Raw genomic sequence first — 45330 nt, 5'->3', positions numbered from 1 at the left:
TTAAACTTACCCACCATGTTTTTCCCTTTCTACATTTAGCTGTGAATAGATTATTCGTCCAAATGCTTTTCACGCATTAAACTAAATGCCTTTTCAATTCAAGTAAATGCTTTTCTTATTCGATCAAATGCTTTTCGCATGCACCTGAATGCCGGATCATTGCTATTTCTTTTAAAAATCATCACGTTACAATGGTCGTGATCTTTATTGTTCTCTATTGATCTCTATTGATCTAAAGAATTGATCTATCTTGTGGAAAACGGGGATAAATTCCCTCTGAGAAAGAGCTCTGGCCCTACAAATTTAGGATTGGATACAAACCCTGTATAGAATGCAGCCGGGAAAAATATCAGTTAGCATGAAGTTATTAAGAAAGATAAATTCAAACTATTCAGATTTTCTTTTTAATTTAATTTTTAAAACAGCCTATTTTTGAATTAGTAAGATACCTAACCACTAAAAGAAATTTTGTTTTTTATGCCTTCAGAGTTGTTTGAATCTGAGAGCATTAATGTATCATGTAATAAAAAAAGGTGCTTATATGAATCATTGCGACTATCAGATTATTGAAATCAGCCCAAAAGATCTTATTATCGAGCCTGGATTTAATCCACGGGAAGCGGTAATCGGTGATCTTTGTTACGAACAGGAGCCAGTAAAATCGGCAATTATTTCTCTCAAGCAAGCCTATAAAGAGGGGCGACGTGTTGATTTAATTAAGGTAGTAAAGAAGGACTCCAAGTACGTTGTCCGGCAAGGGCATTGTCGTTACAGAGCATTATTGCTTGCTCTCGCGGAAGGAGCTGACATCCAGCTCTTTTCAGTCGTACTTATGCACTACAAGGATAAAATCGAAGAATACCTAGAGAACCTTGATGGGAACAGGAATAACAGTCTCAATCCCGTTGCACTAGCTTACGCACTCGCAGAGACCCTGAAGCTTGGCTCTACCGTTGAATCCCTTGCTATGCGCTATCAGCGGTCTGGCACAGCGATTCGCAATCAGCTTAAAATCCTTGATATGCCTTTAGAACTGCAACGTTTAATCAGCCTAAACCTTATTAAAAAAACACTCGCGATTGAAATCATGTTGAAGTATTCCAATGATCATGCAAAAGTCCTTGCACACTTGGAGTCCTGTTCTTTTTTAGTGCCATCTTCTGGCGTACTTGATTTATCGAAACCAACAACCGTTGAAACAGCAACAAACAGTGAGCCACTCGAAGAACAGGAAAAACCTCCTGTACATATTAACCCTAAAGACATTAAAACAAAGTCTATCACTCGCAGTTCGTTAGGTATTAAACGTCTTTCACATAAAAAAACTGAACGGTTAAAAAATGAATTTATTGGTTTGATTGATAATGTAGGGTCAACAATGTCAGACAATAATAAACTGACAGAATTAATTTTAGACGGACAGCATTCTAATTTATTTATGAACGTCAGTAACACTTTAATCACAAAAACAAATGAAAGTGTAAAGATCACTTTAGATGAAGCAAAACTTCAACTTGTATTAAGTCTTCTAAATGATGAAAATACTGCAATCATCATTCCAAAATCTAAGGTTACAGAACTGAACGAAATTCGTGACCTTTTGACAAATGAGTAGATAGCTGAGGATAATTTATGGACAAGATTGTACATTTTACCGTCATTAATACTTTTAACGATTTACTTATTGCGAAAGCCTCGCTCGACCGTAACATTGTTGAGATCAACGCTGGTAAGCGCTTTGATCATTTTGAAGAAGGACATGATCAGTATGTACAGAAAGTGACTGACGCTTTACTTATCGTGGAGGGACGTCTGGAGAACCTTAAAAAATGAAACATTCAATTTTTTTTACTCACGATGGTTATTTATTGCCAGCGGTCGTAAAGCCTTTCCACGGTAACGATGGGCACTATTATGCCATGATCACACGTGAATGCTTTGCCTGCGGAGGGACAGGAGAAATCGCAAACGCCGTCTGCGTGACATGTAATGGAAGCAAAACGTCACCGGCCACAGAGGAAAAACTGGTACTGAAAGAGGGCATCGAATTTCTTGAAACTATCCCGGAATTTCGCTGCAATCCCGATCTAGACGCTTGGAAACGTAGGCACAGCGGGCACCTGGCATTGTTACAAGCCGATAATTCTAAGTTTGCAGTAAGCATTTCACAGCAGTTAAACAACAATCTCTTTTTAACAGTTCGTCAGTTAGAATCTTTCTACTCAACTTACCAACCCGTTTCTAAAGATTTGCCAGAAAACGCTGATGTACCTGTTGAGCATTCTTTCAGCATTGGTGATGTAGTGAGTATTGATATCATTTTTACAGAAGTGCGAGCTGCTTTTTCAAAAGGCTCCCACAGCTACTTTTTTACTTTTACAGGCAAAAAGCAGAATGATGGATTCGCATTAACAGGTAATGTGCAGGATCATGTTTTATTGGGGCATAGCTATCATCTTTCCGGAAGGGTGAGAAAGATCCACTATTTTGACTCTGTGCCCTACGCATTACTGACGGTGTTTAAATTAACCACAAAGCCTAGTGCGTAGTGAACAGAACTCCCAAATACAGGGTGTTTATTCATTAGCCACAGGCTTTCTGCACTGTCGTGCCGACTCACTCACGTCAAATTTGTTGCTCACGCATCGGGTTTTTACCCGGTTTTAAACTCCGAAAAATATGCCTATTTCTTTAAATTCAACACCCGTTATTAACTAATCTTTTAAATTAAAAATGATAATCTTATTAATTATATATTTAATTTTATTCTCCTTAACATTCAGGTTAAGGCGATTTTGTTAAAACGGAGTGATGTATGCAAAATGATCTTGGACTTGGGTTCATCTGCAAGTCAGCAAGAGCGTCAGCAAAAATTATATCCCGGAAAGTTACTTTTCCGCTAAATGGCTCGAGTACTACAAAACTTACCCTAACGGGACTACAGTGTCATCCATCCTGCCGGTTTCCGTTTTACCAGCTGTCTATGCTAATCCACAACCAGCTCGCTGATCATGCCGCCAACGTTGTCGATGAAAATGCTCCGTTCACTGTATCCATTAACATACATGAATGGCTGAGTCGTGCCAGAGTGGCATTTATTGATTATCACGGTCTGCGTAATACCGATAAAACAGCAATGATCACATTGGATCATCTGGAAGAATTACTTACTCACTTGTCGACTACATTGGCCGTATATATCCCGTATTCAAAGAAGCGCCTGAACTTTAGCTTTCTGACGTCCTTTACACTGATCAAAACATCACAGTCTTATACTTTGATGTTCCCTGGTGTGCTGCGGCCGATCTTGGTGTTACTTGGGGGGTTAATTCAGGAATTTATGACCGAGAAGTTATTGAAGAGACGTAATACCCAACTTGTCATTTTTGAATATTTGCGAAAGTCTCGGCGCCATTCCCATAAAATTACCGATATTGCTAACGCTCTTCAGTTGCAGACGGTGAACGTACGAATCATGCATGTTCTTACCCAACTTGCAGATCTGGGGCTTATATCGTTTATTTGTGAAGGTAAGAGAGGGGAGCGGTCCATCGAAGAGCTTCAGTTTATTCCTTATGCCAGTCGGGACCATTCCGAAGTTTTGAGCTTTGAGGAATGGATAAGCTCGATCGACTAACCACTGACTGTCACTTAACGAAGGACAGCCAGGATCTCTTTTTCCTTTTTTCGCGATTTTGATTGACTGCCGACAGAACGGTAAGCATTGAGAGTATGAATTTCAAAACCGCGTTCTTCATAGAGCTCCAGCGTAAAGGGAGTCAAGCTGTTGGATATGGCCACTGAAGCCCCTTTACGATGAGCTGCCACCAGCATATCCGCCAGTTTAACATGTGCGCTCTTATTGAACGGTATGCCGTCATAACTGACAAAGCTGGTTTTGCTGATTTTATCATAAGGCGGATCGCAATAAATTTGGTCACAACCACCAGCACTCTCCAACGTCAGACCAAAATCTGCGGTTGTCAGCTCAACGCCAGAAAGTCTGAATGAGAGATAATCGACTTTCTGGGGGTCCAGAGTTAACTTGGATCGATTCCCCCACGGAACTGAGTACTTACGTTTCAGATTGTAACGACACAGGCCGTTATATCCGAGTCGGTTCATTGCGTAGAAAAGGACTGCTCGTTGCAGCGGGGCATCATCCAAACTGGTGCTGTTAAACGTGTTCCTCAGCTTTAAGTAATCCTCTTTATCAAATTCCCTTTCCGCCAGAAGATTCACTTCTCTGATGAATGCCGATTTATTCCGCTGGATGTTGCGGTACAGATTGATTAGATCCGGATTACTGTCTGCCAAGAGTGCATCGGTGGCAAACATGTTAAGGAACACAGCGCCCCCGCCGATAAATGGTTCGACCCACCGACGGCTCTGATCATGTGGGAAATGCTGACTGATGAATGGCATCAGTTTGGTTTTACCCCCCGCCCATTTGATGATTGGTGTATGTTTTCGCAACGCGTATTCTCCTTTAAGCATTATCGGTATGTCACCCTTATGGTACCGAAAGCCGGATTACAACCAACAAGGTTTAAGCAGGGAAAATCGCGGGTGTTGTGAAAGAAATTTTCATTCCGACACATTTTTTTATTTTTTTTCACTTTTTGGCAAAAAAGTTAACTACCTTCTTAGCTCGCATAAACATTTGTTTTTAATTGTTTATTTAATCTTTTAGGTCTGAGCATCAGAACGTTTTGCTTCGCGAAATTCGGAATAAACCCCAAAAGTACCTTTTTAACGAAAAAGTGAGATTTTTTTTTCCGGTAGTATTCACGCACAGATGAAAGGTATGGCAAAAAAGAATACAACGGAGTATCTATGAGTGATCTGATGACTGATTCCCAGCAAACTAACTCACGGGTCTTTAAATCACCCCTCGTGTCATTTTCAACAGTGACAGGTTCCGGCCGATTCGTCAGTGGCATGAAGCAGTTCCGCGACGCGAACCCTGACCTTTGTAATGAAGTCACTGAACAAAAAGCTTGGGCTATCAACCCTTCAGTGGTTCAAATCTCGCCAGGCTTCAACTCCCGTGAGATGGGGATGGGGGAGGCATATTACCAGCTGCCGGAAGTCGTAGATCATCTCAATAACATCAAGTGTGCATTCATCCGGGGTGATTACGTTGACCCTATACGCGTTCTGATCAAAGACGGTATTCCGTACGTTTGCCAGGGCCATTGCCGTTTAAAAGCGGCTTTAATGGCTCAGGCAGAAGGACATACTGACCTCACCATTCTTTGCATCGAGATGAAAGCCGATGAGATCAGCTGCGAACTGACGACAATTGACGGGAACCGTGGTCTGGCTCTTTCTCCAGTGGCACTGGGTGAATCCTACAGACGTCTTCAGGCGCTGGGCGGATGGTCGCTTGATCGTATTGCCGAACGTGAGGGCAAGAGTAGTACAACCATTGCTGCTCTCATTCGTCTGACCGGATGCTCTGTCTACATCAAAAAATTAATCCATGCCGATGCTATTTCCTATGTTGCAGTCCTATCCCTTATTGATGAGTTCGGTGAAACGGAAGCCATCTCTCGTATCGAAAAAATGATCGCCGAGCTTGAGAAAGCTGATTCAAGCGGTATCAAGATTAAGAAGACGCCACGTGGCAGTATTCGTGTTGTCCCTTCCGATTTTAAACCGGCACGTGTTCCACCTGTTCTCGCCACAAAAGCCGTAGAAGGGGTCAAACTCATCACTACGAGTTTGTTGCAGAAACTCGGTGATATCCAACTTCCCGAAGTGACCGACTCCAGCGAAGATGAAGAAATTTCCTTTACGTTGAACCGAAGCATGCTGGAGATGCTCAAGAACCTGCAAAGTGAGATCACTGAAGCAGAAAACAAGCAGCTTCGCCGGGTCGAAAATCGGCAAGCTCGATTGAAAGGGGAGAAAGTGACTTACAAATCCGCGAAAAACACAAATACTGGCGGAGAACCACAATCTGAAGCACCACCAGCACAGGCTTGAATTAAGCATTTCAACTTATGAGTAGCACATAATTAGAAGTACGATATTCAAGAACGAGCCACCCAGGCTCTCGCCCATTGCCCCTACTAAGTAGGGGCTTTTTTTTGTCCTGTCTCCGGCACGCTTTCTCTTCATTAAAACGACATCTGTCTGTCCTACCTCCCGCAGCGCAACTTTCGAGATTTTTATGTCGCCCAACCTATTAGCTTTTTGAACGAGGTTGATATCCTGGTAATAGATAATTCCTACATAAAGGACTGATACTATGTCTGCTGTTGAATCTAATTTCCCCCAAATTGGCGCCCCAGGGAACTCTCTGGTCGCTTGTATGCCCCTAACTGGCCTCAGTGTTAACGAGGATAACTTTCTGCCCGAAATGCGGGAAGAGCTTGGCATCATTGCCAGCCAGGTCGAATCCTATAACGAAGAGCTTAGTTTACTGAGGTCCATGTCCACTCAGTTTATGAAATACGGAAATCAGAAGCTCTATTCCTACCTCTCGGGCTATAACCATCTCATTTCAGAAACAGATGCCCTGTACGCAGAAAATGCACTTCGTTCTGAGTACTGGAAGCGGGTAATGGCCCTTACCGATGTGCTGTCCGTGATGTCTGACGAAAAAAAGAACGAATGGGACAAGCAATTTACTGCTGACCGGTATCACCGGCCTCCGCAAGAGATCCCTGAGTTTACACTCGACGCAGTAGTTGCCACGGTTGTCACATTGCTCAATGACCGGCATCAGTTCATTAAAGAGCGCGTCTATGCCGTTTTTCAATCATTAAGCCGTCACCACAAAACCAATAAAGCTTTTGGTTTCTCAACCCGCATGATCACCGTCGGTGTCTGTGAAGGGGTGAAAGACAAGTGGGTAAAACTTAAAGTTGAATTCAAAGAATCAGGACTCATGCCACTGTCGGAACTGCGGGTGATCTGTTCTTATTTCCGGGGAGAAACAGTTAAACCGGTCTATGACACGAAAAAAATGGTTGAGAATATGGTTGGTCATGCTGGGTTCAGAAATTGGATCAGCCTGGATGGCAACAGTATTCGTTTTCGGGTTTACAAGAATGGTTCGATGCACATTGATGTACATCCTGATATTGCAGAACGGCTTAACAACATTCTTGCTGCCATTGTCCCTCTGGCGCTGCCTACTGAACGCTTAGCCCATTACAAAGCCACGTTGCAGGAGTTCCCGGCACTGAAACGCTGCATCGATTTTCATTCACGGATGCAGCTCGCAGAGCTGGAATTCACTCGGAATGAAAAGGAATGGTCCAGCTGGACATCGCTCGGTTATGCCGGTGAGTTCGCTGATAAAACGCGGCAGGTGAACGCGGAGGTTCTGCGGTTCCTCGGTGCCCGGATTACTAGCTACCATGTGACATTTGATTATGACCCGACCGAAGTGATGCGCTTCATCGGTCATATGGGTGCCATGCCCGATATTGTATCCCACCAGTTTTACCCTTCATCGCTGCGACTCAGTGAATACGTCGCATCCATTATTGCGACCGGGGAGGGGGAGCGACTGCTAGAGCCAAGCATCGGGCACGGGGATTTGCTGCAATGTTTTCCTAAGAGCGTCAACGTTACCGGCATCGAACTGGATACACTAAATTGTCTGGTCTCCCGAGCTAAAGGTTACGATACAACGGAGGCCGATTTTCTGGCATGGTCAGCAGCGAACCCAAATCAGAAATTCGACTGCGTGGTGATGAACCCACCTTTTGCTGACAACCGGGCTAAACTCCATCTACTGGCCGCTGCGTCTCATCTCGTTTCCGGCGGGCGTTTAGCGGCCGTCCTGCCGCTATCCCTTCAGGGGATCGATAACCTGCTGGGCGAGGGATACCGTGCTGAATGGATGGACACCTTCGATAACGAGTTTGACAACACTGCCGTCTCCGTCCGTGTTCTGTATGTAGAATGCCTTTAACTGAAGGAAAGACCATGTCTGAAATCTCACCTGGCCTGCCAGAGGACCAAAATGATGTTGAATTTATGATGGATGATTTCCAGCAGAGCCTGGGGAAAAGTAAACCGGTACATGAAGTGCAATTTCTGGGAGAGTCACCGCAAAGTGAAGACTCCGCCAACGCTGCCGATTCGCCCTGGTTTGAAAACTAACCTGTTAAAGGAGTTGGTACAGATTGCTCCCTTTATGGGCTCCCTACAAGATAGCGGGGAGCCCGAGCAGTGGTTATTACTCAGGATGAGATAAACTGTGATTAATAGTGCATGTTAAGCACTTCGCATTCCTGCTTTTATTGGCGAACATTTCACTCTTTTTTTCTTGTTTTTTATATCCCCTTCCCAGAAAAGTTAGCCTTGCTCACTTGGTATTATTGATACCTGACTGGGGGAGGATAATCATGAAATGCAGGGCGATACTTTTAGCACCACTCATAGCTTTTTCGTTTACGGCACAAGCTGAGATTGCAGAGTTAAGATTCAATGACACTCAGAATCAACCAAAGATTGTTGTTCCATCTGTGCAGTGGATTAATCCAGCAACCTCATTCGAGGCTGATGTAATCTCCGGCTTAGACCGGTACGTCCAGTTGTCGTTACTTAATGTCAACGGTGCAAGCTTGTGGAGCACGAAAAGTAGCAAAGTTACGGTTGATGACCGTATGACCTCCAGTAGCGGGTATGACTATTATGGAAAAAGGTTAAGTGTCCCTGCGTTTGGTGAAGATAATTACACCCTGAGGGAAGTGATCACAGATCTCCAAAATAATGAAATTTCTCGCCGGGACTACGTTATATCTATCGACCGCACTCCCCCTAAAACTAGCACAATTGGATATACGCGAAATGGATGGCAATATGGTAGCGAAGCCATCTTTACCAGCGTTCCTTCAGGTATGCAGTATGCCTCTGTTCAGGCTCTCGTCTTTTCAGGCCTTTCAGACAGTCGCTCTGGTCTCGACCGGGCTGAGTACTTTCTTGTCGATTCGAACGGCGTTGAACGAAAGAGAGGGGCTGTAATTAACCTGGTCGATAATTCAGTAACCGTCCAAAATACTACTGCGAGCGATCCAGCCCTGGCGCCAGCTTCTCAGTCTGAATACCGTATGGGCCTTTATGTTTATGACAAGGCAGGAAATAAAGCATCAGTAAGCAGACAAAGTGTGATTGATCGGGTCAACCCTCCTTCTGTTCTACAGGTGCTTAATACCAGGACAAATACCTGGGAAAACTACTCAGCTGGGATAACTGTTTACAGTAATCCAATATCATTGCGGGTACTCAGGAATAAAAGTAACTTTACTGCTGCTAATAAAACAAGCTTTGGGTGGGCAGATGCCAATTATCAAAGTTCTGACAGCACATATAATATTTATTCGTTCAATTTTGTTTTCCCCAGTACCGGTGATATTTATCACGAATTCCAGACACTTGCGGGAGGCGTTCGTCGGTACCATCACTCTGAGTTATCTTTCACTCCTTCCCCAACCATGGAACTTGCACCAAAGGTCACAAGCAAAGAAATTTTTCGTAGTGATACCGGTAAATGGAGCAGTGCTACTGGGAATGTAAGAACTGCCAAATTTACCCAAATACGCGTGACTACCGAACCTCGTAACTATGTACAACGGGTTGCAGCTAATTCGAACCGTAACTGGTACTGCCTTATCCCGGTAGGAAGCACTGGTTGTACCATGAACGTGGATTATACCTTTACTTCCGATAAGGGGATGCAATACATCCATCTGGTCTCAGGTAAAGACGGTACTGCTATTTATGATAATCTGGCTGGGGCATTCGTAGTGATTTGGGATAACAACCCACCGGTTATTAACGCCGTAAAAATTAACCGTATGGATAAAAATGTAACCATGACGGTTACTGATGATGACCGGATAAATGGATGGCAAATAGGAGCATGGGATACCCGAGAATTTGGCGTGGTGCTTAAAACCGAAACGGGGAATGTGATTGACCTACCCGCCAGGACATGGACAGAGAGTGATTTTAAAACAAAAAACGCGGTCATTTCCTATGCTGATCTGCCGGACGGCAAATATACCGTTCTGTCCGCCTATGCAAGAGATCTTGTGGGCAACACGGCAAACTACGTGATAAATGATTTGCTTACCATTGACTCCACTGCCCCTCTAATTTCCTACCGGTATCTGAATGATGATCCTGAAGGCAAACTGGTTAAGGGACTAGAAAACCTCAGAATTAGTGTAGCTGACCCTTCAGGTGACGCCTCGCTTGAATCACTGGTGTTGAGCGGTGGACCAAACAGTGAACAGGTGACATTAGCTTATTCCAGTCAGGGCTCAGGAGTTTATACGCCAGAGTACCCGCGTATCTTTCCCGTAATAGCAAAAGAGGATGGCATTTATACAATTGAAGCTCACGCAGTCGATGCCTCTGGAAACCGGTCCTCGAAAAAGCTCAATTTCCTCTATCAACCAGCAAACATGATCACTCTGGACAGGCTACGTACCCTTGCTACTGCGGCTGCACTAAAGACCACGGATAACCAGCCACTGGCTTTTATCCGGACAAGCGTACTTCGCCGAAAGGATGGTTCTGTCATTACTGGGCAGTTAAACGGTACGCTGTCCGTGCGGAAAGATGCTGACTTCCCGGTAAGTGTAGCTGGCGTAACCGTTGCGCCAGGAGAGACAAAGGCAATCATTTTTGATATGGGGCAGGGTGAAGAACGTATTTATTCTGTCACACCAGGAAAGAGTGGCGTTTCTGGTACATCTGAGTTTGCCGTGGAATTCCCGCAGTTCTGAATAATTTTGGGGTGTCGTTAAGTCGGCACCTTGCTGAAATATAGCCAAACCTCCACCCATATCTTTCAGTTCCCGCACTGTGGCATTTACATCAAAACATGAATTCTTGCTTACTTGTTCGTGTACGAAAAGTCACTTTTTCTCGTCCTGGTGAAGATCCATCTCAATAGTCAATCCGTTGCCAATTTTTACCTCGCCAAAGTTGTTATAACGGACATTTTCAAAAGTTTAAAGCTATGAAATACCTCTGATAACCAGCAAGGTCAGAAGAAATGATTTTGTAAAATAGGGACAAATACATCCCGGGAGCATCACATGCGTAAAATACTGACAGGCTGTATCATTGCCACGGCCATCTCTTCAACTTATCCGGCGGCGGCTCAGATTTTCAGTTATTCCTATACCGACACCAATCAGCTGGCAATGACGCTTAAGCCTGCAACGCAGAGCTATCTCAATCCGGCTGGCGCCCTGACCCTAAACTTAATTTCCGGTCTAGACCGGTACGAACGTGTGACTGTAACCAGGGACAGTGATAAAAAGGTTATGTATTCGGGACTAACGGCCAAGATAAGTGTTGCAGACCGCATTGTTGCTGCCGACGGCACAGAGTATTACGGAAAGGACATGGGGTTACCTGCACTTGGTGAAGGGTCTTTCACGGTAATCAATGACACGCTAGATCTCCAGCAAGCCGTCGTAAGTTCCACAACGTATCGTTTCACCATCGATACTACAGCGCCGAAGTACACCAGCATATACCCAAGCCAGAACGCAGGCTATGACATGGTCCTGAGTGGACCACTTTGGGAGCTCGGTCGCGGAGGTTCTGGCCAGTTTTCCATCTTTGCTGACGGCGTTGATGATGCGTATGGCATAGACAAGATCCGGTTGGTCATCAAGCGCAGCAATGGAACAGTCGTTTCCGATAATACACTCAGCTACGACACGGCGGCAAAACGTGCCTTTTACCCCTGGATAAAGGAAGCGGTCACTCAACCTGGCATGCCCACCAGCGATCTCAATGAAGAATTCACCTTCAATTTTATCATCACTGATAAGGCCGGAAACACGCTGAATATTCCTCCGCAGCGCTTTTTATTTGATGACCAGATAGGTGAATATACGCCCTTTGCGGTCCATGACTCACGAGTCAGTACGAGTGTGGTTCCAGGGATCTCTTCAGGGTACGTACCGTTTGTGCGGGGGCTCTCTGTACTCGAAAACCCGTACCGGATGGTCATTCGTATTCCCCGAACTAACTGGCAGCCATACCGTAACGGCGGCATCACCATTCTTAACAATTATGGCGGCTCTAAGGTTATTTCAGAAGACACGACCTATGTGTACGTAGAAGTGAAGCTCCCACAGGGTACTCTGGATGGAAACTACTATCGCCCTGTGAACAGGTACCAATGGGCCGGTGGCGGTCTGACTCAGTACGCCTCCTGGCTGAACTGGGACCCGGCGGCGGTAAAAAGTCCTGCGTGGGGGAGTCCTGCGATTGAGCGACAGAAGTCTGACGGCACTTGGTTCAATAGCGTCGACTGGAAAAATTTTCTGGCTTCAGATATGCCGGTGAACCTAACCAAGATCCGTTTCACTGTGCAAGCACGCCCCTACGAACAAGCAATTACCGGCAGTGCCACCTGCAAGATCCCTGCCGGGTCAACGTCGTGTACTGTCGACCTGACACAGGCGATTACAAACGGTACCACCGGCTATATACATACTGCCTATGAAGTGCGTTCGACAACCGAGTCCACCTTCTTCATGCCGCTCTGGGAAAACATCGCCTGGCATACAAAGGGGCCCACAGTTACTGGCTACAACTACAATGATGCGACCAACATTCTTCAGGTATTCGTCAACGAGCCAGGAGACGGATGGTATTTCGATGCCGTTAAACTGAGCCGGGTGTGGTTGTCTGACAAATCCCGCAATAACGCGGATATCAACGTGACAGGAAAACAAACGGGGCGTAACACAGCAACCGGGAATTATACTTACGACTTCAACCTGAAACAGATCCCGGAGGGCAGCTATAACGTGCAGCTCAACGCCCAGGATTCTTTCAGCAACACGGGAAGCTTAGCCTACAAAACCGTGACGGTCGATAACTCGCCGCCGTCCATCAGTATCAACTACGAAAACAAACCTATCACCAGCAACGTGACAGTGTTCGGCTTGGAAAACGTCCGAATTCAGCTCGCAGATACTCTGACCAAACCCTCGTTAACTCGCATGACGCTTCGAGGTGGACCGGTATCTGATGCTGTTGAGTTGTCCTGGGTAAATCTCGGAAATGATCTCTATACACCGAATTACCCGAAGATCTTCCCGTCACTTAATGACGGTGAAACCTACACGTTGACCGTGTATGCCAAAGACGAGATGAACAACGTTAAAGAAAGCGCCGTCGAATTTAACTACCTGCCGAACAACCTGGTACGTCTGGAGAACCTTAAGACCATCTCCGTCAGTACCGCCCTGAAAACGTCCGACAACACGCCGCTGGCTGTACTGTATGCCAGCCAGCTGCGCAAGAAGGACGGTTCTATCGCAACAGGGAAACAGGACGCGATACTGACGGTACGTAAGGATGCGGCCTTCGGCGTTACGGTGAATGGGGTTTCCGCAGCACCAGGGGAGAGCAAAAACGTTCAGCTGGATCTGGGTCTGGGTGACAGCCGCAGCTTCCCGATTTTCCCATCGATTTCCGGCGTCAGCGGAACGTCAGAATTTATGCTGAATATCGAGGAACTGAAGTAAAAGCGAGGCAGGGTGACCCGGTACCGGGTCACCCTTTCAAGGTAATGGCACCGCGATGATGATTATCCCATCTTATCCAGATTCCGGTCACAGGTTTATGCACCGTTTTTGTGGATAACCTGATGTCCCATCACTAAAACCGCAAATGAAACTGGCCTGCCGCTCTCTGCGGATCTGCCCATACACCTACCCGTCAGCATGGATCAACACATCATTCACCCGGCATAGTGGATTTGGGCAACTCTCCTAACCGGGAAGCGTGTTGCTTTTCATCTTTAGCCACGAAAACCCATCCTTAAGAGGCGCCTAAACGGGAGGCTTTTTTATTTCACCATGACTCCAGCACCGAAATTCGCTGGACTACGCTACAGCCCGATACAGCAGGTTTATCAATGACTTAAGCGAGTTCAACATATGCCGGTGCTTTCCGAAACCTGACCTGACTTCCGACCGCCTGACTCCTATCCGGCCCTTGGAATCCAGGTCTTTCCAAGGAGTCATCATGGCTAAGATCAAACTCACTAAGTCCGCTGTCGATGCGGCGCAACCCCAGGCAGAGGCCGTCGAACTCCGGGACACGCTGGTCCCCGGCTTCCTGTGCAAGATTACCCCGGCGGGTCGCAAGGTGTTCATGCTCCAGTACCGGACGAACGCTGGCGAGCGCCGCAAGCCCTCGCTAGGACTGTACGGGGAGCTGACCGTCGAACAGGCGCGGTCGCTGGCGCAGGAATGGCTGGCCCAAGTCCGCCGAGGCGGAGATCCCGCCGCAGAGAAGGCGGAGGCGCGCCAGGCACCTACGATCAAGGAGCTATGCACGAAGTTCATGGAGGACTACTCCAAGAAGCGCAACAAGCTCAGCACCCAAGCCGGCTATCAGGCTGTCATCAATCGCAACATTATTCCGCTGCTGGGACGCAAGAAAGTTCAGGACGTGAAGCGTCCTGAAATCGCCGGACTGATGGAAAAGCTTTCGTACAAGCAGACCGAGGCGAACAAGGTATTCAGCGTCTTGCGCAAGATGTTCAACATGGCCGAGGTATGGGGCTATCGGCCCGACGGTACCAACCCTTGCCGTCACGTCCCGATGTTCCCTGCCGGCAAATCGACTCACCTCATCAGCGACGAAGAAATGGGCAACCTGTTCCGACAGCTCGACAAGATCGAGTCGGAGGGGCTGGAGAACTACGTCATCCCTTTGGGAATCCGCCTGCAGTTCGAGTTCGCCGGCCGCCGCTCGGAAATCATCGCGCTGGAATGGAACTGGGTTGACTTGCAGAACCGGCGCGTCGTCTGGCCTGACAGCAAGACAGGCGGCATGTCTAAGCCCATGAGCGAGGAAGCCTATCGGCTACTCTCGACGGCACCCCGGCAGGAGGGTAGCCGCTATGTGCTGCCTTCTCCTAGCCACGCTGGCAAGCATCTAACCACGGGCGAGTATTACGGTGGCTGGAGCCGTGCGCTCAAGGCGGCTGGCGCTACGCACGTGGGCACGCACGGCATCCGCCACCGTTCGGCGACCGACATTGCCAATTCGGGCATCCCGGTCAAGGTCGGCATGGCGCTAACGGCGCACAAGACCGTCGTCATGTTCATGCGCTACGTCCACACCGAGGATAAGCCGGTGCGAGAGGCGGCCGAACTGGTGGCGAATCGGCGTAAGACGATCACCGGGATGCAGGGAGCCAAGGAGGTGGCCGCATGACCCGGCGCAAGGCATCCGTCTCAGCGCCAGCAGCGCCGCCCGCGCTGCTGGGCGACATCCGGGCACTGATCGAAGCGTCGCGCCAGCGCGTCGCCTCGGCGGTCAATGCCGAGCTGACATTGCTGTTCTGGCGCATTGGCCAGCGCATCCATACGGAAGTGCTTGCCGGGCAGCGGGCCGGGTACGGCGACGAAATCCTGCCGACCCTGGCGGCGCAGCTTGTCCGCGACTACGGACGTAGCTTCGCGGACAAGAACCTGCGCCGGATGGTGCAGTTCGCCGCCACCTTCTCGGACGAGCCAATTGTCGTGACGCTGTCACGACAATTGAGCTGGTCGCATTTCGTGGCGCTGCTGCCGCTAAAAGACCCGCTCCAGCGGGACTACTACGTGCAAATGGCCAGCGCCGAACGCTGGAGCGTGCGGACGCTACGCGAGCGCATCGACTCGATGCTATACGAGCGCACGGCGCTGTCCAAGAAGCCGGACGAGACGATCACGCAAGAGCTGGCGGCGATGCGCGATGCGCAGCGCATGTCGCCGGCGCTGGTCATGCGCGACCCGTACATCCTCGACTTCCTGGGCCTGCGCGATACCTGGCAGGAAGGCGACCTGGAAGCCGCGATCATCCGCGAAATGGAGTCTTTTTTGCTGGAGTTGGGCGCGGGCTTCTCTTTCCTAGCCCGGCAGAAACGCATCCAGATCGACGACGAGGATTTCCACCTGGACCTGCTGTTCTATAACCGCAAGCTGCGGCGGCTGGTGGCGGTGGAGTTGAAGATCGGCGAGTTCAAGGCAGCATACAAGGGGCAGATGGAGCTTTATTTGCGTTGGCTCGACAAGCACGAACGCGAACCGGAGGAAGCCTCGCCGCTGGGCATCATTCTTTGTACCGGCAAGAAGTCAGAGCAGATCGAGTTGCTGGAGCTGGACAAGTCGGGCATCCACGTAGCCGAATACCTGACGACCCTGCCGCCGCGTGCGGTGCTGGGGGAGCGGTTGCAGCAGGCGACCGAACGGGCGCGGTTGCAGATCGAGCAGCGGCAGCCTGGCGAGAAGTCCTGACAGCAGCATCTGTCCAACCGTACACCCAAACCACAGCACGAGCATGTGGCAACGGATCTCTTGCTCTATCGAGGCTCCATGCTAGTGTGGAATCGCCATAGGCCGATAAGGAACTGGCCTGCGGCTCAAGGATGCGCTGGGGCTAGTGGGCGCGAGCGCCCAATCACATGATTATCGCGGGCAGCAGCGCCATGTTCTATGCCGATCGCTGTTTTAATTAAATATCTCAAACTATAAAGTCAGTTAATTTTTTCAAAATATTCACGAATCAAGTCATCATTTTTTAAATACGAATCGAGAACCTGAAACAGAAAAAGATCCCCGCTAATATTTATATCAAACGGGATCATTGAGTTATCTATTTTGAATGTCTTTATTTTTCTATGCCCCTTGATGTTGGCATTGCTCAATCTTTCTTGATAGCTATCCAACGTATATACGATAAATTCGTGATCCAAGTGAGTTATAAAAAAATCATCGCCTTTTGAACTGTATTCAAGATGGATGACTTGCGTTACGACGTCGTCGCCTGCCACCTCAAAGTCCTCCATCAATTCTTCAAAAGTCAAACTTAGCTTCTCTGCGTCATGGTGAATCCATAGATTGTTCTCATATTTATCGGTGGAGTAGAACTTTGACAATCTAGGAAGGGAAGATATTTTCAATCGCAACGGAGCGCCAAACTCCATCTCCTCCATTGCAGGGACATAATCGGAGACGTAATCAATCCTGAATGCTATTTCGGACAGCATTCCTTTTTCAATGAGTTCCTCGATAGAGGTAAGCAGCTTCCTCGGAACTTTTATCCAGAAGTGTCGCCCTATGCGTTCATCGCGTATTGTCTGACTATCCTTGTCGTTGAATATCTGAATATTCTCGTTCAGGCTGACAAGACTATATTTAGAGAACTGAGCATCTTCCTTTCTTATGTCAATTCCAATTTTCTCGTACTCACGTTCAACTACCTTGGAATATTTTAGCTCCAGCATCTCAGCCCTCCCCATGATTGATTGGTGCTTGGAATAAAAAATGCAGCCAATGCGATAATTTGCGTAATTTTCTTTTATGTACGAAACACCATCTTCGTCATGGATATGCTTGTAGGAATTGTTGAGAATTTCTAGCGATCCCGGATACTCGTTGAGATAATTATTTAAGTAGTCCATTAAATGCTGGATTGTCTTTATAGCCAATCGCTTGTCCACTAGATCAAGCTGTGGCCCATAAAACTTGGCTGCGTTTGGATGGTCGCGTTTGGCTTCAAATTCTTTCAGAATGGCCGCCTTTTCATTCATGCAGCCCTCCGTATAAGCACGCATTACGTCTGCCTGAAAGCTCTCATTTGCCAGAGAGGTTTGGATGAGGGGAAGCAATTTCTTGACAAAGATCGGGTCTTTATTAAGAAAGACGTAGCAAAATTTCCCAAAGCTGAATAACGCGATTTTTTCCGAAGAAAATTCATTGATTTCTTCAAAGATATTTTTCATATTTTTTACTCAACTCGCCGTAGTCCAAATAGTAAGCGACGGAACCTTGAGCGTCTCCACTTTGTGGATCGCGCTGCTCCACGTTCGCTATTCGCTCATCCCTGACGGGACTGGCATTCGCCAGCCCTCCACGGCCCGACACTGTGATCCGGGCCTGCGCGCTCCGCTTGCATGTTGAGCTGGCGACAGCAGGGCATGCAGAGCGAGCCGCGCGCAGATGATTCAGCCAAACGCTAAACAAAGCTGTAGGGCATCCCATAGAGAGCGCGGTTGCGCTACTCGTGATTTCTATGGAATTTGATCGTATCCAAAACTGCATGAGGCAAGCTTGCGAGTTACTTGATACTCTTCGCCAGAATACTGGCGAACTCGACCTCGTTCCGAAACAAGGTGCAGGTTCTTCCTTGCCCGCGAACCAATGACATACAGCAATTTCATCGCGCTTTCTTGACCGTTCGGATCATTGAAATGCGGCACCATATCTTCTAATAATGCATAAGCGATCACTGCATCGAACTCGGCTCCCTTGACGCCGTGTATCGTCGAGATGGTGATTCCAGTCCTATGCTGAAATACCTTCCTGAATGTCTCAATATCGCCTATAAATTCGCTACCTTCACTCTTCAATCGATTTACCCGGGCTTGCGAACTATCGAAGAAGGCAACGTGATGCTCTTGAAGCAGCGTGAAAAGGCGAAAGTCGATTGCTAAGTTTGCAAACAGACGCTCGAAAAATGCGCTCAAGTAGGTAAGACCATCTGTTTCATCGATCTTAATTGCATTGCACTCCCTCAACAAGGACCTCCGCGTGAGCTTCGACACGCTAGCCCCGGCCGCCTCTAGGTCATTCAGAATCTCCCCGGCCCACCGCAGTCTGCGCACATACATTCCCGGCGATGCCTGAGTAAGTGCAATCTTAGAAAGCCTGTACCAGAAATTCTCTGTGTCCCGTGCAAAGGGAACCATACCGGGGCCATCGAATGAGTACTCCGGCATGCTGGCGACCAAACGACGTGTCATGCTTGCAAGATGCGTCCACTGTGGCGCGAGAATGCACACCTCGTGAGGTGAGATGCCCATAGTCTCAATGTTGAAACGGATGAGCCGGATGAGCTCAGCGTCCAGATCATTTTTGCTCACTGTGTCGTCGAATGAAATAAGGCTTGGGTACGCCTTGTCCTCGGATGCGGCTTCGATGCGTGTGTTGTGAACGTTGTAGTTTCCGAAGTACTCAATGATGCGCTCAGAAGAACGGTAGTTCCGCGACAGTTCGAGTTCGTCCAAATCGATATTGGCCATCGCCTTGAAATCCTCGAAGGCAATCGGATATCCGCCAAGCGATTGATAAATCGCCTGGTTAGGATCTCCGACAATAAAGGCCTTGGTCGCACCTTGACCAGCTTTCAGAATGGCGGTGATGATCGAATACTGAATTCGTTTGGTGTCCTGATACTCGTCGATCAGCACGAAAGAGAACAACTGTGCCAGAAGAGTGCTGATCGCAGGATGACGTGCGATCAGTTGGTACGCATAGTAAAGAATGAGCTCAAAGTCTAGCTGCCGACTTTCGTGCAGAATCTCAAAATACTTGCCCAATATGACGTGAAGACCCGAATGCTTCCAATCTTGTGGGCAGGAGAGCACATATCCAGTTTCGGTGTAATAAAACTCACAATCCCAGAATGTTATTTTTGGCTTCTGGTAAGGCTTGCACAATGCCTCCAGGATTTTCTCGCGCTCATGCTGATCGATCACACGGAAGCCTCGATCCAACGCTTCGTGATAGATGCCGTACGGTTTCAATATCCATTCAAGACAGAACGAATGTATCGTTCCTATCCATAATCGGGATGTATCCACCCCAAGGCTCTCAATGCGCTCGTGGATTTCGTCGGCGGCACGGTGCGTATAAGTGATGGCAACGACAAACTGCTTGTTCGATTTCAGCCTGGACAACTCATAGGCGATTTTGTAGGTGAGCGTGCGCGTTTTCCCGCTGCCCGGGCAAGCGATGAGAAAGACGCTCCCTGGCTTCAGAATGGCTGCTTCCTGCTCGGGATTCAGATCATCTTTGTTCCACATGAACATGATCAGAACACCGCGAGTACATCGTTGATGCGATCATCTGGGAACGTGGCAAGCATCTCGTTTCGGATGCCGACGAAGTCGATGTCTCCATTTCGGAAGGCCAGCAGCTTGGCCCTAAAGTCGTCGAATACGGCAGACGCAGTGAAGATATCTTCTGCATCGATGTAGTTCACGCGGTAGCTCAGCACGTTAAACCAGACTTCCTTAGTGACCACCGGATGCGCAAAAGCGATGGCGTCCAAGATGTACTTCGGAATGGCGGTCTGCGGATCGATCTTCTTTCCCAGCAAGATGGCAAACCATCCCTTGCCGTAGTTGTCCGCCATGGTCAATGCGCGCTGACCGAACAACGCGATGTCCGCTGATTCGAGCTCCGCCTTGGCCGTCGCGATGGTTGGTGCATCCTTGTAGACATCAGGAAGGATGCCGACCACCTTACGCGCATTGCCGGCGGCAATGAAGTCGACCTCGAAGGTATGGGGGGCAAAGAATGGAGAAACCCACCCGTTATCTTTGAAGGTGTCTTCCAATAACGCTTTCCTGGCGACCCCTTTTTCCTGGGATGCCTGATACTTGCCCTTGCGCCGGAGCAGCCCTTCGGAGTCTCCCGCCGCCGGCGTTGTGTCAATGATGGACTTGTCAAGGTCGGTGACGATGCTGCACCGCTTCCGGATTCGGGCATCATCGAAAAGAACCGCGACGTTCTGAAATCCAGTGCTGCGGATATTAATTAAACTGATGCCGAGTTCATCAAGGCTGACGCCTAGCACGTTCTTGATCAGGATCGGAACGAGAATTTCTTCTGCATCGCCCTCCACTAAGAGGACGCTCTTGGCAAACAACAAGTTGCTACGGACAGCATCCAGGTAGCGTTGAATGTTGCCGATCTCTTCTGGGTTTAGGCCAATTGCAGGCTGGTATGCCTCGCAACGATCACCTTCTCTGCCGAGGATGTTCACGTTCTGAACATTGCTGACCTCAGAGATGTGCGTCGAATGGGTCGAATAAATGATCTGTGTGTCGTCGTATTTGAGCTTGTCGAACAGTGTTTTCTGGATATGTGTGTGAATGTGAGCTTCCGGCTCTTCGATAAGCAGAAAGTTGGCGATCGACTGTTTAGCCTTTTGATACTTGAATTCAAGCAGTTTCAACGTGAGGAATATCAGGTTTGCTCCACCAAGGCTCAGCTCGTGGATCGGTCCTTCGTGGCTCTCCCCCGATTCGCCAACGAACAGCTTGAGCGACTGGAACAACTTGTCAGCTTCGTCTGGCAGATCCGACTTGATAGAAAGAGAAGACGGCGAATACGCCTCACCCGCCGCATCCTTGATGGTGTCTCTGATATCCGTCCGGACGACCTGCACGTCTGGCAACGCTTCGATGGAGTCATTCAATGCCTTTACCCCGTCGGTGATAGCCTGGAACGCCACGGGGTCGATATCGCCGCTCTTGCCCTTCAGAAGCGAAAAGAGCGGATTTGTCCGGTTGTTGTGAAATTCGGAGACGACGTCCCGTAGCGCCTGGACGAAAGTGAACGAAATTTCTTTGGAGACGGACAGCACGTTCGGAATCTTCGCGCCGATAACACGAAATTCAACCTCTTCATTGAATCGAACATTCGCGAAGTCGCCGACCACATCCTTATAGAAGGCCTCGTCGTTGAAGTCGGCTTCACTCCGACCTGTGAAAATCGTTTCATAGTCGTCGATGGTGACCGGGTTCAGGATAGCGTCGAGGCCTGCCTGATCACCATCGTTCAATTGAGAAAGTCGCAGCCTGATTTCCTTCTTCGGACGAAAGATCAGGTTGTAAGTGGCCTTGCCGTTCGCCTCTTCCTCAATTACGCCCGTCCCATGTCGGAAGAGCGCCTGCACTGATTCATCCGCAGAGATTTCCTCAAACTCAAGACTGATGATGATCCAATGTCCCTGCCAGCGCCCTAGGCCGCGATGAAAGTCGGTATGCTCCAGCCGGTAGGCAGAGCGAATCATGTTGTCATCAAGCAGCAATCTGATTGCGCGAAAGAGATTGGTTTTGCCAGATCCATTTTCGCCGATGACAGTGTTGATACCCTTCTGGAACAGCAGCTTCGTGTTGGGAAAGTTCCGGTAGTTGACCAGGCTGAGCTTGGATATATGCATTTGATTCAATCTTGTTGTTGAAATCCACATGCCGATCGGCCGATGGATTGGTTGAACACTGCAGCCATTGATCCCAACTACGGAATGGCCAACTGTCAGTTGGTTTTAGAACGGCACCGTGTCTAAGGTAGGAATCGGTTGGAGCGCATTTTTAATCTCGGTTAGCCTTGCAAGTAGTTCATCGAAAGTCACGATCACGATCTCTGCGAACGCATTTCGAACGAGCTCGAATGACTTTCTTTGCTGATGCTCTTGTGGCGTCATGCCAGCGACAACTATGCAGCGAACCGCATAGCTGTGGAGGTCGTATCGGTTCATGTTATTTTTTATGACGGGTAGTTCACTCTGCAATTTGAAACGCTGATCTAGAATTTGAGCAATCGCTCCACCCAATTCTGTCGATGGGCCAAAAACATCATCTCCACGATAGGGAGATTTTCCTAGCAGTTCGGTTTGCGGCTTTTTTATCTCAATGAGGCCAAGATTGCCCGTGGAAGCGGATGCGTATAGAAAATCTGAAAATTTTCCGCCGGACCCGTTAAGTCGCTTGCCACCTGCATAAGCTTGCCCCTGAACCAGCATGGCTGGAACGGCAAATGCAAGACTAAGTATGAAAGGATTTTCCAGAAAGAAGCTTTGCCACTTGCTTTCCGTCAGTCCTTTTCCAAGCATTTCCTGGTATCGCTCAATCAGTTGATTCAGTGTGATGAGCTCAATATCATTCTTTAATGCCAGCAGCGAGCGCGGCTCAGATTCCGCCAGTGCTTCTATATTGTCTTGAACCATGCGAACAGCGGCGCGCCGATCACGCTTGGAAAGCGTCACATGCTGCCGCCCACCATCGGTCATTTCCGTTAGTGCATCAGGTCTTACGCTCTTCTTTAGAGCGGGAAATTGTGCTGAATCGGCAGCATGTAATAAGGTCTGGTAGACATGAAATTGCTTGTCCTTGCGCGCGTCTCTCTGGTGGCGAGAGGCTATGCGATTTAATTCTTTTCTTAATTCATGAAATCTTCTTATTCCGAGAATAAAGAATGGCGAATCAATTTTCGCGTCATTTCCTTTGTGGACAATGAGTATGCTTACGTTTTCTAAGCTGGCGGCTGTTTCGCAAATTTGCCGATATTCCCACAGAAGCCCCAAACCGAATCGAAAATCTTTGGCAAACCCATCCGGCAACTGCTCAAGAAGCCCAACGACATCGTCAGTAGTCTCTGGCAGTATGTAGGGCTCGATAACAGGCCGAGCGACGACGATGCGTTCAAGGGTGCCGTATTTAGGTTGCAGGTAATCGTCGCGATCTTCTCGAATATTAAGAGGCCAAATGGTCAATCTGTCTGGACACACATTGAGCAGTCTCGCTATTGGCGAATCCGGCTTGCGCTCCGCTGCGGGAATATCAGTGAAGAAAACGTTAATGCCTTCCTCTTCCGGTTCGGCTGCTTCAATGACAAGGAAGGGGCCGCCGTCCAAACGCTCACGTTGATTGAATGCTGAAGGTCTGATAGATGCCATGAACTATTCTTGATCCCTACTGTTCAGAGAAACGATTTGCGGGCCTTGCCTCAGCGCAACCTTATGGTGCCTTCCGATCAGAATCGGACGACACACGATTGATGTCAAAGGGGAGTGCCTTATCTGCCGCGATTCGGGTCAGCAGCATCCGAATCGCATCCGAAATTGATAACCCCATTTCAGCCAGAACAACAGTTGCGGCTTCTTTAATCTGCCCGTCAATCCGGGCACGAACGACGTCGTTACTTGCCATTGTTGCGCTCACAATAGATGTAGCTACATTGTGGCTCATAAGTACTATTGCGTCACTTACATTTTGTTGTGAACAGTAGAGCATCCCGGCGTGCCGCCGTCGGGCTCGCGGGCGTTGCCCCGCGCCTCGTGCCGAGTCGCGGCCATGCGGCTTTGATCCCTGATGCCTCCGGCCGTCTCTTCGCTCCTGGCCTGCGCGCGGCGCTTGCCCTCCAGGGGATCGGCTGGACAGCCCATCCCCGCCGCGCCTTGCTTGGCGCCCCTCGCATGCACCGAACAGGTTGCACCTGATCGACCAACAGCCATCCAGCTAGGCGTGCCGCTGGCACGCAGGGGCGCTCGCCGCGCGGCGTTGGTTTCAGCGCACCCCCTGGCCCATTGGCCGCTGTTCGTCTTTCCCCAAGTTCATCGCTTTTTCCCGCGACCGTAGCCCGCGGTGCCTGGCCGTCAAGGCGCGCAGGGCCGAGTCCTCGCTGCGCTGCGGGCCGCACCAACCCTGCGCTTCTCCCTTGACGGCCAGTCCCTCGCTGGCCCGGTTTTTCGCGGGCGATGAACTCAGGAAAGACGGCGGCAAACAGGACCGGCCCAGGTCTCTGCGCCGAACCAACCGAAGCCACAACGGGCTCCGAATCTTGGAATCCGGTCAGCTTTGAAACCACAGCAACTCATTGGAGAAAACCATGCAACTCGCATCTCGATTCGCTTCCCATTCCCCGACGCTGCGCAGTGACTACCCGCTGTCCGACGACCAAATCCGCCGCGTAGCCCCGTCCATCTTCGCGGAGGCCCCGCACGATAGCCGCTCCGAACGGTACGCCTACATTCCCACCGCCGCCGTGCTGGCGGAACTGCGCAAGGAAGGGTTTGAACCCTTCATGGCAGCGCAAACCCGCGTGCGGCACGACGACCGCCGCGACTACACCAAACACATGATTCGCCTGCGCCATGCCAGTCAGATCAACGGCGCGGAAGCCAATGAAATCGTGCTGCTGAACTCGCACGACGGCACCAGCAGCTATCAGATGCTGGCCGGAATGTTCCGGTTCGTTTGCAGCAATGGCCTTGTGTGCGGCGATACCGTGGCCGATGTGCGCGTGCCGCACAAGGGCGACGTGGCCGGTTCTGTCATCGAAGGCGCTTTCGAGGTGTTGAGCGGCTTCGAACGCGTGAAGGAATCCCGCGACCTGATGCGCGCTATCACGCTGGACGAAGGCGAAGCCGAAGTGTTCGCCCGTTCCGCGCTGGCCCTCAAGTACGACCCCACCGATAACAAGCCCGCGCCCATCACGGAAAGCCAAATCCTGATGCCGCGCCGGTTCGACGACCGCCGCCCGGACTTGTGGAGCGTGTTCAACCGCACCCAAGAAAACCTGACCAAAGGCGGATTGCATGGCCGCAGCGCCAACGGACGCCGCCAGCAGACCCGCCCCGTGCAGGGCATTGATTCCGATGTGCGCCTCAATCGCGCCCTCTGGATGTTGGCCGATGGCCTGCGCCAGTTGAAGGCCTGATTCCCCACGCGGCAGGGGCAGGCAGCAGCCCTTGCCGCTTTCTTCGCTGCTGCATCCCTGAACCGATAGGAGTTATCACCATGAACGCCATTACCCAAACCGAAGCCCGCGCCCTCAACACCGCCGCCGCTATCCCGCTGGAAGCCGCCGACCCGACCAAGAACCTGATTTTGGTTCCGCTGTCGCGGCTGGTGTCGCGTCCTGCTGGCCGCAACGTGCGCAAGACCCCGCGCATGTCCATTCCCGAACTCGCCGCGAGCATTCAGCGTGTCGGCCTGCTGCAAAACCTCATCGTCATTGCCGCCGCCGATGGCGAGCATTACGAAGTCGTGGCCGGTGGCCGCAGGCTGGCCGCGTTGAAGCTGCTGGCGAAGAAGCGCCGCATCAGCAAGGAATGGGAAGTGCCTTGCCTGTTGGTGGCCGATGGCACCGCCCGCACGGCCAGCCTCACCGAGAACGTGCAGCGCGAAGCCATGCACCCCGCCGACCAGTTCGAGGCATTCGCCGCGCTGGTGGCCGAAGGCCGACCCATCGAGGACATAGCCGCCGATTTCAGCGTCACGCCGCTGGTGGTGCAGCGCCGCTTGAAGCTGGCGAACGTCTCGCCCCGGCTGCTGGCCGACTACCGCGCCGAAGCCGTGACGCTCGATCAGTTGATGGCCCTTGCCATCACCGACGACCACGCCGCGCAGGAAACCGCGTTCTACGACGCGCCGACGTGGCAGCGCAACCCTTCCCAATTGCGCGACCGCCTCACCGAGCGCGAGATTGACGCATACCGGCATCCGCTGGTGCGTTTCGTGGGGCTGGATACCTACGGAGCCGCAGGCGGTGGTGTGCGCCGTGACCTGTTCGCGGAAGGTGACGCGGGCGTGTATCTGACCGATGCCGCGCTGCTGGAACGGCTGGCGCAAGACAAGCTGGCAGGTATCGCCGCCGAGGTGAAGGACGAAGGCTGGGCGTGGGTGGATGCCACCCCCGCCGTGACCCATGCCGACCTGCACGCCTTCCAGCGTGCGCCGAGGGAGCGCCGCGAACCGAACAAGCGCGAAGCGCAGCGCATCGAGAAGCTGCAAACCAAGATGCACGAACTGGCCGCCGCCGTGGATGACGCGCTTGATACCGAAGACGAGGAAAAGGCCGATGCCTTGCAGGAAGAAGGCGAAGCCGTGGGCGAGCAGTTGCAGGCGCTGGAAGATGGCTTGCAGGACTACGGCACGACCGTGAAGGCCGCAGCCGGTGCCATCGTCACCATCGACCGCAACGGGCAGGCAGTGATTCATCGCGGGTTGATGCGCGAGGCCGAGGCCAAGGCGCTGCGCACACTGGAACGCCTGCGCCAAGGTTTCGGCAGCGAAAGCGAAGCCGGGAACGACGACGAAGGCGAGGACGACGAGCAGCCCAAGACCGCCGCCATGTCCGACAAGCTGGCGCAGCGGTTGAGCGCCCACCGCACCGCCGCGCTGCAAATCGAAGTCGCCCGGCATCCGCAAGTGGCGCTGGCCGCGCTGGTGCATGGCATGGTGCAGACCGTCTTGCAGGGCAGCCACTACGGCCACGACTTGCCGCTGGGCGTGAGCCTGAAAGCGCAAGACCGGCTGGAAGGCATCGCCCCGGATATACCGGATTCGCCCGCCGCCGTGGCGCTGCGCGAGTTGCAGCAGGTAGCAGGCGAAGGCTTGCCGGAGGACAGCGCCGAACTGTTCGCCGTGCTGCTAGCGAAGTCGCAAGATGAACTGGTGCGGCTGCTGGCGATATCCGTGGCCGTCACGGTGGACGTGGTGACACCCCGCGCCACGCCGCAGCAACCGGGCGCGGAACTGGCGCAGGCTGTCGGCTTGGACATGGCCGCATGGTGGAAGCCCACCAATGAGGGTTATTTCCGGCATGTGCCGAAGGCCGCGATTCTGGAAGCCGTGGAGCAGTACGCCCCGGCGCACGTCACCCGGCTGGCGAAGTTGAAGAAGGCCGACATTGCCAGCGAAGCCGAGCGGCTGGCCGATGGCACCGGCTGGATGCCTGCCATCTTCAAGGCCGAAGGCACCGACGACACCACGGCGCAGGATGCGCCGCAGGCGGTGACGAACGACGAGCCGGAAGCCATCGACAACGACGACGAGCAGCAGGCCCACGCACTCGCCGCCTGACCTTCACCACCACCGAGCGCCCCGGTTTCGGCCGGGGCGCTTCGCTGTTCCATCAGCATCGGCCCCAGGCCGTTCCGCCCTGGTGCCGATGGTCAAAAATCCGGGCGCGGCGGTGGCCGCGCCCGGTTTCCAAGCCCAAAGCCAGAACGCCCCTTCGCCGCCTTCGGGCGGACGGCGAAGGGGCGGCGCACAAGTGACCTTGTGCGCGGGAAACCCTCGAAGCCCATAAGTGCGTCGGCGCACAGCGCCGACGACATTCCGAACGCGCCCCACCGCAATGGACGGGCGTGTGGGGCTACGCCCCGGCTTGCTGCCGCAGGTTGCACGAAAGCGTGCCGTCCTCGACGCTGGCGGTTCGTCGCCTGTACGTCACGAAGGACGGTTCACCGACACGCCGCCCGGCCTTGCAATGGAGCTTCCACGCCACGCCTCACGCAAAGGGCCGCAAGCAGCAGTAGGGACGCTTTCACCTTGTCGCTGGGCATTGTCCTTGCCCGTGTCAGGGCGCAGGCCGGTGAAGCCGTCGCGCGGGGATGCCGAGTCGGCCATGCCTCCATTCGGGAGCGGGCGGCCAGTACGTCCTTGTGTTGTTGTGAATCCTGGCGGTGGCTGGGCTTCATGGCCGCAACCTTCCAGCGAAAACAATTCCCCCTGCGCTGCGCGCATTCCTCGCGGGACAAATTCTTTTCGCTTCCAGGTTCTCCACGGTGTTGCGACCGCTGCGCGGTGCGGCCAGCCCATCCCCCGCCGGACGGATCACAACAAGGACGCACTGGCGCGACCTTGTTCAACCCGAAAGGAGAAATCATCATGGCTAACATCGGCACCTTCACCGCAGAGAAAGACGGCTTCACCGGCCAGCTCCGCACCCTGACCCTCAACTTCAAGGTCAAGCTGGTTCCCAACGACAAGGGCGAGAACGAAAGCGCCCCGGACTTCCGCCTGCAAGCGGCCGGCCACGACTTCGGCGCGGCGTGGAAGAAAACCAGCGAGGCCGGGCGGGATTACCTGTCGGTGGCCATCGACGATCCTTCATTCCCGGCGACGGTCTATGCCCGCCTGATCGAAGGCGAGAATGACACGCACGACCTCATCTGGTCGCGCAGCAAGCCCAAGGCGGCCTGACGGCCGCCCACCGCGCCCCGCCCATTGCGGCGGGGCGCGGTGCTGCTGATCGCAGCATCGCACGCACAGGGTTTCGGCAGTTGCCCCATGTCCCGCATGTCCAAGGCCAGCATTGCATTGGTGATGGTCGAATGGCTCGAAGCCCGTGGCAGTAGGAACAGCATGGCGTGTCGGCGCATTGCGCCGCCGGGCTTTCGGGCTGCGCCCCATGCCGCCAATGGCGTCATGTCCATTCGGCTTCAATCCCTCACGCCTTCGCGCCTGGCGGCGCTGCGCGCTCCGCTTGCGGGCATTCAGACGCGCTAGGGCGCGTCGCGCTCTTTCAGCACGGCCTCGAACTCCTGGCGCACCCGCGCCAGCAGTTCGTCGGCCTTGTGCGTGTCGTCGCCGGCGTAGGCCAGCGTCAACAGCGTCAGCGGATGCACTTCCATGACCTCGCACAGCTCGGTCAGCTTGTGCAGGGTCGGACTTTTCAAGTCGCGCTCCAGCGTACTCATATAGGTGCGGCTGGACACGTCGGAGAACGCTTCCTGGCTCAAGCCTCGCGCCTTCCTGACTGTCCGTATTGCCGTTGCCAATGAGTGTTTCGCTGTCACTAACTTGGTTTCCCCATAAAAACCAAGATGACAGCCCATTGCGCCCTATAGGGCTACAATCTATAGTGTTCATTCATGGCTGAAAGGCCCGCTTTCGTGCTTTTACGGAAATCCGCAGATGCGGATTCCGACAGAACCGGGGAATCGCATCCGTGTCTTTCCGGCTTCCGACAATTCCGCTTCGGCGCTTCTGTTCTTCTACGGATGCGATGGCTTGCACATCGGTGCTTCCACACGAATGCACGGATGCGTTTCGGCAGTTCTGCGCTTCGGCACCAAAGCGCATTCGCGCATCGTCGGTTTCGTGGAGAAGCTGCCCATGACCCTGCCGCTTGTCACCGCTGATGAACGCGCCCGGCTGCTGGCCCACGGCGCGGCGCTCGCCGCTGGTCAGCGGCTCGACCCGCTGCCCGTGGTGCGCTTGTTCACCCCGGACGCGCATGTGACCTGGCTGCTGGTGTCGCTCGACCCGGCGGATGGCGACACGGCCTACGGCCTGATCGACCTCGGTATCGGTATGCCTGAGCTCGGGATGGTCAAGCTGTCCGACCTGGCGGGCATCGTCGGGCCGCGCAAGCTGCCGGTGCGGCGGGATCGGTATTTCCAGGCGGTGCGCCCGTTATCGGAGTACGTCCGGCTGGCGCAGGAGAACGGCGCGATCACGGACTGATGAAAACCAGCGCGGCCTAGCCAGCCGGGGCGCATCGTGACTATTTCAATCTTGATCAAGACCGTGCAGGTCTGAATCCGCATTCTTGCACCGAAGTGGTGCGATCCTGTTGAAAACAGTCCTGATCTTGGGCGCGGGCTGCGGCACGGTGTTCGGTGCTGCGCGTCATTTTCCTGAAGGCGTAGCCGTCGCATTCAGACGATTTCCGCAACACGCAGAGCCAAATGGTCTTGACACCGACAGTTACAGCCTAACCAATTTTGATGACGACCTGATGGCATTTCGATAGTTCCCGCATCGCGGAAATCGTGGCGACGCATCCCAAACAGAGGGAGGTTTCGCCATGACTGATCGCAGCGCCGAACACTGGTATCCGACAGCGGCCTATCTCTACGTTCTGCACCTTGACGGCCCTGCGCTGGCGTGGGAATACCTGCGCCGAAATCCCGACTACCGCCGCGACTGGCTGCGCCGCCGCCGCCGGCCGGACACGGCGCAGGCGTGGGGCCTGCGCCTGCTGGAAGACCCAGCCCTGGATGCGCGCGACGCGCATCCGGCCTGGTTTCCCGATCACGATGCCGTCGTGCAGGTTTACCCGGACGATGACCCGCCACCCGAAGCCCATGCCTTCGAGTTCTGGCGCGTCCCTGGCCGCAAGCAACTGATCCACGACGGCAAGCGCCTGGTGCTGGTGTCGCATTGGCCCGGCTGCTGCCTGCGGCTCGCGCTCGCGCCGGGCCTGGAAGACGGCATGGCCTACCTCTACGCCACCCGCGCCTGCGCCACGCCCTGCGCGCGCTATCGCACGCTCGCGTCCGAGCTGGACGCATTGGCCGTGGCCACGGTTGCCACGCCTGCGGCGGCGGCCCGTTCCAGGCCCACGACGGCCGCGGTGCTGGAACTGCACACCTTGCAGACGCTCGACGCGACCCTGGCGGGCGCGTCATTGCGCGAAGTGGCCGAAGGGCTGTTCGGCGCCGATGCCGTCGCCGCCGACTGGCACAAGGACAGCGCCTTACGTGCCCGCGTGCGGCGGCTGGTACGTCGTGGCGATGCGCTGATGCGTGGCGGCTATCGCCGCCTGGCACAGCTTCCGCCGCCGTTGCAGTAGGGGGGGACGTTTCGCGTCCCCCGTAGATCGTCCCTTAGCAAGCAGCCTCGCTTTCTTGAAAGTGCCTCTAACCGGCCGCGTGGTGTGGCCGGGCTTGATGGAGGTACATCCCATGCGACCCGCTCCCTTGCGGCCTGCCGCCGCTGCTGTCGCTGCGCCTGCGCAGCCCCAACGCTACCTGACCAACGACGAAGCCGCCGAGTACCTGCGCCTGTCGCCACGCACGCTGGAGAAACAGCGCGTGATCGGCGGCGGCCCGAAGTTCCGCAAGTTCGGCCGCCGCGTCATGTACGCGGTGTCCGACCTCGATGCCTGGGCCGACCAGCGCAGCTACGAGGCGACTTCCGACCCGGAATATGCCGAACGCCACGCGGGCGATTACCGTGATGGCCGCTGATCGCTGGCGCGTGGGTGGCCGTCGCCATGTCCAGCCCGCCAGGGCAAGCCTTGCAGCGCGAACAGCTCGACCTGTTCCGCGCGCTGCCGGGCGACATGGCACCCCGCGACAGCCAGGACTTGATGGCCTTTCCGTTCTTCTCGCTGGCGAAGTCGCGGCGTACCGCGCCGATCGACTTCCGCGCCGGCGGCATCACCATCCGCGTGGAGGGTACGCAGGAGCACGGCATCGCAACGATATGGGATGCCGACCTGCTGATTTGGGCCGCCTCGCAGATCGTGGAGGCGCGCGACGCGGGCTTGCGCCCGTCGCGCTGGATACGCGCCACTCCCTACGAGATCCTGCGCTTCATCGGGCGCGGCACGTCTCTCAACGACTACCTGCGCCTGAAAGCCGCGCTCGACCGGCTGCAATCGACCACGGTGGCCACGTCCATCCGCGAAACCACGGGAAGGCGATTGCATCGCTTCTCGTGGATCAACGAGTGGAAGGAACTGGCCGATGCCAGCGGCGTGCCGCTGGGCATCGAACTGATCCTGCCGGACTGGTTCTATGCGGGCGTGCTCGATGCCGCCTTGGTGCTGACCATCGACCCAGCCTATTTCCGCTTGAAGGGCGGGATCGAGCGCTGGCTGTACCGCCTGGTGCGCAAGCACGGCGGCAAGCAGCCGGGCGGCTGGCAATTCGACTTCCGGCACCTGCACCGCAAGTCGGGCAGCGCTGCGCGCTTCTCCGACTTCGCTTACGACCTGCGCGTCCTGGTGGCGCGGCAGTCGCTGCCCGGCTACGTCCTGGGCATCGAGCGAATGCCGGACGACGGACAAGAACTGCTGACCTTCCGGCCCGTGCTGCACACGGCACGGGGATAACTCGTGGAAAAGGTGTGGACGGCCTCGTGCTATCAGGAGTACCGGGTATCGTGCTATCGGGAGTACGCCTATCGTGCTATCAGGAGTACGAAAACGCCGGAAAGCCAATAACGGCGCGGGTTTGCGGCCCCTCTAACTTCCCTAACAAGAAATACATAACTTTTAGTAGAAGCGCGCCGTTTCGGTGGACAACCGAGAAACGGCACGGCGAACAGCGTTTTGCACGGCAGGTAAAGCCCGGCTTTCCAGCAGGGAGGGCCGCGCCATGATCCTCGCTCTGCTCAACCAGAAAGGCGGTGTCGGCAAGACCACGCTCGCCACGCACATCGCGGGCGAACTGGCGATGCGCGGCCAGCATGTCGTCCTGCTCGATGCCGACCCGCAGGGTTCATCCCTGGACTGGACGCAGCGCAGAAGCCAGCAAGGCTTGCCACGGCTGTTCAGCGCCGTGGGCCTCGCACGCGAAACGCTGCATCAGGAAGCGCCAGAACTCGCCAGGCGGGCCGATCACGTCATCATCGACGGGCCGCCGCGCATCGCCGCCTTGGCGCGCTCCGCGCTGCTGGCGGCCGAGCGCGTGCTGATCCCGGTGCAGCCCAGCCCCTACGACCTCTGGGCCAGCTCGGAAATGGTTTCGCTGATCCGCGAGGCGCAGGTGTTCCGGCCGCTGCTCCGCGCGGCCTTCGTCATCAACCGGCGCGTCAGCACCACCATCATCGGGCGCGAGGCGCGGCAATCGCTCGCCGAACAGCCGCTGCCCGCGCTGCGCTCGGAGGTGCATCAGCGCATCGTCTTCGCCGACAGCGTGGCCGCTGGCCGGCTCGCACGCGAGACAGCGCCCGACAGTGCCGCCGCCCGCGAAATCACCGCCCTGGTGGACGAACTGCTGCGGTGGCCGACATGACAGCGCAGCAGCCACCCAACAGCAAACGCACGGGCAAGCGCGTCGGCATCGGCGCACGTCCGCCCGCGAATCCGCACGCCGAGGCGTGGATTCGTCAGGGCGATGCCGACGCGCTGGGCAAAGGCGACCTCTACACGGCCCGCCTCACGCTCGACATCACGCCCGCCATGCGGGCGCGCATCAAGGTGTCGGCCTTCACGCAAGGCGTGACCGTGGCCGACCTGCTGCGCGGCCTGCTGGAGCGGGAGTTTCCGCCGGAGAACACACCATGAACGCATTCGCTTGGCCTGCCGCGAACGCGGCACCGGCTGCGCCGCTGCCTGCGCTTTCGGCACTCGCCGGACAGGCCGGCAATGTGCCGCTGACGCGCGTTTCGCTGGCCTACCTCGAACATCGCTTCAAGCTCTACCTGCGCTTCGGCGAACCGGCGCGCACGCTTCAGCTCGACCGCTGGCGGCGCTGCGCGGTGTTCCTGCCGGGCGCGATGCTCTGCCGCATCCGCTGGCAGGCCAACGACTACGGCACGATCCGCTGGCAACTCATGGTGATGCAGGCTTGCACACCGCTGGACGCGGCGCAGCGCATCCCCGGTGTTCAGCCGGGCGCGCGCTTGCTCCTACACACCGAAGGCGATGCCAACGTGCGCGCCGTGCTGGAGCGCATCGACGGCATCGAGGCGCTGGGCATCGCTGCCATCGACGTGTCGCCGGCGTACTGGCGCACGCTGGGCAACCGTCTTGCGGCTCGCCTTGCGCTGCCCGAATACACCACCGAGCGGCATACCGCCTGGCTGGCCGGGAAGGTGCTGCCATGACCGCCCCGACCACCACACCCAACGCGCCCGACGTGGCGCCGCGTCCTCGCTCACGCCTGCGCGCTCGCATCGTGCTGGCGACACTGGCCGCCATCGGCTTCGCTGCGCTGGCCTGGGCGGCTTTCGTGTCGCCGCTGCCGCGTCTGACCTACAACCCGTCCGACAGCGTGGCGGTCGGCTGGTATCGCATTGACCCGTTCGACCCGCGCACCGCCTCGCTGCCACGTCCGTTGTCCGTGGACAGCATCGTGCTGGTGCCGCTTCCGGCCACGGCTGCCGCGCTCGCTGCGCAGCGCGGCTACCTGCCGACGCGCGTTCCGCTGCTCAAACGTGTGGGCGCGGTCGCGCCGCAACACGTCTGCATCGTCGCCGGTCAGGTACGCATCGACGGCGTGCCTTCGGCCGCCGTACTGCCCGCCGACCGGCTGGGCCGGGCGCTGCCGTCCTTGCAGCTTTGCCGCCGCCTTGAACCGGGCGAACTGCTCCTGTTGAGCGTGACGAATCCAGCATCGTTCGACAGCCGCTATTTCGGCCCGGTCAGCGCATCCGCCGTGATCGGCGTTGCGCATCCGGTGTGGCCGGAGATACGCCCATGATGGCCGCCGATTCGCTGCGCTCTGACGTGCCATCGGGCATGTCGTTCTGCTGGCTGCTTCAGTGTCGCTGCGCCTGTCGTGCCGGTGCATTCGCACCGCACGTCGCGCAGCATCCGGCGCAGCCGTCCAACGTTCAGGCGTCTTGCCTCGAACGCGCCCGGCCTGCGGCCATTGGCGCTTTCGCCGGCGCGCTGTCTGTTCACGCAGCAGCGCCGCCGGGCCGCCGTTGCCTGGAGCGACAGCGAAGGGCAAAGGCGGAAGGCAAGACAAAAGGACGCGGCACCTGGCCGCGTCGAAAGCCAGTCAGCACATGGGGGGAACGCGGCACGGAGCGGCTTCGCCACCGTGCCGCGTTTGGCGCGAGGGTCGCGCCAATGCTGGCATGTCCGCGTGCTTCGCACGACAGGACACGCCCAAGCTTGCGGGGAGCGCAGCCATGACCGACAGCCGCGACGACGACTTTCGCGTGCGCCCCAGCGCCCCGAAGAACCGGGGCAAGGGCCAGGGGCAGAGCTTCGTTTCCAAGGTGCTCAAGCAGGCCGGCAAAGCCAGCAGCGGCAAGTCGGCAGTACGCCGTCCTGGCGCGGCTGGCACCGGCCAGCGGCCCGGCTCTCGGCTCGGACGTGGCCACACGGCGGCGCGCTTCGCCGGGGCGAAGCTAATGCCCATGTCGCGGCGCGTGACCATCAAGACCTTGCTGGTCAATCACCAGCGGGCCAGCCCGCAATCGCTCGCCAAGCACCTGCGCTACATCGAGCGCGACGGCGCGGGTCGCGATGGCGAACCGGGCCGGGGCTACGGGCCACAGGCCGACGAAGCCGATCTGGACGCCTTCAAGGAACGCTGCGCCGACGACCGGCACCATTTCCGCTTCATCGTCTCGCCCGAGGACGGGGCCGAGCTGGACGACCTGCGCACCTACACCCGGCATCTGGTGAGCCGCATGGAAGCCGACCTGGGCACGCGGCTGGATTGGGTGGCGGTGGATCACTGGAACACCGACAACCCGCACACCCACCTGATCGTGCGCGGGCGCGACGACACCGGCAAAGACCTCATCATCGCGGGTGACTACATCGCCCACGGCTTCCGCCATCGCGCCGCCGAGCTGGCGACCGAGTGGCTGGGGCCGCGCACCGAACTGGAGATTCAGCAGACCTTGAGGCGCGAGGTGGAACAGGAGCGGTGGACGAGCCTGGATCGCACCTTGCAGCGCGAGACCGGCGAGGATGGCCGGGTGCATGTCGAACGGCTCAACGAGCCGAGGTTGCAACGCCAGCGCCTGCTGCTGATCGGCCGCCTGCAACGCTTGCAGCGCCTGGGCCTAGCCGACGAGGTGCAGCCCGGCACCTGGGCCATTCATGCCGATGCCGAGAAGACCTTGCGTGCCCTGGGTGAGCGTGGCGACATCATCCGAACGATGCAGCGGGCCATGAGCGGCCAGCCGCGTGAGCTGGCGGTGTTCGAGCCGGGCGACGATGGTCGCAGCCTCATCGGCCGCGTGGCCGCGAAGGGGCTTGCCGATGAGTTGCACGACCGAGGCTATCTGATCATCGACGGCACGGACGGTAAGGCCCACTACGTTGCACTGAACGCCCGCGACGAACTGGCGAACTATCCCACGGGCGCTGTGGTAGAGGTGAAGGGTTCGACTGAGGTGCGCACGGCCGACAAGAACATCGCCTCGCTGGCGAGCGATGGCCTGTACCGCACCGATCATCACCTGGTAATCGAGCAGGGCCGGGCTACGCCCGGACGCGACCCGCAGGAAGTCGTCGCCGCTCATGTCCGGCGGCTGGAAGCCCTGCGCCGGGCTTGCATCGTGGAGCGCGTGGCCGAAGGGCTATGGAAGGTACCGGACGACCTGGCCGAGCGTGGCCGCCAATACGACGCGCAACGGCTGGGCGATGTAGCCGTAGAGCTGAAATCACACCTTCCTATTGAACGGCAGGCCCGCGTCATCGGCGCGACTTGGCTTGACCAGCAACTGATCGGCGGTGGCCGTGGGCTGGGCAACTTGGGCTTTGGCGGTGATACCAAGCAGGCCATACAGCAGCGAGCCGATTTCCTCGAAGAACAGGGGCTGGCACAGCGCCGCGGGCAGCGCGTCATCCTCGCGCGCAACCTGCTGGGCACGCTACGCAATCGGGAACTAGTGCAGGCCGCGAAAGACATTGCGGCGGAAACCGGCCTAGAGCATCGCCCGGTGGCCGACGGGCAGCGCGTAGCCGGTATCTACCGGCGTTCCATTATGCTCGCCAGCGGGCGCTACGCGATGCTCGATGACGGCATGGGGTTCAGCCTTGTGCCGTGGCGGCCGGTAATTGAGCCGCGACTGGGACAACAGCTTGCCGCAAAGGTTATCGGCGGAAGTGCCTCTTGGGAACTTGGACGAAAGCCCAGTATCGGTATCAGTTAGATATCAAGGGAAGCTGAGTACCAGGCGCAGTCTGCTTGGCTGCTGTGATTCTTCTTAGAGATTCAATCAATGCCATAAACTCCTTGGATTGCCTCAGTGCTTCGCCTCCCGCAGTTTGCAGGTCCAAGACATCCGTAGCCTCGATCGTGAAGGCTGTGGGCACGCGCAGCAGCGAATGCCGGATCTTGTCGTCCGGCACGTCGTTCAGACTTACGCTTACTACGTAGATTTCTGCGTCGGCCGCAAAGGGGCTGTCCGCTTGGCCACGGGTGCGGACAATCTCGGAACGCCAGTGTTGCAGGTCGTCGTTAAGCATGGCCAGCGTCACCTGGGTCTCGCGAGCGCCGGCACCGAAGATCAGCGACTCAAGTACTTGCGTCGTGCTGGGAACTCGGTCGCTACTGTCCACTCTCTCGCTCAGTCCTCGTTCGGAGTTCACCGTCACCAACACGAGTCGGCGCAAGCTTCCGGGCTTGACCTCCGAGAAATTGGCGCTCATTGAGCCCGAAGCTACTAGCCGGTCTAGCATCAGACGTACGCCGAGGTTGTCGGAGACACCACCGTCCACGAGGTGGATATAGGGCCGATCGTGCGCATTGAGGTAGCTGTCTATGCCGCTTTGCAGGATGCGTGATCTGTAATTTTGCCCTCTGACAGGCAAAGATCGGAGAGGCGGCGGACAGGTATTGGCGTTGTTTCGCACCGTTACGGGCGACAGCACCAGCGGTACTGCCGACGAGGCCGCCACCGCGAAAGACAGCGGCGTTGCATCGAGGTCGGAACAGATTAGCCGGAATTGCTCGGTGGTGAAATCGAAAGGGGCACCGGTCGTGAGGTCGGTTGCCGTGATCATCAGTTCGGGCGCGCCCGGTCGTCGGCGCACGTCACCAAAGGTGCGGCCTTCAAAAAGTTCGTCCAAGCGTTGAGCCAGGATCTGGCTGCGCCCAAACCAAGGTGAAGTTAGTCTATAAAGACGCTCAGGCCACAGAGCTTCACGTATGAGTCGCCCCTCAAAAGGCACAAGCAGAAAATCCGGCTCGAAACGAGTCAGCGTGGCATCGCCGAAGGCCGCGAAGTGCGCGGCAAGGATGCTGCCCCCCGACACTCCGCTGACCAGGAACACCTGATCCAACAGAGTGGTCTCCTGGCCCTCTAGCGCGAAGCGTGTGGCCTTGAGTTCGCGCAGCACGCCCAGGCCGAAGGCCGCCGCCCGAGCGCCCCCGCCTGACAGTGTCACCGCTACAACCACCGGTTGGTTGACCTCCGACGGCCTGATGCGTTGGTCGTTCTCGGCGAGAGACATTAAGGCGGCGTCGGAAAGTGTCGGGTTGATCCAAGGACGGTAAGTGGAACACCCTGTCAGAACTACCGTTGCCAGCACACCGGCCAAACTCCATCGTGTGAATTTACACACCTCCAGGCGCTTTACCTCTGCAAGCAGCACCACGCAGCGTTTCGAATAGACAAGAACGAGAAACGCCGGCAATTTTGCGACGAAGCAGAGCCACTCCAGAATGCTGCAGACGTTACAAGAACGGCACCCTACGAATCCCCTTGATGAGGCTCCTCGCGATCCGCGCGAAGTTATGGAATAGCAGCTATTCACGAGCCAGCACTTCTCCAAGCGCTATTGATCCGTTCAAGGCAGGTGGTGATTGCAGACTTTGCATGCCCGAGCAGTGTGTAGGAGCCTTTGAAATCCGCGAGAGCGTTGCCGTGCTCGAAGCAGCTAGCAGCAGCCACCCGACGATCTGTTTGTTCATCTACTGCCTCAAACTCCAAACTAGCTCCCCCAGTTGTCACTGGTCCAACAAGCAACGTCGTTAGGGTGTTGACTGCTCTATTGGGCGTCTCAATGGTCGTAATTGCCACACGCACACGTATGCGGCCTGACGATGCGGGAGCTTCGGACTTAGTTTGGAGATGTCGCAGTTCACTGTTGACGTGATCGAGAAGCTCTCGCACTTGCTCAGCTTCAAGCCCACCTATGCGTCCAGTTGCCGTCACTACCTGAGCATCCTCGACTAATATTTCCCGGTAACGACTGGGTTCAAAGCCTGGCGCCTTGAAGAGCAGAACATTTTCGTACTTCGTTTTTCCCAATACATCGTAATCACCAAGAAACCCTGATCGAGTCATTCCGTTTGAAGCACAGCCAGATAAGGTTGCCGTGAGGCCTGCCAGCAGCACAAAATGGATTAATGAAATAGGGCGTTTCATATATATTTTCATTTATCCCATTTTCAGACAGACGATGCCAGCAACAACCAGCGCAATTCCAACCCAACGTATCAAGGAGGCGGTATCGCCGAACACATACACGCCCACGAAAAACGCGCCCAGCGAACCGATGCCGGTCCAGACCGCATAAGCTGTTCCTATGGGGATCTGTTTAAGAGATAACCATAGGAAAAAGCCGCTGGCTGCCATACAGGCAACTGCAATCGCCGGCCCCACGTAGCGCATCGCTGCATTGGCCGCACCCATCTTGAGGCCTAGTGGCCAACCGATTTCGAACAGGCCGGCAATCAGTAGAACCAACCATGGATTCCATGACAACGGGTTCATATATTTCTCCAAATCTATTCAGTGAAAATTGATTATCAAAGCATCAAAGCATCAAAGAATAGGCAGTAGGCGGTCAATTCGCTCTGCTTCTGATTTCTTCTTAAACTCTCTGATGGCGAGAATCTGTCTCCCCGATCTCTCCGGCCACGAGAGAGATCGGGGGAAGCGTGTGGACAGTTACGCTGAGGGATCAGACCGGTTGCACTGGTTGTTGTACCGCCTCGTGACTCCGTTTGCTGCCCGGCCACTTCATTCCGAACAGCACCTCGTAGAGCAACGGAATCAGGCCAAGCGTCACGAGCGTGCCAAGTGCGAGACCACCGATCATGCCGATGGCCATGCCCTTCCACAGCGGCCCCGCAAACAACATCAGGGGCACGAGACCCGCGATACAGGTCACCTTGGTCATCACGATTGGACGCAGCCGCTGCATCGCAGCTCCCACCAGGGCTTCATGTCGGGCGAGACCTTCCGAGAGGCCGTGTTCAATTTGTTCGAGCAGAAGAACGGCGTTGTTGACGATGATTCCGAACAGCGCAAGCACCCCGAATGTCGCCATGAAGCTGAAAGGAGTGCCTGTTGCCTTCAGTGCAATCACGACCCCAATCAACGTGAAGGGAATCGTTGCGAGAATCACGATCAGCTTGCGGAAGGAGTTGAACTGCCAGATGAATAGCAGCAACATCGCCAGAAGAGCGAACGGCATGTAGTGCGTGAGCGATGCATTCGATTCAGCCGATTCCTCAATTTCTCCACCAAGCTCTATGGCATAGCCTGCAGGTAGTTCAATTGCGGCGATCCGAGGTGCGAGGTGATCCACGATCTCTTGCGCGGTGTATGCGGTGTTCTGCCCCTGAACTGTGACTGTACGAATGAGATTGCGGCGCTGGATCACAGACGGCTCGCTAGCGAGCGTGACATCGGCCACTTGCGCCAGGGAAACCGGCTGGCCACCCGACGCTGGATAGATGGTCGTCGAACCAACGTCCGCAGTGCTGCGCCGATCATTGGACGTCCCGCGCATCACGATTGGCACGCTGGTATCGCCATCTCGGATCACAGAGATCGACTGGCCGATGTAGCGGGTGCCAAGCCAGGCAGCTATGTCGTCGGTGGTGACGCCAGCACGTCGCGCACGATCTTGATCGACCCGAACATCGAGACGGCCGACACGGGTATCCCAGTTGTTCTTGATGTTGGCCGTACCTGGCAGCTCCCGTAGCGCGGACTCAATTTTCGCCGCCGCATTCATCAGCACCTCATGATCCGGCCCACTGACCCGGTAGACGGCTGTGCCGGCTTCGGTAGTGCCTAGCGAGAACCGCTGAGGCTCTGCGCGTACATCTCCATGATGCTGCGCGAAGTAAGCCCGAGTTCGGGCAATCACGACGTCAATGTTGGTGCCTGCCTTGACCGTCACGACAAAGTACGCGATGTTCGATGCTGGCAATGGGGGATTGAGCCCAAGGATGAAGCGCGGCCCACCGTCAGCGACGTAGCCAATGTGATCCGTGATTTCGGGGTTGATTTCTTGATCACCGAGCCAGCCGCTCACTTCCTTCACTTTGGCAAGAGTGAGCCGTGAATCCGTTCCAGGGGCGAGCTGCACCGGTATTTGGAATTGAACTCGGTCGGACTTCGGCAAGAAGTCGTATGGCAGTGTCGTGAATCCGTACAGAGCTACGGCCAATGCACCCGTCATCACACCAACGTAGATCGCCTTGTGGTCAAGCACCCACTCAAGCAACTTGCGATAGCCGCGATAGAAGCGTGTGTTGTAGGTTTGCGCGTCATTCGCCGGTTGATGATGCACTTTGGTGAAGTGGTAGCACAGCAGTGGAGTGACGGTCAGACACAACAGCCAAGATCCGAGTAACGTGAGCGCGAGGACAATGACGAGAGAGCGCAGATACTCACTCGTCGCACTCTGGCCGAAGAAGAACGGGGAGAAGGCGATGACGATAACCAATGAGGACGTCAGCAGCGGCAGTGCGAGGGTACGACCCGCTTCGAGACAAGCCTGTTTGCGGTCTTCACCGGCTGCCAAGCGCCGTTCAATGTCTTCGGCAATCACGATGCCGTTGTCTACCAAGAGCCCCAAAGCGATGATGATGGCTGCCATCGAAACACTTTGCAGCTCGATGTTCAGCGCGCGCATCACGATCAGTGCCCCCAGAATGGTAAGCGGCACGATCATCCCGACGATGAATCCTGTGCGCCATCCCAGGAAAAGGACGACGACGCCGAGCACGATGACAATCGTTTCGATCATCACCTGGTTCATCTTGCCCATTTCACGTTTGACGACGTCTGCCTGGAATGTCACATAGGAGAGCTCGAAACCTGCGGGCAGAAGTTTCTCAAGCTCGGCCACACGGGATTTGAGGGCTACGCCGAATTGCTCCACGTTCTGGCCCGAGGTCATGGACACTGCCATCACTACGGCAGGCTGGCCCTTATAGACTGCAGCAGACTCGGGAGGATCTGCAGGTTGTACCTGCACGCGCGCAAGCTCTCCCAGTGAGATTGAAGGAGCAGGCGAAGCACCGCGCGCACCCTGAGCTTGCGCCATCATGATCGGCAACGCGCGCAGCGAAGCGGCGTCGCGAACCTCTCCACTAACAGCCAGCGAAGCGTTGATGCCACCGATGGCGATTTGCCCGCCTGAAAGCACGACGTTTTGTTTAACGAGTTGATCGATCACCCCTTGTGGGGTCAATCCAAGCTGGGCTAGTTTTGGTCGATCAAATTCGAGATAGACGCGCTCTTCCTGCAAGCCGTAGAAGCTGATGCGATCAACGCCGGGAAGCGCGTATAGGCGATCGCGCATCTCTTTCAACGACACACGCATTTCGCCCATGGAGTAGCCCGGCGCGGTCACCGCAATGGAGGCCACGGCAACACGGCCGAAGTCGTCGTTGACAAATGGCCCCAACGTACCCTGTGGAAGCAGAGGCTGAGCATCGGCAACCTTCGCGCGAACGCGCTGCCATATGGGGGCTAGGTCGGTGTACCGCTCCCAGATCGTGACCTGTATGACGGCCCCGCCCGCGCGAACGGTTGTGGTTACACGCTTGACCTCGGCCAGCTCCCGCAAACGCTCCTCGATCGGACGCGCGATCAACTGCTCAACACGTTCGGCTGGCATGCCAGGGTTCAGAACGGCAACAACCGCATCTCGAATCGTGACCGATGGCTCTTCCTGCGAAGGGAAATTGAGAAACGTGGCAATGCCGGCAACAAGAATGATGACCGCGGCAAGGTAGGTGAGTCTGCTGGCGCGCAGCGCCATTTCTGTGATCTTCATAGCGAAGTCTTCCTGTAGCGGGTCAGCGTCCGGCCAATTGGGTCGTGGCCTTGAGTGGGGTGACTTGTTGCTCGTTCGTCAGCCAACTCGCGCCAGCCGCGACTACCATCTCGCCGCGCTTCAGGCCGCCCACAACGCGAACGTTGTCGCCGCCTGGCTCGCTCTGGAATTGCACTTCCCGGCGGTGCACCTTCTTTCCGGTCACGTCATATACAAACACTGCGGCTTGTCCTGCTTTCTCACTGAGCACCAGTGCCGAATAGGGAAGCATCAGACGATCTGGTGAGGCATCCTTCGCTTCCGGTGCCTTCAGCAATACTTGAACGGCAGACCCGGGTCGAAGACTGCGCGCAAGAGTAGCATCTTGAGGAACGAGCACGACAGGTAAAAGTGAGCCATTTTCAGCACGCAAGCCGATGCGTTGTACCGAAGCACGAACGGGACTTGCTGACTCGCTCAGGCGCAGTTCGGCGACCTGCCCAATTTTGATATTTGCCGCCTGGGTCGTCGATGCAGTCGCAAGGACTTCTACGCCGCTGCGTAGTCCATCCACTTGAAGCACCGGCGCTCCGGCTGCAATATCTGTGAACGGCAGAGCGAGTTTCTCCGCGACGACGCCGTCGAATGGCGCATGAATGGCGGCCCCCCTTCGCGCACGCTCGGCAAGGCCGAATGCGGCCTTTGCATTGCGCACCTGGCCTTCAGCTGCAACCAACTGTGCTTTCACACTCTCGAATGCAGCCGGGGAGATTACGTTGCCCTCAAGCAGCCCCCTTTGCTGCGTTGTCTGCACGATTCTGTCTGCCAATGCGGCTTCCGCAGCAGCGAGTGTCGCCCGAGCCTGTTCTAGGCGGAGTTGCTCGGGCTGAACATCCAACTCAGCCAGAAGCTGTCCGCGAGAGAAGCGATCTCCCACGTCCACATGAAGCTTGCTGATACGCCCGCCAGTCTCGAACCCCAAGGTACTCCGCTCACTGGAGCGAGCTAGACCACTCAATTCAATGCGATTGGCCACAGAACCTACATCCCCCACCGTGAGCAGCTTGACCGCTCGCGGTGGATCGGAAGCAGGCTCCTTCTGACTATCACAGCCGGCAAGCGATGCGAGCAGAACAAACGCGAGGCCGACTTTCTGCATTTGCCAGGACTGGGATTTAAAGGGAGTGCAAGACACGGGAAGGCCTTTCATCAGCGTTTATCAATAGGGGTGAGTTCCAGTTCGCCGCGGGCGAGCGCCTGGAGGGTGTGCATGAGTCGAGAAAGGTCTTCGGCAGCAAACGTCGGAAAACCCATCATTTCGGCGAGGAAGACTCCGTCCAAGGCAAATAGAACGATTCCGGCGATATCGGTGCCGCGTGGAGATTTGCTCGCGTTCTCGTACTGCCTGCGGTACCAGCCGCGCACAGGCTCAAGCAGCGTGGGGTCTTCAGCCACGGCCGCCAGCAATGCAGCGCTCATCTTTTGCATCCCGCCGTCAGGCATAGCCGAGACCTGGCTGGATAGCCAAGGGTCTGGATCGCCGACGAATGGCAGCTCTCGCTCTTCCTGCCCGCCATCAAACGCCGAGACCTGGTCATCAATCATCGTGAGGAGCAGATCGCGCTTGGTCTTGAAGTGGTACAGGAACGCACCTTTGCTCATTCCTGCCCGTGCAACGACCGCGTCAAGCGTTAGGTGCCCGGCACCTCCCTCCATGACTACGTCACGCGCAGCTTGAAGGATGCGCTCCCGTGTTTGTTGCGCTTTCTTAGAGATGGAGGGGGCTTCAGCGCCGTTGTCCGCCGAATGCGACTCCTCTGGGCTTGATTTCATACGAGTTGCCATGGTGAAACTCCAAAGATGCTTGATTTTTGAATCGTCTGGACGGTATAGTACACGCCATGAACTATGCCCGTCAAGACGGCCTCCTCAATTCACAACCTAGTGGCTCAACATGTCCGATCCCTACGCCCGCCGCGGCCTTACTGCTGTTGCATTCCTATCGATCACGCTTCTCGCCGCGTGCAGCCACTCGCCTCACAGGGTGGAGACATCACGCGTTGAGGTTCCGGCCAAATTCATGAACGAAGCGGGTCTGGCTGTGCAAGCAGGTGCCAGCACAAGCACTCCCGGCCGAGTGGTGGACGGCGTACGGTGATCCGCTGATTGACGCGCTGGTGCGCAACGCGCTGGAGCACAACACCGATCTCGCTATTGCAAGAGCGCGGATTGATGAAGCTGTGGCGATCACCCGACGTACACGCGCTTCAATGTTCCCTAGCTTGGCGCTCACGCCCCAAGCAACGCGCGCGCGCGACTTTTCTTTGGCACCGACCATCAGCAGCGATGCCAGGCTTCCGCTGTCGGCTTCATGGGAAGTTGATCTAGCGGGCCGCCTCTCGCATGCCGCTGATGGCGCACGGATGGACGCAGTTGCTGTCGAACAGAACTGGTTCGCGACACGTTGGCAGATCGCCTTTGAGACAGTGTCCGCTGCACTGCAGCAGCGGCAGGCGGCAGAGCTGGAAGATCTGGCAAA

Annotated in this window: 39 protein-coding genes (1 of these 39 running past the window's edge); 25 read left to right on the top strand and 14 right to left on the bottom strand. The window is 55.3% G+C overall.

Going from position 1 to position 45330, the window contains the following annotated elements; all coding sequences use genetic code 11:
* The first annotated feature begins 541 nt into the window (after window positions 1–541).
* The 4 genes from SK33_RS25395 to SK33_RS25380 all read left to right on the top strand — a co-directional run bounded on the left by SK33_RS25395 (window position 542) and on the right by SK33_RS25380 (window position 3637).
* Window positions 542–1615, top strand: a complete 1074-nt coding sequence (locus SK33_RS25395) for a hypothetical protein (protein WP_022652149.1) — start codon at window positions 542–544, stop codon at window positions 1613–1615.
* A gap of 17 nt (window positions 1616–1632) precedes the next feature.
* Complete coding sequence (locus SK33_RS25390; RefSeq protein WP_022652148.1) at window positions 1633–1833, top strand: hypothetical protein; 201 nt, start codon at window positions 1633–1635, stop codon at window positions 1831–1833.
* Window positions 1830–2549, top strand: coding sequence for a hypothetical protein (locus SK33_RS25385; protein ID WP_015063095.1), 720 nt, complete (start codon window positions 1830–1832; stop codon window positions 2547–2549). Before SK33_RS25390 ends, SK33_RS25385 begins: the two co-directional genes overlap by 4 nt.
* A 266-nt stretch (window positions 2550–2815) precedes the next feature.
* Complete coding sequence (locus SK33_RS25380; protein WP_022652147.1) at window positions 2816–3637, top strand: hypothetical protein; 822 nt, start codon at window positions 2816–2818, stop codon at window positions 3635–3637.
* 14 nt (window positions 3638–3651) lie between these two features.
* Here the strand turns inward: SK33_RS25380 and SK33_RS25375 are convergent, their stop codons facing one another.
* Window positions 3652–4497, bottom strand: coding sequence for a DNA adenine methylase (locus SK33_RS25375; protein WP_015063093.1), 846 nt, complete (start codon window positions 4495–4497; stop codon window positions 3652–3654).
* Window positions 4498–4836: 339 nt separating this feature from the next.
* Between SK33_RS25375 and SK33_RS25370 the strand changes: the two genes are divergently transcribed.
* The 7 genes from SK33_RS25370 (at window position 4837) to SK33_RS25340 (ending at window position 16295) form a co-directional block, all read left to right on the top strand.
* Window positions 4837–5991: a ParB/RepB/Spo0J family partition protein gene (locus tag SK33_RS25370; protein WP_022652146.1), complete on the top strand. Its 1155-nt coding sequence runs from the start codon at window positions 4837–4839 to the stop codon at window positions 5989–5991.
* A gap of 265 nt (window positions 5992–6256) precedes the next feature.
* Window positions 6257–7933 carry a DUF4942 domain-containing protein gene (locus SK33_RS25365; RefSeq protein ID WP_015063091.1) on the top strand — a complete coding sequence of 559 codons (1677 nt, stop codon included), beginning with the start codon at window positions 6257–6259 and terminating at the stop codon, window positions 7931–7933.
* A 14-nt stretch (window positions 7934–7947) separates the two neighbouring features.
* The gene (locus tag SK33_RS25360; protein WP_022652145.1) at window positions 7948–8124 is read left to right on the top strand and encodes a hypothetical protein; all 177 of its coding nucleotides are present in this window, start codon (window positions 7948–7950) and stop codon (window positions 8122–8124) included.
* A gap of 245 nt (window positions 8125–8369) precedes the next feature.
* Window positions 8370–10757, top strand: a complete 2388-nt coding sequence (locus SK33_RS25355; protein WP_022652144.1) for an Ig-like domain-containing protein — start codon at window positions 8370–8372, stop codon at window positions 10755–10757.
* Between the two features lie 315 nt (window positions 10758–11072).
* Window positions 11073–13529 carry an Ig-like domain-containing protein gene (locus SK33_RS25350; protein WP_022652143.1) on the top strand — a complete coding sequence of 819 codons (2457 nt, stop codon included), beginning with the start codon at window positions 11073–11075 and terminating at the stop codon, window positions 13527–13529.
* A 502-nt stretch (window positions 13530–14031) separates the two neighbouring features.
* Complete coding sequence (locus SK33_RS25345; RefSeq protein WP_022652142.1) at window positions 14032–15231, top strand: tyrosine-type recombinase/integrase; 1200 nt, start codon at window positions 14032–14034, stop codon at window positions 15229–15231.
* Window positions 15228–16295 (top strand): PDDEXK nuclease domain-containing protein, encoded by a 1068-nt coding sequence (locus SK33_RS25340; RefSeq protein ID WP_004883035.1) that lies wholly within the window; start codon window positions 15228–15230, stop codon window positions 16293–16295. The genes SK33_RS25345 and SK33_RS25340 overlap by 4 nt, the downstream gene beginning before the upstream one ends.
* Before the next feature lie 239 nt (window positions 16296–16534).
* Here SK33_RS25340 and SK33_RS25335 read toward each other — a convergent pair whose 3' ends face one another.
* The 5 genes from SK33_RS25335 to SK33_RS25315 form a co-directional block, all read right to left on the bottom strand.
* The gene (locus SK33_RS25335; RefSeq protein WP_004883036.1) at window positions 16535–17782 is read right to left on the bottom strand and encodes a hypothetical protein; all 1248 of its coding nucleotides are present in this window, start codon (window positions 17780–17782) and stop codon (window positions 16535–16537) included.
* 288 nt (window positions 17783–18070) lie between these two features.
* Entirely contained in the window at window positions 18071–19870 is a 1800-nt protein-coding gene (locus SK33_RS25330; RefSeq protein WP_004883039.1) for a UvrD-helicase domain-containing protein, read from the bottom strand.
* Window positions 19871–19872: 2 nt separating this feature from the next.
* Window positions 19873–22011, bottom strand: a complete 2139-nt coding sequence (locus SK33_RS25325; RefSeq protein WP_004883041.1) for an AAA family ATPase — start codon at window positions 22009–22011, stop codon at window positions 19873–19875.
* Window positions 22012–22116: 105 nt separating this feature from the next.
* On the bottom strand, window positions 22117–23526 hold the full coding sequence (locus SK33_RS25320) for a Shedu immune nuclease family protein (protein WP_004883043.1): 1410 nt from the start codon (window positions 23524–23526) through the stop codon (window positions 22117–22119).
* Window positions 23527–23587: 61 nt separating this feature from the next.
* A complete protein-coding gene (locus SK33_RS25315; protein WP_004883046.1) occupies window positions 23588–23779 on the bottom strand; it encodes a type II toxin-antitoxin system RelB/DinJ family antitoxin in 192 nt (63 codons plus the stop codon).
* A 679-nt stretch (window positions 23780–24458) separates the two neighbouring features.
* Here SK33_RS25315 and SK33_RS25310 point away from each other — a divergent pair.
* Entirely contained in the window at window positions 24459–25289 is an 831-nt protein-coding gene (locus SK33_RS25310; protein WP_004883049.1) for a DUF932 domain-containing protein, read from the top strand.
* A gap of 80 nt (window positions 25290–25369) precedes the next feature.
* Window positions 25370–27436, top strand: coding sequence for a ParB/RepB/Spo0J family partition protein (locus tag SK33_RS25305; protein WP_004883050.1), 2067 nt, complete (start codon window positions 25370–25372; stop codon window positions 27434–27436).
* 369 nt (window positions 27437–27805) lie between these two features.
* Here SK33_RS25305 and SK33_RS25300 read toward each other — a convergent pair whose 3' ends face one another.
* Window positions 27806–28177: a hypothetical protein gene (locus SK33_RS25300; protein WP_174330000.1), complete on the bottom strand. Its 372-nt coding sequence runs from the start codon at window positions 28175–28177 to the stop codon at window positions 27806–27808.
* A gap of 69 nt (window positions 28178–28246) precedes the next feature.
* On the opposite strand from SK33_RS25300, the gene SK33_RS25295 reads away from it, so the two are divergent.
* Window positions 28247–28561, top strand: a complete 315-nt coding sequence (locus SK33_RS25295; RefSeq protein WP_004883051.1) for a DUF736 domain-containing protein — start codon at window positions 28247–28249, stop codon at window positions 28559–28561.
* 302 nt (window positions 28562–28863) lie between these two features.
* Here the strand turns inward: SK33_RS25295 and SK33_RS25290 are convergent, their stop codons facing one another.
* Entirely contained in the window at window positions 28864–29157 is a 294-nt protein-coding gene (locus SK33_RS25290) for a helix-turn-helix domain-containing protein (protein ID WP_064717570.1), read from the bottom strand.
* 118 nt (window positions 29158–29275) lie between these two features.
* On the opposite strand from SK33_RS25290, the gene SK33_RS26555 reads away from it, so the two are divergent.
* The 10 genes from SK33_RS26555 (at window position 29276) to SK33_RS25240 (ending at window position 36937) form a co-directional block, all read left to right on the top strand.
* Complete coding sequence (locus tag SK33_RS26555) at window positions 29276–29827, top strand: DUF2958 domain-containing protein (protein WP_004883053.1); 552 nt, start codon at window positions 29276–29278, stop codon at window positions 29825–29827.
* Window positions 29828–30170: 343 nt separating this feature from the next.
* Window positions 30171–30938, top strand: coding sequence for a DUF2285 domain-containing protein (locus SK33_RS25280; protein WP_004883055.1), 768 nt, complete (start codon window positions 30171–30173; stop codon window positions 30936–30938).
* 112 nt (window positions 30939–31050) lie between these two features.
* Complete coding sequence (locus tag SK33_RS25275) at window positions 31051–31335, top strand: helix-turn-helix transcriptional regulator (RefSeq protein WP_004883058.1); 285 nt, start codon at window positions 31051–31053, stop codon at window positions 31333–31335.
* Window positions 31336–31361: 26 nt separating this feature from the next.
* Window positions 31362–32204, top strand: a complete 843-nt coding sequence (locus tag SK33_RS25270; protein WP_004883059.1) for a replication initiator protein A — start codon at window positions 31362–31364, stop codon at window positions 32202–32204.
* Window positions 32205–32469: 265 nt separating this feature from the next.
* Complete coding sequence (gene parA / locus SK33_RS25265) at window positions 32470–33108, top strand: ParA family partition ATPase (RefSeq protein ID WP_004883061.1); 639 nt, start codon at window positions 32470–32472, stop codon at window positions 33106–33108.
* Window positions 33105–33380 carry a hypothetical protein gene (locus SK33_RS25260; RefSeq protein ID WP_004883063.1) on the top strand — a complete coding sequence of 92 codons (276 nt, stop codon included), beginning with the start codon at window positions 33105–33107 and terminating at the stop codon, window positions 33378–33380. Before parA ends, SK33_RS25260 begins: the two co-directional genes overlap by 4 nt.
* Window positions 33377–33922: a DUF2840 domain-containing protein gene (locus SK33_RS25255; RefSeq protein ID WP_004883064.1), complete on the top strand. Its 546-nt coding sequence runs from the start codon at window positions 33377–33379 to the stop codon at window positions 33920–33922. The genes SK33_RS25260 and SK33_RS25255 overlap by 4 nt, the downstream gene beginning before the upstream one ends.
* Window positions 33919–34518, top strand: coding sequence for a S26 family signal peptidase (locus SK33_RS25250; protein ID WP_004883067.1), 600 nt, complete (start codon window positions 33919–33921; stop codon window positions 34516–34518). Before SK33_RS25255 ends, SK33_RS25250 begins: the two co-directional genes overlap by 4 nt.
* A complete protein-coding gene (locus SK33_RS25245; protein WP_022652141.1) occupies window positions 34515–34958 on the top strand; it encodes a hypothetical protein in 444 nt (147 codons plus the stop codon). Before SK33_RS25250 ends, SK33_RS25245 begins: the two co-directional genes overlap by 4 nt.
* Window positions 34955–36937 carry a relaxase/mobilization nuclease domain-containing protein gene (locus SK33_RS25240; RefSeq protein WP_004883068.1) on the top strand — a complete coding sequence of 661 codons (1983 nt, stop codon included), beginning with the start codon at window positions 34955–34957 and terminating at the stop codon, window positions 36935–36937. The genes SK33_RS25245 and SK33_RS25240 overlap by 4 nt, the downstream gene beginning before the upstream one ends.
* Here the strand turns inward: SK33_RS25240 and SK33_RS25235 are convergent.
* From SK33_RS25235 to SK33_RS25210, 6 genes are all read right to left on the bottom strand, one after another.
* A complete protein-coding gene (locus tag SK33_RS25235) occupies window positions 36930–38240 on the bottom strand; it encodes a patatin-like phospholipase family protein (protein ID WP_023123864.1) in 1311 nt (436 codons plus the stop codon). The two genes, SK33_RS25240 and SK33_RS25235, sit on opposite strands and share 8 nt — an antisense overlap.
* A 299-nt stretch (window positions 38241–38539) precedes the next feature.
* Window positions 38540–39157 (bottom strand): DUF3313 family protein, encoded by a 618-nt coding sequence (locus SK33_RS25230; RefSeq protein WP_004883071.1) that lies wholly within the window; start codon window positions 39155–39157, stop codon window positions 38540–38542.
* Window positions 39158–39169: 12 nt separating this feature from the next.
* Entirely contained in the window at window positions 39170–39505 is a 336-nt protein-coding gene (locus SK33_RS25225) for a DMT family transporter (protein WP_004883073.1), read from the bottom strand.
* A 190-nt stretch (window positions 39506–39695) separates the two neighbouring features.
* Complete coding sequence (locus SK33_RS25220) at window positions 39696–42812, bottom strand: efflux RND transporter permease subunit (protein ID WP_004883075.1); 3117 nt, start codon at window positions 42810–42812, stop codon at window positions 39696–39698.
* A gap of 22 nt (window positions 42813–42834) precedes the next feature.
* Window positions 42835–43950, bottom strand: a complete 1116-nt coding sequence (locus SK33_RS25215) for an efflux RND transporter periplasmic adaptor subunit (protein ID WP_044256783.1) — start codon at window positions 43948–43950, stop codon at window positions 42835–42837.
* Between the two features lie 50 nt (window positions 43951–44000).
* Entirely contained in the window at window positions 44001–44636 is a 636-nt protein-coding gene (locus tag SK33_RS25210) for a TetR/AcrR family transcriptional regulator (RefSeq protein ID WP_022652140.1), read from the bottom strand.
* Between the two features lie 266 nt (window positions 44637–44902).
* Between SK33_RS25210 and SK33_RS25205 the strand changes: the two genes are divergently transcribed.
* On the top strand, window positions 44903–45330 hold the beginning of the coding sequence (locus SK33_RS25205) for an efflux transporter outer membrane subunit (protein ID WP_228745491.1). The gene runs 841 nt beyond the window's last position; 428 of the gene's 1269 nt are visible here — the first part of the coding sequence; the start codon lies at window positions 44903–44905; its stop codon lies beyond the right edge, outside the window.

It is taken from the genome of Citrobacter sp. MGH103, from assembly GCF_001034475.2.
Lineage (GTDB): Bacteria > Pseudomonadota > Gammaproteobacteria > Enterobacterales > Enterobacteriaceae > Citrobacter > Citrobacter freundii.
The sequence above is the reverse complement of the archived record's forward strand: the minus strand, read 5'-3'. Positions and strand labels throughout refer to the sequence as shown.

Coding starts and splice junctions, on each gene's coding strand:
- SK33_RS25395 (WP_022652149.1), top strand. CDS start 542: ATGAATCATTGCGACTATCAGATTATTGAAATCAGCCCAAAAGATCTT.
- SK33_RS25390 (WP_022652148.1), top strand. CDS start 1,633: ATGGACAAGATTGTACATTTTACCGTCATTAATACTTTTAACGATTTA.
- SK33_RS25385 (WP_015063095.1), top strand. CDS start 1,830: ATGAAACATTCAATTTTTTTTACTCACGATGGTTATTTATTGCCAGCG.
- SK33_RS25380 (WP_022652147.1), top strand. CDS start 2,816: ATGCAAAATGATCTTGGACTTGGGTTCATCTGCAAGTCAGCAAGAGCG.
- SK33_RS25375 (WP_015063093.1), bottom strand. CDS start 4,497: ATGCTTAAAGGAGAATACGCGTTGCGAAAACATACACCAATCATCAAA.
- SK33_RS25370 (WP_022652146.1), top strand. CDS start 4,837: ATGAGTGATCTGATGACTGATTCCCAGCAAACTAACTCACGGGTCTTT.
- SK33_RS25365 (WP_015063091.1), top strand. CDS start 6,257: ATGTCTGCTGTTGAATCTAATTTCCCCCAAATTGGCGCCCCAGGGAAC.
- SK33_RS25360 (WP_022652145.1), top strand. CDS start 7,948: ATGTCTGAAATCTCACCTGGCCTGCCAGAGGACCAAAATGATGTTGAA.
- SK33_RS25355 (WP_022652144.1), top strand. CDS start 8,370: ATGAAATGCAGGGCGATACTTTTAGCACCACTCATAGCTTTTTCGTTT.
- SK33_RS25350 (WP_022652143.1), top strand. CDS start 11,073: ATGCGTAAAATACTGACAGGCTGTATCATTGCCACGGCCATCTCTTCA.
- SK33_RS25345 (WP_022652142.1), top strand. CDS start 14,032: ATGGCTAAGATCAAACTCACTAAGTCCGCTGTCGATGCGGCGCAACCC.
- SK33_RS25340 (WP_004883035.1), top strand. CDS start 15,228: ATGACCCGGCGCAAGGCATCCGTCTCAGCGCCAGCAGCGCCGCCCGCG.
- SK33_RS25335 (WP_004883036.1), bottom strand. CDS start 17,782: ATGAAAAATATCTTTGAAGAAATCAATGAATTTTCTTCGGAAAAAATC.
- SK33_RS25330 (WP_004883039.1), bottom strand. CDS start 19,870: ATGTTCATGTGGAACAAAGATGATCTGAATCCCGAGCAGGAAGCAGCC.
- SK33_RS25325 (WP_004883041.1), bottom strand. CDS start 22,011: ATGCATATATCCAAGCTCAGCCTGGTCAACTACCGGAACTTTCCCAAC.
- SK33_RS25320 (WP_004883043.1), bottom strand. CDS start 23,526: ATGGCATCTATCAGACCTTCAGCATTCAATCAACGTGAGCGTTTGGAC.
- SK33_RS25315 (WP_004883046.1), bottom strand. CDS start 23,779: ATGGCAAGTAACGACGTCGTTCGTGCCCGGATTGACGGGCAGATTAAA.
- SK33_RS25310 (WP_004883049.1), top strand. CDS start 24,459: ATGCAACTCGCATCTCGATTCGCTTCCCATTCCCCGACGCTGCGCAGT.
- SK33_RS25305 (WP_004883050.1), top strand. CDS start 25,370: ATGAACGCCATTACCCAAACCGAAGCCCGCGCCCTCAACACCGCCGCC.
- SK33_RS25300 (WP_174330000.1), bottom strand. CDS start 28,177: ATGGGCTGGCCGCACCGCGCAGCGGTCGCAACACCGTGGAGAACCTGG.
- SK33_RS25295 (WP_004883051.1), top strand. CDS start 28,247: ATGGCTAACATCGGCACCTTCACCGCAGAGAAAGACGGCTTCACCGGC.
- SK33_RS26555 (WP_004883053.1), top strand. CDS start 29,276: ATGCGGATTCCGACAGAACCGGGGAATCGCATCCGTGTCTTTCCGGCT.
- SK33_RS25280 (WP_004883055.1), top strand. CDS start 30,171: ATGACTGATCGCAGCGCCGAACACTGGTATCCGACAGCGGCCTATCTC.
- SK33_RS25275 (WP_004883058.1), top strand. CDS start 31,051: ATGCGACCCGCTCCCTTGCGGCCTGCCGCCGCTGCTGTCGCTGCGCCT.
- SK33_RS25270 (WP_004883059.1), top strand. CDS start 31,362: ATGTCCAGCCCGCCAGGGCAAGCCTTGCAGCGCGAACAGCTCGACCTG.
- parA (WP_004883061.1), top strand. CDS start 32,470: ATGATCCTCGCTCTGCTCAACCAGAAAGGCGGTGTCGGCAAGACCACG.
- SK33_RS25260 (WP_004883063.1), top strand. CDS start 33,105: ATGACAGCGCAGCAGCCACCCAACAGCAAACGCACGGGCAAGCGCGTC.
- SK33_RS25255 (WP_004883064.1), top strand. CDS start 33,377: ATGAACGCATTCGCTTGGCCTGCCGCGAACGCGGCACCGGCTGCGCCG.
- SK33_RS25250 (WP_004883067.1), top strand. CDS start 33,919: ATGACCGCCCCGACCACCACACCCAACGCGCCCGACGTGGCGCCGCGT.
- SK33_RS25245 (WP_022652141.1), top strand. CDS start 34,515: ATGATGGCCGCCGATTCGCTGCGCTCTGACGTGCCATCGGGCATGTCG.
- SK33_RS25240 (WP_004883068.1), top strand. CDS start 34,955: ATGACCGACAGCCGCGACGACGACTTTCGCGTGCGCCCCAGCGCCCCG.
- SK33_RS25235 (WP_023123864.1), bottom strand. CDS start 38,240: ATGTCTCTCGCCGAGAACGACCAACGCATCAGGCCGTCGGAGGTCAAC.
- SK33_RS25230 (WP_004883071.1), bottom strand. CDS start 39,157: ATGAAACGCCCTATTTCATTAATCCATTTTGTGCTGCTGGCAGGCCTC.
- SK33_RS25225 (WP_004883073.1), bottom strand. CDS start 39,505: ATGAACCCGTTGTCATGGAATCCATGGTTGGTTCTACTGATTGCCGGC.
- SK33_RS25220 (WP_004883075.1), bottom strand. CDS start 42,812: ATGAAGATCACAGAAATGGCGCTGCGCGCCAGCAGACTCACCTACCTT.
- SK33_RS25215 (WP_044256783.1), bottom strand. CDS start 43,950: ATGCAGAAAGTCGGCCTCGCGTTTGTTCTGCTCGCATCGCTTGCCGGC.
- SK33_RS25210 (WP_022652140.1), bottom strand. CDS start 44,636: ATGGCAACTCGTATGAAATCAAGCCCAGAGGAGTCGCATTCGGCGGAC.